General features: G+C 62.6%; 70 protein-coding genes and 1 tRNA gene (2 of these 71 cut by a window edge). 53 read left to right on the forward strand and 18 right to left on the reverse strand.

Annotated elements, in window-relative coordinates; translation table 11 throughout:
* The 46 genes from ABDB81_RS09885 to ABDB81_RS10110 all read left to right on the forward strand — a co-directional run.
* Window positions 1-280, forward strand: the 3' portion of a protein-coding gene (locus ABDB81_RS09885) for a hypothetical protein (protein ID WP_346810859.1). It extends 56 nt beyond the left edge of the window; only the last 280 of its 336 coding nucleotides appear in the window; its start codon lies off the left edge, out of view; the stop codon is at window positions 278-280.
* Window positions 277-480: a hypothetical protein gene (locus tag ABDB81_RS09890; RefSeq protein ID WP_346810861.1), complete on the forward strand. Its 204-nt coding sequence runs from the start codon at window positions 277-279 to the stop codon at window positions 478-480. The genes ABDB81_RS09885 and ABDB81_RS09890 overlap by 4 nt, the downstream gene beginning before the upstream one ends.
* 30 nt (window positions 481-510) lie before the next feature.
* Window positions 511-684 (forward strand): hypothetical protein, encoded by a 174-nt coding sequence (locus ABDB81_RS09895; protein ID WP_346810863.1) that lies wholly within the window; start codon window positions 511-513, stop codon window positions 682-684.
* Window positions 681-890, forward strand: coding sequence for a hypothetical protein (locus ABDB81_RS09900; RefSeq protein WP_346810865.1), 210 nt, complete (start codon window positions 681-683; stop codon window positions 888-890). The genes ABDB81_RS09895 and ABDB81_RS09900 overlap by 4 nt, the downstream gene beginning before the upstream one ends.
* Window positions 887-1,087, forward strand: a complete 201-nt coding sequence (locus ABDB81_RS09905) for a hypothetical protein (protein ID WP_346810866.1) — start codon at window positions 887-889, stop codon at window positions 1,085-1,087. The genes ABDB81_RS09900 and ABDB81_RS09905 overlap by 4 nt, the downstream gene beginning before the upstream one ends.
* Window positions 1,088-1,639: 552 nt before the next feature.
* On the forward strand, window positions 1,640-1,885 hold the full coding sequence (locus ABDB81_RS09910; RefSeq protein WP_346810868.1) for a superinfection immunity protein: 246 nt from the start codon (window positions 1,640-1,642) through the stop codon (window positions 1,883-1,885).
* A gap of 149 nt (window positions 1,886-2,034) precedes the next feature.
* Complete coding sequence (locus ABDB81_RS09915) at window positions 2,035-2,268, forward strand: hypothetical protein (protein ID WP_346810870.1); 234 nt, start codon at window positions 2,035-2,037, stop codon at window positions 2,266-2,268.
* The gene (locus ABDB81_RS09920; RefSeq protein WP_346810872.1) at window positions 2,265-2,729 is read left to right on the forward strand and encodes a hypothetical protein; all 465 of its coding nucleotides are present in this window, start codon (window positions 2,265-2,267) and stop codon (window positions 2,727-2,729) included. Before ABDB81_RS09915 ends, ABDB81_RS09920 begins: the two co-directional genes overlap by 4 nt.
* 10 nt (window positions 2,730-2,739) lie before the next feature.
* The gene (locus ABDB81_RS09925) at window positions 2,740-3,111 is read left to right on the forward strand and encodes a hypothetical protein (protein ID WP_346810874.1); all 372 of its coding nucleotides are present in this window, start codon (window positions 2,740-2,742) and stop codon (window positions 3,109-3,111) included.
* Complete coding sequence (locus tag ABDB81_RS09930) at window positions 3,104-3,703, forward strand: hypothetical protein (protein ID WP_346810876.1); 600 nt, start codon at window positions 3,104-3,106, stop codon at window positions 3,701-3,703. Before ABDB81_RS09925 ends, ABDB81_RS09930 begins: the two co-directional genes overlap by 8 nt.
* Window positions 3,672-4,205, forward strand: coding sequence for a hypothetical protein (locus ABDB81_RS09935; RefSeq protein ID WP_346810878.1), 534 nt, complete (start codon window positions 3,672-3,674; stop codon window positions 4,203-4,205). Before ABDB81_RS09930 ends, ABDB81_RS09935 begins: the two co-directional genes overlap by 32 nt.
* A gap of 278 nt (window positions 4,206-4,483) precedes the next feature.
* Window positions 4,484-4,795, forward strand: coding sequence for a hypothetical protein (locus tag ABDB81_RS09940; protein ID WP_346810880.1), 312 nt, complete (start codon window positions 4,484-4,486; stop codon window positions 4,793-4,795).
* On the forward strand, window positions 4,779-4,976 hold the full coding sequence (locus tag ABDB81_RS09945; protein WP_346810882.1) for a hypothetical protein: 198 nt from the start codon (window positions 4,779-4,781) through the stop codon (window positions 4,974-4,976). The genes ABDB81_RS09940 and ABDB81_RS09945 overlap by 17 nt, the downstream gene beginning before the upstream one ends.
* A 45-nt stretch (window positions 4,977-5,021) precedes the next feature.
* Window positions 5,022-5,435: a hypothetical protein gene (locus tag ABDB81_RS09950; RefSeq protein ID WP_346810884.1), complete on the forward strand. Its 414-nt coding sequence runs from the start codon at window positions 5,022-5,024 to the stop codon at window positions 5,433-5,435.
* 81 nt (window positions 5,436-5,516) lie between these two features.
* Entirely contained in the window at window positions 5,517-6,302 is a 786-nt protein-coding gene (locus ABDB81_RS09955; protein ID WP_346810886.1) for a hypothetical protein, read from the forward strand.
* 53 nt (window positions 6,303-6,355) lie between these two features.
* A complete protein-coding gene (locus ABDB81_RS09960) occupies window positions 6,356-6,727 on the forward strand; it encodes a hypothetical protein (RefSeq protein WP_346810888.1) in 372 nt (123 codons plus the stop codon).
* Complete coding sequence (locus tag ABDB81_RS09965) at window positions 6,724-6,987, forward strand: hypothetical protein (protein WP_346810890.1); 264 nt, start codon at window positions 6,724-6,726, stop codon at window positions 6,985-6,987. The genes ABDB81_RS09960 and ABDB81_RS09965 overlap by 4 nt, the downstream gene beginning before the upstream one ends.
* Window positions 6,987-7,238 carry a hypothetical protein gene (locus tag ABDB81_RS09970; RefSeq protein WP_346810892.1) on the forward strand — a complete coding sequence of 84 codons (252 nt, stop codon included), beginning with the start codon at window positions 6,987-6,989 and terminating at the stop codon, window positions 7,236-7,238. Before ABDB81_RS09965 ends, ABDB81_RS09970 begins: the two co-directional genes overlap by 1 nt.
* A 508-nt stretch (window positions 7,239-7,746) precedes the next feature.
* On the forward strand, window positions 7,747-8,304 hold the full coding sequence (locus ABDB81_RS09975; RefSeq protein ID WP_346810894.1) for a KTSC domain-containing protein: 558 nt from the start codon (window positions 7,747-7,749) through the stop codon (window positions 8,302-8,304).
* A 178-nt stretch (window positions 8,305-8,482) separates the two neighbouring features.
* Window positions 8,483-8,896, forward strand: coding sequence for a helix-turn-helix domain-containing protein (locus tag ABDB81_RS09980; RefSeq protein WP_346810896.1), 414 nt, complete (start codon window positions 8,483-8,485; stop codon window positions 8,894-8,896).
* Window positions 8,880-9,059, forward strand: a complete 180-nt coding sequence (locus ABDB81_RS09985) for a hypothetical protein (protein WP_346810897.1) — start codon at window positions 8,880-8,882, stop codon at window positions 9,057-9,059. The genes ABDB81_RS09980 and ABDB81_RS09985 overlap by 17 nt, the downstream gene beginning before the upstream one ends.
* Entirely contained in the window at window positions 9,056-9,739 is a 684-nt protein-coding gene (locus ABDB81_RS09990) for a hypothetical protein (RefSeq protein WP_346810899.1), read from the forward strand. The genes ABDB81_RS09985 and ABDB81_RS09990 overlap by 4 nt, the downstream gene beginning before the upstream one ends.
* 9 nt (window positions 9,740-9,748) lie before the next feature.
* Window positions 9,749-11,197, forward strand: coding sequence for a DEAD/DEAH box helicase (locus tag ABDB81_RS09995; protein ID WP_346810901.1), 1,449 nt, complete (start codon window positions 9,749-9,751; stop codon window positions 11,195-11,197).
* A gap of 229 nt (window positions 11,198-11,426) precedes the next feature.
* Window positions 11,427-12,137: a hypothetical protein gene (locus ABDB81_RS10000; protein ID WP_346810903.1), complete on the forward strand. Its 711-nt coding sequence runs from the start codon at window positions 11,427-11,429 to the stop codon at window positions 12,135-12,137.
* Window positions 12,138-12,198: 61 nt separating this feature from the next.
* A complete protein-coding gene (locus ABDB81_RS10005; RefSeq protein ID WP_346810904.1) occupies window positions 12,199-12,981 on the forward strand; it encodes a hypothetical protein in 783 nt (260 codons plus the stop codon).
* Complete coding sequence (locus ABDB81_RS10010; RefSeq protein ID WP_346810905.1) at window positions 12,978-13,193, forward strand: hypothetical protein; 216 nt, start codon at window positions 12,978-12,980, stop codon at window positions 13,191-13,193. Before ABDB81_RS10005 ends, ABDB81_RS10010 begins: the two co-directional genes overlap by 4 nt.
* Window positions 13,190-13,378 (forward strand): hypothetical protein, encoded by a 189-nt coding sequence (locus tag ABDB81_RS10015; protein WP_346810906.1) that lies wholly within the window; start codon window positions 13,190-13,192, stop codon window positions 13,376-13,378. The genes ABDB81_RS10010 and ABDB81_RS10015 overlap by 4 nt, the downstream gene beginning before the upstream one ends.
* The gene (locus ABDB81_RS10020) at window positions 13,375-16,068 is read left to right on the forward strand and encodes a DNA polymerase (RefSeq protein WP_346810907.1); all 2,694 of its coding nucleotides are present in this window, start codon (window positions 13,375-13,377) and stop codon (window positions 16,066-16,068) included. Before ABDB81_RS10015 ends, ABDB81_RS10020 begins: the two co-directional genes overlap by 4 nt.
* Before the next feature lie 114 nt (window positions 16,069-16,182).
* Entirely contained in the window at window positions 16,183-16,713 is a 531-nt protein-coding gene (locus tag ABDB81_RS10025; protein WP_346810909.1) for a metal-dependent phosphohydrolase, read from the forward strand.
* The gene (locus ABDB81_RS10030) at window positions 16,698-18,044 is read left to right on the forward strand and encodes a hypothetical protein (RefSeq protein WP_346810911.1); all 1,347 of its coding nucleotides are present in this window, start codon (window positions 16,698-16,700) and stop codon (window positions 18,042-18,044) included. The genes ABDB81_RS10025 and ABDB81_RS10030 overlap by 16 nt, the downstream gene beginning before the upstream one ends.
* Window positions 18,045-18,102: 58 nt before the next feature.
* A complete protein-coding gene (locus ABDB81_RS10035; RefSeq protein ID WP_346810913.1) occupies window positions 18,103-18,534 on the forward strand; it encodes a hypothetical protein in 432 nt (143 codons plus the stop codon).
* On the forward strand, window positions 18,531-19,091 hold the full coding sequence (locus tag ABDB81_RS10040; protein ID WP_346810915.1) for a 3'-5' exonuclease: 561 nt from the start codon (window positions 18,531-18,533) through the stop codon (window positions 19,089-19,091). Before ABDB81_RS10035 ends, ABDB81_RS10040 begins: the two co-directional genes overlap by 4 nt.
* Window positions 19,092-19,122: 31 nt before the next feature.
* Window positions 19,123-19,353 carry a hypothetical protein gene (locus ABDB81_RS10045; RefSeq protein WP_346810916.1) on the forward strand — a complete coding sequence of 77 codons (231 nt, stop codon included), beginning with the start codon at window positions 19,123-19,125 and terminating at the stop codon, window positions 19,351-19,353.
* Window positions 19,335-20,312 (forward strand): metallophosphoesterase, encoded by a 978-nt coding sequence (locus ABDB81_RS10050; protein WP_346810918.1) that lies wholly within the window; start codon window positions 19,335-19,337, stop codon window positions 20,310-20,312. Before ABDB81_RS10045 ends, ABDB81_RS10050 begins: the two co-directional genes overlap by 19 nt.
* A complete protein-coding gene (locus ABDB81_RS10055; RefSeq protein ID WP_346810919.1) occupies window positions 20,302-20,640 on the forward strand; it encodes a hypothetical protein in 339 nt (112 codons plus the stop codon). The genes ABDB81_RS10050 and ABDB81_RS10055 overlap by 11 nt, the downstream gene beginning before the upstream one ends.
* Window positions 20,634-22,706 carry an SMC family ATPase gene (locus tag ABDB81_RS10060; RefSeq protein WP_346810921.1) on the forward strand — a complete coding sequence of 691 codons (2,073 nt, stop codon included), beginning with the start codon at window positions 20,634-20,636 and terminating at the stop codon, window positions 22,704-22,706. The genes ABDB81_RS10055 and ABDB81_RS10060 overlap by 7 nt, the downstream gene beginning before the upstream one ends.
* Window positions 22,657-23,007, forward strand: a complete 351-nt coding sequence (locus ABDB81_RS10065; RefSeq protein WP_346810923.1) for a hypothetical protein — start codon at window positions 22,657-22,659, stop codon at window positions 23,005-23,007. The genes ABDB81_RS10060 and ABDB81_RS10065 overlap by 50 nt, the downstream gene beginning before the upstream one ends.
* Before the next feature lies 1 nt (window position 23,008).
* A complete protein-coding gene (locus ABDB81_RS10070; RefSeq protein WP_346810925.1) occupies window positions 23,009-23,494 on the forward strand; it encodes a hypothetical protein in 486 nt (161 codons plus the stop codon).
* Window position 23,495: 1 nt separating this feature from the next.
* Entirely contained in the window at window positions 23,496-23,705 is a 210-nt protein-coding gene (locus ABDB81_RS10075) for a hypothetical protein (protein WP_346810926.1), read from the forward strand.
* A 54-nt stretch (window positions 23,706-23,759) separates the two neighbouring features.
* Window positions 23,760-24,935 (forward strand): hypothetical protein, encoded by a 1,176-nt coding sequence (locus tag ABDB81_RS10080; protein ID WP_346810928.1) that lies wholly within the window; start codon window positions 23,760-23,762, stop codon window positions 24,933-24,935.
* A 1-nt stretch (window position 24,936) separates the two neighbouring features.
* Window positions 24,937-25,518 carry a hypothetical protein gene (locus ABDB81_RS10085; protein WP_346810929.1) on the forward strand — a complete coding sequence of 194 codons (582 nt, stop codon included), beginning with the start codon at window positions 24,937-24,939 and terminating at the stop codon, window positions 25,516-25,518.
* A gap of 90 nt (window positions 25,519-25,608) precedes the next feature.
* Entirely contained in the window at window positions 25,609-27,417 is a 1,809-nt protein-coding gene (locus tag ABDB81_RS10090; RefSeq protein ID WP_346810931.1) for a ribonucleoside-diphosphate reductase subunit alpha, read from the forward strand.
* Window positions 27,418-27,455: 38 nt separating this feature from the next.
* Window positions 27,456-28,448 carry a ribonucleotide-diphosphate reductase subunit beta gene (locus ABDB81_RS10095; RefSeq protein ID WP_346810933.1) on the forward strand — a complete coding sequence of 331 codons (993 nt, stop codon included), beginning with the start codon at window positions 27,456-27,458 and terminating at the stop codon, window positions 28,446-28,448.
* Complete coding sequence (locus ABDB81_RS10100) at window positions 28,445-28,681, forward strand: hypothetical protein (RefSeq protein ID WP_346810935.1); 237 nt, start codon at window positions 28,445-28,447, stop codon at window positions 28,679-28,681. Before ABDB81_RS10095 ends, ABDB81_RS10100 begins: the two co-directional genes overlap by 4 nt.
* Window positions 28,678-28,959, forward strand: a complete 282-nt coding sequence (locus tag ABDB81_RS10105; RefSeq protein WP_346810937.1) for a hypothetical protein — start codon at window positions 28,678-28,680, stop codon at window positions 28,957-28,959. The genes ABDB81_RS10100 and ABDB81_RS10105 overlap by 4 nt, the downstream gene beginning before the upstream one ends.
* Window positions 28,960-28,972: 13 nt before the next feature.
* Entirely contained in the window at window positions 28,973-29,257 is a 285-nt protein-coding gene (locus tag ABDB81_RS10110) for a hypothetical protein (protein WP_346810938.1), read from the forward strand.
* 213 nt (window positions 29,258-29,470) lie between these two features.
* Here the strand turns inward: ABDB81_RS10110 and ABDB81_RS10115 are convergent, their stop codons facing one another.
* The 3 genes from ABDB81_RS10115 to ABDB81_RS10125 form a co-directional block, all read right to left on the reverse strand.
* Window positions 29,471-29,884, reverse strand: a complete 414-nt coding sequence (locus ABDB81_RS10115; RefSeq protein ID WP_346810940.1) for a type II toxin-antitoxin system death-on-curing family toxin — start codon at window positions 29,882-29,884, stop codon at window positions 29,471-29,473.
* Between the two features lie 3 nt (window positions 29,885-29,887).
* Entirely contained in the window at window positions 29,888-30,124 is a 237-nt protein-coding gene (locus ABDB81_RS10120) for a hypothetical protein (RefSeq protein ID WP_346810942.1), read from the reverse strand.
* A 73-nt stretch (window positions 30,125-30,197) separates the two neighbouring features.
* A complete protein-coding gene (locus ABDB81_RS10125; protein ID WP_346810944.1) occupies window positions 30,198-30,545 on the reverse strand; it encodes a hypothetical protein in 348 nt (115 codons plus the stop codon).
* A gap of 67 nt (window positions 30,546-30,612) precedes the next feature.
* Here ABDB81_RS10125 and ABDB81_RS10130 point away from each other — a divergent pair, with 67 nt between their 5' ends.
* From ABDB81_RS10130 to ABDB81_RS10140, 3 genes are all read left to right on the forward strand, one after another.
* Window positions 30,613-31,146: a hypothetical protein gene (locus tag ABDB81_RS10130; RefSeq protein WP_346810946.1), complete on the forward strand. Its 534-nt coding sequence runs from the start codon at window positions 30,613-30,615 to the stop codon at window positions 31,144-31,146.
* Between the two features lie 199 nt (window positions 31,147-31,345).
* Window positions 31,346-31,422: transfer RNA gene (locus ABDB81_RS10135), tRNA-Asp, on the forward strand.
* A 440-nt stretch (window positions 31,423-31,862) separates the two neighbouring features.
* Window positions 31,863-33,794: a SurA N-terminal domain-containing protein gene (locus ABDB81_RS10140; protein WP_346810948.1), complete on the forward strand. Its 1,932-nt coding sequence runs from the start codon at window positions 31,863-31,865 to the stop codon at window positions 33,792-33,794.
* Window positions 33,795-33,881: 87 nt separating this feature from the next.
* On the opposite strand, the gene ABDB81_RS10145 is transcribed toward ABDB81_RS10140, so the two are convergent.
* Window positions 33,882-34,583, reverse strand: coding sequence for an arylesterase (locus ABDB81_RS10145; protein WP_237380083.1), 702 nt, complete (start codon window positions 34,581-34,583; stop codon window positions 33,882-33,884).
* Here ABDB81_RS10145 and ABDB81_RS10150 point away from each other — a divergent pair.
* Window positions 34,582-35,280 carry an ABC transporter ATP-binding protein gene (locus tag ABDB81_RS10150; RefSeq protein ID WP_137924479.1) on the forward strand — a complete coding sequence of 233 codons (699 nt, stop codon included), beginning with the start codon at window positions 34,582-34,584 and terminating at the stop codon, window positions 35,278-35,280. The two genes, ABDB81_RS10145 and ABDB81_RS10150, sit on opposite strands and share 2 nt — an antisense overlap.
* Window positions 35,281-35,295: 15 nt before the next feature.
* Here ABDB81_RS10150 and pgi read toward each other — a convergent pair whose 3' ends face one another.
* From pgi to ABDB81_RS10180, 6 genes are all read right to left on the reverse strand, one after another.
* Complete coding sequence (gene pgi / locus ABDB81_RS10155) at window positions 35,296-36,924, reverse strand: glucose-6-phosphate isomerase (RefSeq protein ID WP_346810950.1); 1,629 nt, start codon at window positions 36,922-36,924, stop codon at window positions 35,296-35,298.
* Between the two features lie 214 nt (window positions 36,925-37,138).
* On the reverse strand, window positions 37,139-38,077 hold the full coding sequence (locus tag ABDB81_RS10160; protein WP_346810952.1) for a DMT family transporter: 939 nt from the start codon (window positions 38,075-38,077) through the stop codon (window positions 37,139-37,141).
* The gene (locus ABDB81_RS10165; protein ID WP_346810954.1) at window positions 38,074-39,693 is read right to left on the reverse strand and encodes an NAD(P)H-hydrate dehydratase; all 1,620 of its coding nucleotides are present in this window, start codon (window positions 39,691-39,693) and stop codon (window positions 38,074-38,076) included. The genes ABDB81_RS10160 and ABDB81_RS10165 overlap by 4 nt, the downstream gene beginning before the upstream one ends.
* Window positions 39,694-39,785: 92 nt before the next feature.
* Complete coding sequence (locus tag ABDB81_RS10170) at window positions 39,786-41,096, reverse strand: TRAP transporter large permease subunit (protein WP_137924483.1); 1,311 nt, start codon at window positions 41,094-41,096, stop codon at window positions 39,786-39,788.
* Window positions 41,096-41,665, reverse strand: coding sequence for a TRAP transporter small permease (locus ABDB81_RS10175; RefSeq protein ID WP_346810957.1), 570 nt, complete (start codon window positions 41,663-41,665; stop codon window positions 41,096-41,098). The genes ABDB81_RS10170 and ABDB81_RS10175 overlap by 1 nt, the downstream gene beginning before the upstream one ends.
* Before the next feature lie 156 nt (window positions 41,666-41,821).
* Complete coding sequence (locus tag ABDB81_RS10180) at window positions 41,822-42,793, reverse strand: TRAP transporter substrate-binding protein (protein ID WP_137928107.1); 972 nt, start codon at window positions 42,791-42,793, stop codon at window positions 41,822-41,824.
* A gap of 357 nt (window positions 42,794-43,150) precedes the next feature.
* On the opposite strand from ABDB81_RS10180, the gene ABDB81_RS10185 reads away from it, so the two are divergent.
* From ABDB81_RS10185 to purL, 3 genes are all read left to right on the forward strand, one after another.
* Window positions 43,151-43,858, forward strand: coding sequence for a 4'-phosphopantetheinyl transferase superfamily protein (locus tag ABDB81_RS10185; protein ID WP_346810958.1), 708 nt, complete (start codon window positions 43,151-43,153; stop codon window positions 43,856-43,858).
* A 127-nt stretch (window positions 43,859-43,985) separates the two neighbouring features.
* Complete coding sequence (locus ABDB81_RS10190; protein ID WP_137928109.1) at window positions 43,986-44,609, forward strand: winged helix DNA-binding protein; 624 nt, start codon at window positions 43,986-43,988, stop codon at window positions 44,607-44,609.
* A 121-nt stretch (window positions 44,610-44,730) separates the two neighbouring features.
* Window positions 44,731-48,777, forward strand: coding sequence for a phosphoribosylformylglycinamidine synthase (gene purL, locus ABDB81_RS10195; RefSeq protein WP_346810959.1), 4,047 nt, complete (start codon window positions 44,731-44,733; stop codon window positions 48,775-48,777).
* Between the two features lie 72 nt (window positions 48,778-48,849).
* On the opposite strand, the gene ABDB81_RS10200 is transcribed toward purL, so the two are convergent.
* From ABDB81_RS10200 to ABDB81_RS10235, 8 genes are all read right to left on the reverse strand, one after another.
* Entirely contained in the window at window positions 48,850-48,984 is a 135-nt protein-coding gene (locus tag ABDB81_RS10200) for a hypothetical protein (protein WP_255459310.1), read from the reverse strand.
* 29 nt (window positions 48,985-49,013) lie between these two features.
* Window positions 49,014-49,460, reverse strand: a complete 447-nt coding sequence (locus tag ABDB81_RS10205) for a hypothetical protein (RefSeq protein ID WP_137928111.1) — start codon at window positions 49,458-49,460, stop codon at window positions 49,014-49,016.
* Between the two features lie 133 nt (window positions 49,461-49,593).
* Window positions 49,594-49,935: a hypothetical protein gene (locus tag ABDB81_RS10210; protein WP_346810960.1), complete on the reverse strand. Its 342-nt coding sequence runs from the start codon at window positions 49,933-49,935 to the stop codon at window positions 49,594-49,596.
* Between the two features lie 188 nt (window positions 49,936-50,123).
* On the reverse strand, window positions 50,124-50,918 hold the full coding sequence (locus tag ABDB81_RS10215) for a peptidylprolyl isomerase (RefSeq protein ID WP_137928113.1): 795 nt from the start codon (window positions 50,916-50,918) through the stop codon (window positions 50,124-50,126).
* 4 nt (window positions 50,919-50,922) lie between these two features.
* Window positions 50,923-51,237: a BolA family protein gene (locus ABDB81_RS10220; protein WP_137928114.1), complete on the reverse strand. Its 315-nt coding sequence runs from the start codon at window positions 51,235-51,237 to the stop codon at window positions 50,923-50,925.
* Window positions 51,238-51,289: 52 nt separating this feature from the next.
* Window positions 51,290-51,844 (reverse strand): septation protein A, encoded by a 555-nt coding sequence (locus ABDB81_RS10225; protein WP_137928115.1) that lies wholly within the window; start codon window positions 51,842-51,844, stop codon window positions 51,290-51,292.
* A gap of 105 nt (window positions 51,845-51,949) precedes the next feature.
* The gene (msrB, locus tag ABDB81_RS10230) at window positions 51,950-52,357 is read right to left on the reverse strand and encodes a peptide-methionine (R)-S-oxide reductase MsrB (protein ID WP_137928116.1); all 408 of its coding nucleotides are present in this window, start codon (window positions 52,355-52,357) and stop codon (window positions 51,950-51,952) included.
* 81 nt (window positions 52,358-52,438) lie between these two features.
* Window positions 52,439-53,636, reverse strand: partial view of a protein adenylyltransferase SelO gene (locus ABDB81_RS10235; RefSeq protein ID WP_160472253.1) — the 3' portion only. Its footprint extends 353 nt past the window's final position; 1,198 of the gene's 1,551 nt are visible here — the last part of the coding sequence; the start codon falls outside the window, past its right edge — the gene reads right to left on this strand; its stop codon occupies window positions 52,439-52,441.

A 53,636-nucleotide genomic window follows, 5' to 3' on the forward strand; every position in this document is an offset into this window, starting at 1 on the left:
GCTGCAGCGCTTCAGCCATTACATCGGTGGCATCCAGCACTGGTTCGCCATCCATACCTACCTGGAGGACCAGGACCCGGTGCTGTCCGAGTGGTACAGCGGCATGCGTGTGTCGTCGCTGCACTTCCTGAAGGTGGGCCTGAACACCCTCCACATGACGAACCTCGAGCGGGCCAAGTTCAAGTTGAACCAGCTCGAGCAAGCACTGGGCGGCCGCGCGATGCACGACAAGATCAGCGCGGCGATCCTGGCCAACAACCTCAACCCGAAACTGACATGAAAATCCCCGTGACGATGAACCCGATCGATTTCATGTCGATCCTCAAGAAGCTGGACGACGAAGGCACCCCGTGGGACTTCCGGGGCAGCTCCGACGGCACGCTGCACCTCTATACCGACGGCGAGATGACCGACCATCGGATCAAGCTGGCAGACTACGGGAGTTGGACGGCGCACAGCACCTTGGTGGTGGCCCTGTAAAATAGCGGGCAAACAACCTAGGACGACACAATGAAAGTCACCGCCGCCCAGCTTTGCCTAAAATTCGATCACGCCCAGCTCGAGGAGATCCTCATAGAGCAGGGCTTCCAGTGCTCCGACAGTGAGTCGACCGGCGACCTGGCCGCCGTACTCGCCGAGCACATGAACGCGGAGGGGTTGTCGATGGGCGACCTGGAGACATGAGCTACCTGCTGCCGGATAACTTCGAGGCTCACGACGTCTTCGTGGCGATCGACAGGGTCGAGGAGCAGCTGCGGGAGATGCGGCAGAACACCCCCGGCCACCGAGAGGAGGCCAAGCGTCGCATCCTGCTCGAGGCCGTGGACAAGGCCACGACCGTCGACCAACTCAGGGTTGTGCTGCGCTATATGTTGGGGGAGTCATATTGAGCCTGAGCCAGCAATTCACCGCAATAGGGCAGACGCGAGCAGCCGGGGAGCGGCTGATCGCGGACGCGAAGGAGCTCGAGGAGTTGCATAAATTGCTCGTCGAGTTGCATGCACATCACAACGCCGTTGACCGGCGTAGCAGCGAGTATCACCGCCAGTTTGTCGCACGCATCCGAGCTATTTTGGGGATGAAGTGATTTAGGGCCGACGATCCGTTGTATTTAGCCTGCTAGGGTCTGGGGCATTATCACTATTATTGGGGTGTGTCCAATGTTTTTACGATTAGTTGTGGTATACATTGGCGCCCCTCGCGCTGCGGCGTAGGGATTTTGCTGCCAACACAAAGGTCACTAGATTCGTGGAGGTTAAATTGATCCATGCAACCTTAGAACGAGAACGAGTAAAACTCGCGGAGGAGACGCTAACGGAGCTAGCGCCTAGCACAGTCACGCTTGATGACTGGCACAGTACCCAGTGGCTCTGCTCGATACCGACATTCCAGTCGATCGGAGTTCGCTTTCACGAGGAAGAGGAGGAAGCATCACCCGAGTTCACAGGCACTGTTTTAGGCCTGTTGGTCACCCTTCGTGGGTACCCCGCCATAATGAAGCTCTTTGGCATAACACTTGGCCAAGCCGAGTCCTTGTTTGGGCCGCGCGGAGCCAGCTGTTATGACGAAGATGGTATGGATCTTAGTGACCAGGAACTGCTCCTCCACCGGTTCCGTGAGTTTCTAAAGGACTGTGCCAATGGGTAGTGCTGTTATAGGCCTGCTCCTTTCCCTGATTTACTTCCTGCCGACCTTCATTGCCAACTTGCGCGCGCATCCTAGTGCCAACGTGATCCTTGCAATGAACGTCTTCCTGGGCTGGACCGTCGTCTTCTGGTTCATAGCGTTGTTTGCCGCGTTGGGTACCGCAGCACCCCCACGGCATACGCTCGAGAACTTCGTCGAACGACAGTTCGGCCCGCTCCGGGAAGACGAAACCAAGTAGCTGATACCAACCGCCCTCTGGGCGGTTTTTTTATGCCCCCCGATCGTAAGATCCGGGGGCTTTTTCATTTGCGAGGCCCCATGAGACGACAGCTTCGTCGCACCGGAACGTGGGTCACCCGTGATCGCAGGGTCCTGCGAATCGCGGACATGGAAACCGACCACATCCGCAACACCATCAACATGCTCCGCCGCCGGGGTCTCGTGCCGAAGGGCACGCGGGGCCCGATGCCGTCGCCGCCTTTCGGTCTGCAGGGAGAGTTCGCTATCGATGCCGCGGAAGATGAATGGATCCGCGAGATGGACGAGTGGCTGAAGAGCCCGCCCGAGAGCGCTGCGCTTTGCGAGCTGGAAGCCGAACTGAAGAAAAGGGTACCCCAATGAAGAAGCTCATCATCGCAGTAGCCGCGGCCCTGGCGGCCGGCAGTGCGCATGCGGAAGACGACATCAATGTCTCCGCGTTGCTGTTCGGCGCCAGCCACCACGTCAACAGCCACTTCGGCCATGCCAAGGGCTACAACGAGGTCAACCCTGGCCTCGGTTTGGAAGCTGGTAAGAGCTGGTGGTTCGTAGGCGCCCTCACGTACCGCGACAGCTATTACAAGCAGGCCTACGCAGCATATGCCGGTACGCGGTACCAGTTGCCGATTGGCGCCGGCTTCACGCTCGATGCCGGCTTGCGCCTCGGTTACCTCAACGGTAGCGGCTGGCATGGCGCGATGGTGATGCCCTCATTGGGCGTCTCGTACAAGAACGTAGGCGTCGAAATGACGTTCCTGCCCCCAGTGAACTCCGGCAAAGCGAAGGACGGCGTATTGGCCTTCTGGCTGCGCGTTGCCTTCTAACACGACGATCATGAAGACCATCACCATTTCCCACGCCGTATCCGTGCAGTTCCTCAAGGAGGTGCTCACTACCGCCGTCGAGGGTGGCATCAGCTACTGGGCTCAGGCCACTGGGCCGGCCGAGCGCGACAGCGGCCACAACGTGGTTCAAGTTGAACTGGAGCCCTCCGAGGGACCGGACGAGTTCGAGAAGAAGCTCGTCACCACCGACACGGTTGCCGCAGGCATCGAGAAGGTGATGTCCGCCGGCTTCAGCGTGAACCCCCAGATTCCCAGCGACATCCTGCAGGCTCTTGGGGCCAACGACACCGGCTACATCGACGCGATGGACGCCGACGTCATCATCCAGGCCGGCCTGTTCGGGGAGATCGTCTATGGCTAACCCCGTCCTCGCAATCGAGAGCAAGATCGCCAAGCTGCAGCGCGACCGCGACGTGTTGAACGCTGTGATGCCGCATCTGCCGGTCGGCCTAACCCAACCCAGCTCGGTGATGGTCCACAAGCTCTTCGACTCCGAGGTGGGGCTGCACTACGCGGCCAAGACCATCTGGGAGGCCGTGGAAATCCTCGAGAAGTTCGAGCTGGTCCGCTGCTACGTGCATCGGGCGCCGCCATTCACTTCCGTTCGACCGTGCAAGGCTGGCGACTGCTACGGGGTCCACACCAGCATGGACTCGTACCGCCACGAGCTGAAGGCTTACGTGATGCTCGGCGACAGGCTGGCGCGCGTTGACGTGAGCCTGCCAAAGGACACGCTGGGCAGCTACCGGAAATCGGACCCCCGGGCCAAGGTGCGGTTCAAGCTGCTGCCGGAGTGCAAACTGAATGGCGGCCAGCACGTGCGCTTCGCCGCTCCGAACGTCGAAGGGGAGTACTCGGCGCCGAATATCGTCACGCTGTGGGGAAGCAAGGAGTCCCTGCACACCGAACTGGAGAAGGTCTATGGCGCTCGAGCTACCACAGCGAGTCACTGACCGCATCGAGAACTTCGGCAAGGAGGATCTCTGCTGGCGCTGGACCGGCCAGCAGACCAAGTCGGGGGTGCAGCTGCGGATGCAGCGCGACTATGAGATGCGACCGTACAAGATGCCCACGAAGATCAAGCCTTATGGGGTGACGAAGTTCGAGGGCAAGCGCACCTACGTCCACAAGCTGGTGTTCGAGGCCCTGGCCAACCAAACACTGCAGATGGTCTCCTACCAGATTCGCAACGAGTGTGGCGACACGTTGTGCTGCAACCCGCGCCACTGGCGGATCGTTGACCGCTCGCCGCCGCCCGAGATGCTGAAACCACCAGCCGGCCAAGGCCAGCTCGATGAATGTGTCGAGCTGCTCGAGGACATGCTGGCGCATGAGCAGCCGCAAACGCTGGAGGAGGTGCGCAAGCACTCGTACATGGTCGACTTCCCCGAGGAGGTCATCAGGACGGCGCTGGTCAAGGTCGGGAAGGGGTGGCTGTGTACACCAAGCTCCTGATCCAGTACGCCTCCGGGCAACTCTTCACCCACTACTTCGACAACGAACGGACTCTCGAAGCATGGAAAAAATCCTTCGCCTCCTTGGCATCGCTCGGCGTGATCATCAGCATGACCCCGTGGTCGTGTTCCCGCCTTCCTTCCGGCCGCCAGCCAGAGGCCAACAGCCACGAAGAGTGGCTGTCCCGGAAAACGTCTATGCCGAAGCCTCGGTCGAGGCCCGCCTTGCCGAGGTGAAAACCCGGCTAGGAGATCGCTACCTCGCGGCCCCGACGAACCATGTCAAGCGCACAAGCAGCAGGAACCAGGCGGTTTGTTCCCACCTGCAGGGAACGTGACCTTTACCTCGGGTATCGGACGTTCGCGCTGACCCTGGCCCCCGAGGTGGCTCGCGCCATCAAGAGCGAGCACGGCCAGGTCCTCACCCGGGCGCTGAAGGATGCCGATCACCCGTTCTGGGGTGAGCACTGGCATGCGATCGAGCGCCAGCTCATCGAGGCCTGCAATGCAAACCTGAAACCTGGGCTGCGCTTCGGGCAATCCGCCCAAGACCCAACCGAAATTGGAGTGTTTGATGAAACTGATCGCTGAGATGGCCCTCGGCAACTCCGCCTTTGAAGGCCCTGGCGGACCGGCGGAGGCCGCGCGCATCTTGCGCAAACTGGCCGACGAGCTCGAGGCCAAACCTGAGTTGCAGCCGAGCCCGGAGATCCATCCGTTGCGAGACGTCAACGGCAACCGCATCGGTATCGCATACATCACGGACGTGTGAGATCTGGTGCTAGACTTTCGTCGTCAAAACGAATAGGTCTAGCCCATGAAGATCCTTGTACCCCTCGTTCTGGTGGTTGCGCTTGCCGGCTGCGCCACCACGCCGATCCCTGCCGAGCAGGCCAAGGCCGTGCCGGCCGAGCGCCTGTTCGCCTTCCAGCAACGGCCGGCGGGGGAGTACGCGACGCTGATCGTCACGCGAGACACCGGTATGGCTGGTGCGCGCAGCGACGTGAAGCTCTCCATCGGCAATCAGCCCGCCGCTGATGTTGGAGCAGGGGAGACCGTTCGGTTCTACCTACCCGCCGGGGAGGTAATCGTCGGAGCCAAGCTTGACGAGGTGCTTCTCTCACAACCGATCGTCGAGCGCGCAGTGGCCCTGCAACCTGGCCAGGCCCGCCGATACCGAATATCCGTCAACCCAGGTGTTGGAGTAGATCTCCAGCCCACCGCCTTCTAGTCCAAAGCCCGCGCAAGCGGGCTTTTTTGTTTGCCCCTAAGGCCCGCACTCGCGGGCCTTTTTCTTTTCCGTCAGGAACACATGATGAACCAGCAGAAGCTCGAGCTGGCGCGTTCGCTCGCCCGTTCGAAATACGACAGCGGCTGGCGGCCCAAGCACATCCTGGGCACCGGCAACATGAAGCTCCTCAAGGGCATGACCAGAGGGGTCTTGACCGCCGGCCTGTCGCTGGCGCCGGCCGACTCGAGCGGGGTGATGAACGTCTGCCCCAAGGCATCCCGCGAGTGCAAGGCCTTCTGCCTCTTCGGGGCCGGCCGCGGCGCCGAGCACTTCCATGGCGCCGAGGGCGTGAACCCGACCTGGGTAGCGCGCATCCTCCGGACCATCTGGTGGAAGGAGCAACCCGAGGATTTCAAACAGACCTTGGTCGAAGACATCGCTTTCTACCAGCGGCGCGCGGCGCGTAAGGGCCTGGACCTGGCCGTCCGGCTGAACGTCTACAGCGATATCGCCTGGGAAGTGAAGTTCCCTGAGGTCTTCAAGCGCTTCCCGGAGGTGCAGTTCTACGACTACACGGCGATCGCCAAGCGGTTCGATAAGCCGTTGCCGAAGAACTACGACCTAACGTTTTCCTTGAAGGAAGACAACCACCGAGTAGCCGCTACTACCCTCAAAAAAGGGCAAAACGTCTCCGCCGTTATTCGCTATTCTGAGTTCCCGCTGCAGTTCATGGACGCCCCGACGGTCGACGGCGACGAGCATGACCTGCGGTACCTCGACCCGCGCGGAGGCCACGTTGTGGTGCTCCGCCCCAAAGGCCCGCTCCGCACGAGCCGGTCCCCGTTTATCCAGCTGGTTCAAGCCTGAACTGATTGCCACTCGGCAGTCGGGTGGCCAACTTCGCCCATGAGAAACGCAACATGACACCGCTTCAACGTCGCACCACCATCAGCCGCCTCCTCGAGATCGAGGTCGAGGTCAAGAGCCAGGAACATGGCGCCCTGGAGGAACTGCTCCATGTTGGCCACATCGGCTTCAAGAACATGAACGATGACCAGCTCGTGATCGCCGCGAACGAGCTCGAGTTGGACATCCTTCCGACGCCCGAGCAAGAGCGCCGCCTGCGCCAGTTCGCCGAGAACGGCGGTCAGGGCTGGAAGGACACGCTGAACAGCCTCTGGCTCAACGGCCGGGACGCCTCCCTCCAGGACGGCCACCTGCTGCGCCAGGTCCGCAACCACCTGGGCCCGCAGTGGCTGAAGGACGTGAAGCTCGAGGAGCTGCAGGCATGAGGATCAACGTCTACAGCCAGGAGCTGACGTCCGAGGTCATCCACGTCTCCAAGGAAAGCAACACAGGCGTGACCTACCACGCGGCGCAGCTGATTCTGCACAGCAGCGAGCGCCTGCACCACCCGCCGATGGACGACGACCGAAGCGCGGTCACCTTCTGGCTTCCGAAGTCGCCGGAGAAGCGCCTCGCAATGGCGGCTGCTTTTCAGGAGATCGCCAGGATCTTCCGGGTGGCACCACCTGAAACGGGGCTCGACTGATGAAAGCACAAGCACAGAAGGTCATCGACAACTACCGCGACAACATGGCCGCCCTGGACGGCGACCAGTTGGACGCGTTGATCGAGCTGGGCGACCAAGCCGAGCGCATCGTCAAGCTCGTCGAGCTCTCCGAGCAACTTGCTGCAGCGATGGACAACGTGCTGCTGCACCACGGCCCGCACATGCCAATGGAAGACTTAACGAGCCGCCTGAAGTTGGTGGATGCGGTCCAGGAGCTGCTCTCCGAATGATCCTGGCCAGTGCACTGACGTGCCTGGCTCTCAACGTCTACCACGAAGCCCGCGGAGAACCTCTCCGCGGCCAGCAAGCCGTTGCGATGGTCACGCTCAACCGAGCGCAGTGGGACCAGAGCAACGTCTGCAAGGTCGTCTACCAGAGGAAGCAATTCTCATGGACACACACGATACGCGACCCGCGACCCAAGGACAGCCAGGCCTGGGAGCTCGCACTCACAGTCTCCCGCAAGGCTCTTACCCAAGCCGCCGATACCGTGACACGGGGCGCGACCTTCTATCACGCGACGTACGTGTCGCCACGGTGGGCAGTGTCGATGCAGCCGGTGGCTCGAATCGGGGCCCACATCTTCTACCGGGGCACCAAAGCTTCGCCCAGAAGTACGAAGCGGTCCTCCCTGCTCGAGCCGGCGCTCCCTGGACGCGCGCCGAGCGCGACAGATTGGTGGCTGCGTTCTTTCGTCATGAGTCGTACGAGGCTATCGCTCGATCGCATCAACGCAGTGTGGGCGCAATCGAAGCGGAACTCGGACGGCACTTCGTCAACTTCCGGCAGTTTCACGCCGCGCACCAGCAGCAGGAGCTTCCTATGCACCAACCCCCGGAGGACCGGGTCGCATGGACCCCCGGCAATCAGGCTTGCCTCAATCGACTTCGCCTTCGACAGGCGAAGGCCGAGCAGGGCGGGCGCGATCAACTGCGTCGCCTGATCGACGGGCACCGGGACTACGCAGAGCTCGAGTGGGACGACTACCTCGAGCGCAACGCAGCAGCTTTTATCGCAGCACTTACCCCACTTACGAAGGGAGATTCCATGACCACCGCTGTAACCCTGACCAACCAATGGTCGACCGTCGTTTCTTCGAACATCTCAGCGCTGAAATACGACACGGCCGGCAAGCGCCTGTTCGTGCGCTTCAGCAACGGCACCGTGTACAGCTACGCGAACGTGACGCAACAGATCGCCGACGAAGTCTTCAACGCGGAATCGGTCGGTCGGACGTTTAATTCCATCGTCAAGGCTTACCAGACTGTGTACCCGTACCAACGCGAGGAGGGCTAACACATCACAAGGGGCGGCAGGTGTAAGGGAGGTGTGACACTTCGTAACAATTCTTTACTGCCTCCGGTAGAATTCGGCCGCCACTTAACACCATCCACACCTTTCTGTCTGTCGGAACAGCGGTGTGATTTCTGAGTTGTCCCGAGAGACGAACGGGATACCTGCCTAGAGTACAAAAGTGCCTACAACAACGTCTCCCGAAAAAGCGGAGAGAAACCAACAAATCGTCGACCTGTATCGTGAAGGGCAGAGTGCGCCTGAGATTGCGCGCCAGTTCGGGCTGTCGATGCCCATGGTGCGGAAGGTCGTTGCTGAATCCGGGGTCAAGGCCGCTGATCGGGCCAAGAATTTGAAGGAGCCACGTAAGCCGCTGGGCGCGGCACAGCGCCGCGTCGGGGAGCGCCTCACGGCGTATCGCACGCTGGAGGCCAAGCAGTCGAGGCGCGAAGCTGCGGACCGCATCGGCTGGTCGGTGGCGAAGGTCGCTTCGATTGAACAAGGTCTGCATGACTGTACCATTACGGATCTGATGGATCTTGCTGGCTACATGAAATGCGACATGCGGGAGGTACTAGGTGACACGAAACGTTGACACGAGGTTCGTCGCGCTCTTCAAGAGCGCGACGCACTACAACCGGGTGCGCGGCAGCGGCGCCAACCTGGCGATCGTGTACGAGGCCAATGGGGCGAAGGACCCGCTGGTTCGTACCATCGCCGGACGCATGCTCCGCAACATTCGCCGGAGGGCAGCATGATCGAAGTGCCGCACTACGGCGTGCATTGGTCGGAGGACGGCATCGCCTTCCTCCACCAAGGGCGCCAAAGCACCAACGTACTGGGCCTGGCCATGAAAAGCCCCTTCCAGGTGAAGGAATCGAAGGGCCGCCCCTGCAACCACCTGCTGCCGATCTCGGCGCCGGTACCGGATCCCATTCACTGGAATCGCTTCCAGGGCCTGGGCACCGACCCGTTGGTGCAAGCCATGCTCCCCCTCCCAAAGGAGGGTGCCGGCTGCTATTACGTCGACGATCCGCAAGATCTGCTCGGCCTGAAGCTGGTGCTGTTGTCGAAGCTGAGCAGCCCGATCACGTCGGTCGTGAAGCTGCTGTGGATGACCAAGTCGAGCGACATCATGGCCGAGCTGCAGCGCACGAACGTGCAGCCGCTCGTGCTGATCCGCGCGACGCTGAAGGACCAGAAGGTCGTCAACGAGATCATCCAGGCCGCGCCGTACCTGCCGCGCAAGGTGATCATCGCCGGCGATCCGGACCTGGTGATCACGCCGCCGGCGCAACGCATTAAGACTGGCCTGTTCGAACACAACGACCGGGACTTCGCCGAACTGCCGTTTGAGGTGTTGGGCATGACCATCCTGCGCCGCTACATGCGTAGGGAAGCCCCCCTCGGCGATCTCCCGCCGCCTCGCAAGAAGTAACTTCCCACTATGAAAGAAGGACTCCAACTCCGCGACTCACAGGTCGCGGCGCTGGCGTTCGGCCTTACGCAGCCCAAACTGATGAATCTGTCAGATCCTGGGGTGGGTAAGACCGCGCCAACCTGCGCCTACATGTGGCACCTCTGGTCCACCCAAGGTGTGAAATCCGTATGGCCACAGCCCAAGTCGCTGCTCGTCAAGAACCGCCAGGAACTGCTCGACTGGTCCAACTTCAAGCCGGAGGAGGTGATCATTATCGACGGCACGAAGCAACAGCGGGCCGAACAGATCGCCGACCCACGCGGCAAGGTCTGGCTCATGGGTTTCAAGCGCTGGTCTGACGACTGGAAGCTGATTCTCGAGCACCACCCCGAGATCAAGCACATGGCCGTCGACGAGTTCCACCTCGGCTACTCGACCTGGGGGTCGAAGCAGACCCAAGCCTGGTACGAGTCGAGCAAGAAGATGAAATCGATGGTCATCATGACCGGCACGATCATCCGGGGCCGGCTGACCAGCGCGTTCCCCGCGATCCATGCCATCGAGCCACGGTACTACGGACACTACGGCAACTTCCTGGCCCAACACGCCATCATGGATGAGTACGACACCATCTATGGCTGGAAGGGCCACGCCAAGCTGGCAGAGATCTTTCGCCGGCACGGCTTCCGCCGCACGTTTGAGGACGAGTACGGCAAGGAAGCCAAGGTGATCATCCCTGAGACCGTGGAGATGTCGCCGAAGCAGCGCGAGGCCTACCGCGAATTCGAAGAAGCGGCGGTGCTCGAGCTCGAGGACTCGTTCCTGATGGGCGACCAACCGGCCGTCAACGCGATCCGCTGTCGCCAGATCCTGGCCCACCCGGAGACGTTCGGGCTCTGCCTGAGCGAGACCACCGGGAAGGACGAACGGTTGAAGATCCATTTCGGCGACGCGGCGCAGTCAGGAGACCCCATCGCGGTGTTCGCTGCGCTGGTGCCGGAGCAGGAGCGCATCGTCAAGCTGGCCACGTCGATGGGGCTGCGTGCTGCCCTCATCAACGGCAATGTGCCCGCCACGAAGCGGGCAAAGATCGACGAGCAGTTCCGCGCTGGGCTGCTCGACTGCGTGGTGGCCTCACCGGCCACCGCCGGGATCGGGTTCAACTGGGCCCACCTGAAGACCATGGTGTTCGCATCGACCGACTACATGGATGACTCGTTCATCCAGGCCTATCGACGCGGTATCCGTGGCCAGCGCGACAGCCCGCTCTTGATCTATGTCCTCGAGTATCGGGACTCGATCGAGCAGCGGATCTTCCAGATCATCGAGAACAAGTCGAAGGATGCCAACAAGGTTGACCCAACCAAGGAAGTGTTCCAGCTCTCAGGCCAAACCGCTGAAAAGCGCGCGGCCAAAGGCGCGTCGACGCAAGCCAAGAAGACCGGACTGTCGATGGCCGACATGATCAAAAGATAGTCCCGCAACACCCCGCCAGAAGGGCACCCATATGGGCGCCCTTTTTTATTGTCTCGAAAAGGAGCACATGATCGGAAACGCATACCTGTACCCCACTTTCGCGCTCTCGCAGTAGCGACTACTGCGCGGCCAGAACTGCTCACAAACGTGTTTCGCGCCCCTAAGATTCATCCATCGATGCGCATCGACAAACACGTAACCGAAACGAATCACGAAACAGGAACTGAAGATGGACGCAATTCAAGAAGCAATGCAAAAGGCCACCGAGGCCGCAGCGGCGCAGGTCGCGGCAGGCCCCGGTGCCGCATCGACCTCGACCGACGTCGCAGTCGCTGCGCAGCAAGGTGGCGCGGTGGGTATGCCTGCCGCACCGGCCACGCCGATGACGATGGAAAGCCTGATGTCGGGCTCGATCAACGTCGACATCTGGCTGAAGGTGAAGGAATTCGGTCTGTTGGTCGGCGACAAGAGCGACCTGGTGTCGGAGATCAAGGCGATCATCGACATGACCGAAGGCACCGGCTTCGTCGTCAAGAAGTCGATCAAAGCCGGCAACCCGGTGCAGTACTGGTCGACGTACGACGGCGTGGGCTGCGACAAGGGCGGCAGCTGGACGGACGCCATCGCCAAGGCCCGCCAGATCGACCCGAAGGCCGGCGAGTACCGCTCGGTCGACGTGCCGATGGTTCTCACGGAAGACGTGAAGAACGCCAAGGGCGATGTTGTGCTTGCCGAGGCTGGCAAGACGGCGGGCTACTCGACGTCGACCACCAACTGGCGTGAGTGGGAGACCTTCTACAAGTCGGTCGTGATGGCGGGCCTCCTGGGCAAGCGCGTTGAAGTTGTCGTCGGCTTCAAGCCGATGAGCAACAAGAACAACAACAAGTGGGGCGTCATGACCTGGACGCTTGTTGGCGAAGTCGGGCAAGGCGGCGAGTAATCGCTGTGTGCTGAGGGGAAAGGGCAGGGCTCAGGCTCTGCCCTTTTTTATGGAGATTCACATGCTTCACCTGATCGACGGAAACAACCAGTTCCGCATCAAATTCGAGGCGCAGGGCTCTGGCCAAGGCATCCGCGGAATCGTCGCTGACATGCAGATGATGCCCGTCGGAGACCAAGTCATCTGGGTCTGGGACGGCTACAACGCCAAGGCCCGCCGGCGCGCTCTGTACCCGCTCTACAAGGAAGGCCGTAACGCCCCATCGGACGACTTCTACCGAACAATGGATCTGTTCAAACAGGTCCTCCTGCACACTCGCTGCATCAGCCTGGAGGTGCCGACGTTCGAGGCCGACGACGTGATCGCGCAGATCGTGAAGGGCTACGCCGGCAAGGCGCTGGAGATCGAGATCCAATCGAACGACGGCGACTACGAGCAGCTGGTCAGCGACACCGTCCGGACCACGCGCCCCACGAAATACGACGTGCCGTTCGACGAGGTGCGCCTCATGAAGGCGCTGACTGGGGATACCTCAGACAAGATCACCGGCATCCCGTTCTTCGGTGCTACCGCCTTCGCCGCCTGCGACAAGGCACGCTGGCTTGAGTGGTTCAAGAACCCCGAGCTCGAGATCGACTTCGAAGAAGAAGCCGCGCGCCTGGGTCTGAAACAGAAGCGCCACCGCGAGTGGATGTCTTGCCCGGACCGCCGCCAGCTGCTGCGCAACATGTGGGAGATCGTCGGCTTCTTCGAAGTCCCCGAAGCTCTTATCCGCGAGCACATCGTGGTCGGCAAGCCCGATAGCGTCCAGATCAACACCATCCTGCAACAGTACCTGCTGTGAAAGTCATCTCCATCAAAGACATCCCGCCGCTGCACATCGGCCACCGCGACACCTTGTCGGTGACCTACCACGATCACCTGGGCCAGAAGCACGCGCTGCTGGCCGGTGCGGAGGTCCCCACCGGCGTAGTCGACTGCATCAAGATCGTCCGGCTCGAAGACGAGCACGGCTTTGAATCGGGCTTCGGTGCCCTACTAGGAAAGAAGAAATGACCCAGAACGAAGTCATCCTCCTCATGCTGAAGGGAGCCATCGCTGAATCCGCGCCGGAGGAGCGGGCCGCATACGAAGCCGCGCGCGCGGATGTCGAAGCGTTGCGGCAAAAGCATGGCCAATCGGGGTTGCTGGCCCTCGTAGTTGCCGGCATCGAGGCCTCCATTGAGATGGAGAAATCATGACCGCGACGACCGCTGCTGAAAGAGCTGCGATCCTGCACCCGGCGGAGTATCCGAAGATCCTCGTGGACGCACGGAACTTCGACTCGATCGCACCACAGATCCTGGCCGAGATGGCCACGGCCAAGATGGTCGGCTTCGATATCGAAACCGACGACGAGAACCGTCACGACGGTCTCAACAAGCTGATGAAGGTGAACGCGGAAGGCAAGAAGGGCGGCAACACCAAGCTGCTCTTCGATACCGAGCGCACGACCGTCGACGGCTTCTCCCTGCACATCGATGGCACGGCGCACGCCTACTACGTGAACCTGAACCATGCCGACGCCGAGAACCGCGTTGCCTGGGAGAAAGCGAAGACGCTGCTCGACGCCAAGCCGGAGGACGCCTACTGGGTGATCCACAACATGGCCTTCGAGCTGGTGATGATGCTCAAGGCGCTGGGCTATCCGCTGGGCGAGAAGATCATTTGCTCGCTACAGCTGTGCGTGTCGGCGTATTCCCCCGACACCTATCCGATGGACCGCTTCACGGCGCCAGGCATGGGTGGTATCAGCAAGCTGATCCCGCAGATCGCCAAGGTGTTCGCTGGCTACCAGGCTGGCCAGGAGCTAACGGCCGAGCAGGACGACCTGCTGATGAAGGTGATCGCCAAGGAATCGGACGCGGAGCACAGCTACAACGGCTACGTGAAGTCCATCGCCTATGGCTACGACCTGAAGAAAGCGGTCAAGAGCTGGTTCGGCTACGAGATGCAGACGTTCGAGCAGACGCTGAACGGCAAGGCTCATATGGGCCAGCTGACCGGCGAGGAAGTGGTTTCGTACGGTGCAGACGATGCAATCTGGTGCGTGAAGCTGTTCCATCGCGTGCTCGCCTACATCATGCAGACGAACCCGGCCGTGTTCCAGACCTACCTGGATCAGGAGCTACCGGCCGTGCACATCTTCGCCGAGGCCTGGGGTCACGGCATTCGGATGGACAAGGCCAAGGTGCAGGCCCGCCGGGATGTCGAGCGCCAGAACGAAGCAAAGCTGCTGCGCAACATGAAGAACGCGGTGCGCCGGCTGCTGCCGTTCCCGGGCGCCCCGCACGACCGGCTGACGCGCTACGACCCGAAGTGGTACCCGAACAACTACGCGAAGTACCGTTCGCAGATCACTGCCTGGGCCAACAGCCCCGACAGCGACGACGACTTCACGCAGTGCATGCAGGTCCGCGGCCCGGTATCGAATGCCTGGGCGGCCGATCTTGGCAAGCCGGAATCGAAGGGCGTCAACCTCACGCACTACATGCCGATGCGGACCATGCTCTACGACCTTTGTGGGGTGGGCTTCATCCTGTCGGACGGCAAGGTGCAGTCGGACGGCGATGCCCGCGCGCTGATGCGTGAGCGATGGATCGTCAACTTCGACAAGGAACACCCGGGTGTGGTCGACGCTGACAAGAACTCCAAGAAGTTCGGCGAGTTGTTGAACGACGACCACGCGCTGCCGTCGGAGATCCTCCGCTACGCCGCGGTGCTGGAGGTGCTGGACTGCTACAGCGACATGGCCGAGTTGGCCACCCGCATGAAGCTGTTCGTGACGCCGTACATGCACCTGGTCGATCCGGACACCGGCAAGGTCTACCCGCAGATGTCCAGTCTGCTGGCGACGCGCCGGTCGGCCTGCTCGAACCCGAACGGCCAGCAGCTTGGCAAGTACGGCGAATCGGCCTATGTGCGCGGCTTCTTCGAGGCCGACGAGGATGACCACGTACTCGTTTCTGCGGACTGGTCGGCGGTGGAGCTGGTTGGGGTGGGGGAGGAATCCCGCGACGAGAACTTCTTCTTGGCCTATGGCCAGCGTCCCCACCAGGATCTGCACTCCACCACGGTGTGCGGTCTGCTCGGGATCACCAAGGCCGTGCTGGACACGATGCCGGACAAGAAGGAGCTGCGGACCAAGATCGGCAAGCCCGCGAACTTCGGCTACTGGTACTCCGGGGGCCTGGGCACGACGGCCAAGGAACTGGGCTGGTCGAGCGAGCAGATGTGGGAATACGTGGACAAGTACCGCGCGACCTACGCCGGCGGGGAGCAGTGGCGCCTCGACACGATCCAGTTTGCCCGCGAGCATGGCTACGTCGAGCTCCGCGACCACCACCGCCGGGATCGCTTCGAAGCAACCTACACCTGGGCCAACATCATGCGTCAAAAGGTGGCGACGTACGGCCTGGACTCGGTCAATGCGTTCTTCGAGCTCGTGATCAAGAAGATCATGAACCGAGCCGGTAACCAGTCGGTGAACGCGAAGATCCAGGGCCTGTGTGCGGCGCTGGCCAAGCGCACGATGAAAGCCATGAAGGCCAAGATCAAGGCGCTGGGACTGCGGGCGCGGTTCTACCTGCTGGTGCATGACGAACTGGTGTACTCGGTGCATCGGGACGACGCCCTCGAGTTCATGGACCTCCTGTACGAAACCATGATCGACGGCTTCGGGCTGATCACCTATCTGAAGCTGGACTCCTCGCTGGCCGTTGGCCGCAACTTCCAGCCCTGGAGCCTGGACGTCCCGCACGGCCAGATCGAACTGATGGAGCTCAACAAGAAGCTCCCCTGCGTGCCGGAAGACCGCTGGGGTAAATCGGCGACGCGCGAGGAGCGCCAAGCCGTCATCGATTATCTCTTCGAGGAGAAAGCCTGTGCCTGAAGTCAAGGACTTCAAGGAGCGCCTGGAGCAGGCGCTCCAATCCAAAACGGGTTGAGGCCGGAATGATCTGAAGGCCCTGATGGACGAGATCTACGTGCAGATGCTGGAGGAAAAGTGCGCACAGACATCCTGACCCACAGCGGCCACTACTTCAACTACACGGATCTGGCCAGCAACGTGGTGACCATCGAGGACATCGCGCATGGGCTGTCGAATGTGTGCCGGTTCGCCGGCCACAGCCCCGAGTTCTACTCGGTGGCGCAGCACTCGGTGCTAGTCAGCTACCTGGTGCCGCCTGAGGACGCGCTGGCCGGCCTGATGCATGACGCGACGGAGGCGTACCTGGGTGACATGCCCACGCCGCTGAAGCGGCTGATGCCGGCGTACCGGGAGCTGGAGGACCGGCTGCACGAAGACATCTTCCGCCGGTTCAACTTGAACCCGGTGCTGCCCCCGTCGGTGAAGCAGGCCGACCTGATCGCCTTGGGCGGAGAGAAGCGCGACTTCTTCCCGCGTGACTGCGAACCCTGGTTCGTGCTGCAGGGCGTCGCAGAGTGCCCCTACACCCTGGAGGCGTGGATACCGCTCCGCGCCAAGCTGAATTTCCTGAAACGATTCGAAGAACTAACATGCAAGCATTCCTGAACATGATGGCCGCCGCCGCGGCCAGCAACAAGAAGGACGCCAAGCTGGCGGCCCTGAAGCTGATCGAGAACTGCCCGGAATCGAGAATCCTGGCACACGCGGCTCTGTACCCCCTCACACGCTTCGGTATCAAGAGGATCGACATGCCGGTCGTCTTCGCCTCGACTGACGCCGGCGCGGGCCAATTCCTCGGGTTGCTGAACGACCTGACATCGAAGCGTCTGACCGGCAACGCCGCGCGCGACAGCGTGACGCACGTGCTGGGCCAGTACACGGAGTCCACCGCGAACCTACTGGCCCGCGTGCTGAAGAAGGACCTCGACGTTGGCATCAAGGTGGACACCGCCAACAAGGCATTCCCAGGCTGGATTCCGGACGTGCCCTACATGCGTTGCAGCCTGCCCAAGGCCGCCAAGTTCAACACCTGGGACTGGGTCGGCGGCGCCTTCTCGCAGGAGAAAGCCGACGGTATGTTCGTCAACGTTGACCACACCGATGACGGTGAAGTGCGCATCTCGAGCCGACAGGGCCAGGAGTTCCCGCTGGACCAATACGCCCCGATCGTAAGTCTGATCCGCGAGCAGCTACCGACTGGCTTCCAGTTCCACGGCGAACTGGTGGTCCACATGGACGGCAAACCGATGGAGCGCCAAGATTCGAATGGCGTGCTGAACCATGTCAATCAGGGTGGCCTCTTCAGTGAGCTGCAGACCCCCGTGCTCTATCTATGGGATATGGTGGCCCTCCACGCGGTGCAGCCAAAGGGCAGCTACATGCTTCCGTACCACGACCGGGTTGCCTCGCTGGCACGCCTGCTGCGAGACCCAGGCGCGGAGGTTCGCCTGATCCCGACCAAGGTGGTGTACTCGTTAGACGAGGCCTATGAGCACGCGGCGGAGCTGATGGCCCAAGGGAAGGAGGGCACAATCCTAAAGGAACGGAACGCCGTGTGGGAAGACCGCACCAGCAAGTCCCAGATCAAGCTGAAGCTGGAGGCTGACGTCGAGTTGAAGGTTAAGGGCTTCAACCGGGGTGAGGGCAAGAACGCCGCGACGTTCGGTTCGATGCAGGTAGCGACGCATGATGACCTGCTCGAGACCAATATCTCCGGTTTCTCGGACAAGCTGCGTCAGGAAATCAGCGATAACCGCGATGACTGGCTGGGTGCCATCGTGACTGTGCGGGGCAACCTGGTCCTGAAGCCGTCCCCGAGCAACCCGAAGTACTCGATCTTTCTGCCGCGCTTCGTTGAACGCCGATTTGATAAGTCGGAGGCCGATTCTCTGCAGTGGGTGATCGACCAATTCGAGGCAGCGAAGCTCGGCAAGTAGTCGCTACCAAGGCCCCGAAAGGGGCCTTTTTCAATGCGGGTCGCCATAGACTTCCCGCATGCCACCGAACCATAAGACCTGGCAGGGCGCCCAGGACGAATTCGAAGCCCGCTTCACCGACCGGTACGGCAAACGAGCCTTCGTTTGCTGGCTCGCCGACACCGCACTCGCCAAGGGAATCCGAGGCAAGAGCGCACTGGCACTGCCTCAGCCGTCTGACGCAATTGTGACGCTCAACGGCCACACCTGGTACGCCGAGGTGAAGAGCAGCGAGAACCCGGTCAGCTTTCCCTTCGCAGACATTCGGCCGTCGCAATGGGCGGCATCGGTCCGGCAGGTCGCGGCCGGTGGTGAGTACTTGTTCTACGTCAAAAGCCTGGCCACCGGCCTCTGGTTCGCCGTCCCTGCCCAGGTCTTTCACGAGATCCGAGCGGGCGGCGTGAAGAGCGCCAAGTGGGCCGACCTCCAACCATACCAATTCGCACTATGACCCAGCTTTACCACGACATCCTGGTCGACCTTGAAACGACTGGCACGGACCCGAGTCACAACCAGATCCTGCAGATCGCTGCCGTGAAGTTCAACCTTGCCGAAGGCACGGTCGGCAGCACTTTCGACCAGGCGCTGGCCCCGATCCCAAACCGCTTCTGGGACGAAGGTACCCGTGACTGGTGGTTGAAGGACAAGCGCGCCATCCTGCAAAGCCTGTTTGCACGCCAGCGTGATGCGGACGTCGTGCTGAAGGAATTCAGCCAGTGGTGCGAGCAGGATACGGACCCGTACGAGAAGCTGCGTTTCTGGGCCAAGCCGATCTCGTTCGACTTCCCGTTCCTCAGCTCGTACTTCAAGTCGCTTGAGGTGAAGAACCCATTCCACTTCCGTAACGCAATCGACCAGAACACCTGGCTGCACGCCCGCCATTTCCCGAACCCGGTGCCCAACTACGAGGGCGAGCTGATCCCGTTCGAAGGGCCGGCGCACAACGCGCTGTTCGATTGCTTCCACCAGTTGAAGGTGATCTTCCGCTGCTACGCGGACACCAAGTAAAACAAGGGCCCTTCGGGGCCCTTCGCACACCATGACCGCACCGACCCCATCGAATACCGAGACGCTGCGCATTGGCTTCATCGCCGCGTTTGCGAATCTTCTCGCTCAACTGCACCCCTCCGAATACCCAGAGGGCTGGCGGGAGTGGGCAGAGAAGCTGCTGGATCACCTCGACCCCGAGCTCGAAACCAAAGACGCCATTGAGGCCGCCATGAAGGTGGTCGACTCTCTCCTGGAGGCACCATGCAAATCGGAAACCTGAACGTCCACTTCATCGGTGATCCCCACCTGGGCCGCAAGTTCGAGACCGGCGTGCCGCTGCACAGGCGCGGCGAGCGCGAGGCCAGCGTTCAAGAGCAGTTCAAGCGCGAGCTGCTGGTCGCGTGCGACGTGAACATCTGCGTCGGCGACATCTTCGACAAGTTCGTGGTGGCGCCCGAGGTGGTTCTGTTCGTCGTCGAGGCCTACCGCGAAGCCATGCGCGAGCGCCCTAACACTGCCTTCGTCATCCTGCGGGGCAACCATGACGCGAGCCGCGACACCGACAAGGCCAGTTCGTTCGATCTGCTGTATGAGCTGCTGGACGGCCTGGGAATGATCACCGTGGTCAAGGACACGATCTTCGTCTACGACAGCCAGCCCGTAGGCGCCAAGATTGCGTTCCTGCCTTGGATGCCGTTCGAAACCGCCGCGCAGATGGCCAGCAAGCTGACCGGCCAGTTCGACTGCGTGGTCGGCCACTGGGATATGAGCGACTACGGCGGCGACGCCCACAACGTGATCCCGTTGCCGCAGCTGCAGGGCAAGACCAAGCTGGTGGTCTCGGGTCACGACCACAACGGCAAGGACTACGACGTGGATGGCATGAAGATCCACTACACCGGATCGATGCAGCCCTACAGCCACGGCGAAGACGCGGCCGGCGCGCTGTACGTGTCGCTGACGCTGGACCAGCTTCGGGCGGACCCGGGCGCGTACCGCGACAAGAACGTCCGCGTGCTGCTGAAGCCGGGGGAGAGCCTGGACTTCGAGATCGACTGCCTGGCGCTGACCCAGAAGCGCGTGGCGGCCGACCTGCAGGAAGAAGAGGGCATCGAGATCCAGCTCGACACCTTCGATATGCAGGCAATCCTGCGCCGCGCGCTGGAGCGCAACAGCGTCAGCGACACGACGGCGCAGCGCACGATGGACATGTACATGGAGCGCCGCAATGCCGAATGAGAAGACCCTTCGCAAGATTGGAAACTGGCTAAGGAGTCACGACACCGGCGTCTCCTCCGAAACGATGCTTGCGATCTTCCTGGGCGCCACGAAGGGAGACTTCGATGCGCCTCATGACCCTTCGGACTTTGGCCGCTGCTTGAGGCTGATGAAGGCGGTACCGGAGATCCGTGATGCTTTCCCCCGGATTGCGAAGAAGGTACCGCAGTTTGCCGGGATCCTGCGCGAGTGGGACGCGCTGGCCAAGATCTACCGGCGTGACAAGCCGACCGGCCGGAGTGACGAGTTGTACCGCCGCATCAAAGAACTGAGGAACGAGAAATGCTGAACAGCATCCGCATCCGTGGCACCTTCCGCCACAACGACACCACCATCAACTTCCAGGACGGCCAGTCGGCCATTGTGGGCCCGAACGAGTCGGGCAAATCCATGGTCCTGGAGATGATCCGCTTCGCCCTCTGGGGCACCGCCGCGCTGCGTGGCGAGGCCGCCGACTACAAGACGCTGAAGGTCGATCTGGACTTCGCAGTGAAGGGCGTCGGCTACACGATTCACCGCTCCACCAGCAAGGCCACCCTTGGCCGCGAGGGTGTCGAGATCGCCACCGGCACGAAGCCCGTGAACCAGAAGATCCGTGAGATCTTCGGCTACGACATGTCGGTGTTCGACGTGGCCAACGCCTGCCTGCAGGGCAAGGCGGAGGAGCTGGGCGACATGAAGCCGGCCCAGCGCAAGGCAATGGTGGATCAGACGATCGGCCTGCACGTGTTGGATGACATTGCCAAGGTGCTGTCGGAGGAGGGCCTGAGCCTGCGCCGCCAGGCGGACACGATCGAGAGCATGCTGCGCGAGCCTGTGGCACCGGAGGCGCCGGCGAATTACCGGCCAGCCGCCGACCTGAAGGCACTGGTCGAGGAGCTCCAGGCCCAGGCCACCGAGCGTAGCCAGCTGGCAGGTTTCCTGTCGGTCAAAGTCGACCCGCCGGTGGCACCGGCGGCATGCGCCGTCACGGAGTCGGTCCCCGAGCTCGAGGCGATTCAGGCCAAGCGCAAGGAACTGGCCGACGCGGCCACCATGCTTGTGGGTCAGCGAGACCTGGCGGCGCGCGAGTTGGCCGGCCTGAGTTTCACGTCTTTCACGGCCGAACAGTTGGACGCAATGGCTCAGGCCCACGAGACGCTGGCCTTGAACGGCCAGCTGATGGCGCAGGTCAAGGCCCTGAAGTGTGCCGACTACACGAAGGATGAACTCGACGCCATGGAGCGCCAGTTCCATGACGCTGAAGCCTGGGGTGGTAAGAAGCGCCTGCTGGCCAAGGGCGAGCACACATGCCCGAAGTGCGATCACCACTGGCCGGTGGCCGAAGAGCTCGAGCACCCGGACCTGAAGGCCGTGGTCGAGACCGAGTACCCGAAGCTGACGCTGCGTCAGATCCAGGAGCAGCGCGCGCTGCTGGGCAACAAGGAGCGGCGCAACGCTCTGTATGAGCAGATGAAGGAGGTGCAAACACCGACGATGACCCTGCAGGAAATCACCCGGCACCGTGGCTTCCTCGGCAATCAGGAGCGTAAGGAGAAGCTAGAGAAGGATGTCAACGAGCTGAACGGCCACGTGCTGGTGCTGCGCGGCCGGCTCGAGCAGATGCCAGACCGGGAGGCGGACCTTCGAGCCCGCCTTCACTACGATTTGCTGGCGGCTGAGTACGATCGCGCGCTGCCGAAGTACGAGGGGCATGTGGCCGAGCGCGCGGTGAAGCAGAAGCGCTTCGACGAGCTGGAGGGATGCAATGCACGACTGTCGCATTTCCGCTCCGAGCTCGAGGCAAGTATGCGATACGAACAGGCCCTTGGACGTTTCCAGCAAGACCTTTCCTCCTACACTTTGGACATGCAGAAACTCACTGATCTGCGGGCACAAGCGGAGGATCTGGCGAAGGCCAGGACTGCAGTGATGGAGGCAAAGGTTGAGGTCAAATCTCACCTGACCCCGTCGCTGAACAAGGTCAGTTCGCTGCTGCTGAACCAGATGACCGGTGGTGTGCGAAACACCATCGAGATCGACGAGGACTTCAACATCAACGTCGACGGGCAGGCGCTTCACAAGCTGTCCGGATCTGGCAAGGCCGTAGCGAACCTCGCAATCCGAATTGGTCTGGGCCAAGTACTGACCAACCGGGTTTTCTCCGTCTTCATGGGCGACGAAGTGGATGCAGCCATGGACGACAACCGCGCGGAATACACCGCCGAATGTCTCCGTAGGCTGACCAGCACCATCAAGCAGGTGGTGATCGTCACGCACAAGAAGCCCGTAGCAGATCAGATCATCGATCTTACGGAGAAAGTCCATGAGGGACGTAGTACTGGAGCTGTTGAGCAAAAACTACACGCCGCGTGAAGTCGCGGTGATGGCTGAGATGTCCGTGACCGATGTCACGGACATCATGAAGTCCGAACAGGTGGGTGGCTGGGGTGCTCCGGACCACTTCACCTACATCGTCTCTCGCCGGCTCCCCAACGCATTCGAATGGCCACGCGCGCACGCCGCGAAGCTGGCCGACACCAAGATCGAACACGACGCCGGCCTCGTGTCGATGGTTCAGGTGAAGGACTCTGGATTCGTTGTCCAGTACGCCTTCCCCAATCCTGAACCTATCCAGCGCCGCCCCTGGTTCACCGCCAAACCGGAGCCCTACTGAAATGAGCACCCATTTTCAACAAGTCCACCAATTCAACACCGCCGCGCGCGGCGAGCTGCCGGTCAACCCGGCCACGCTCGATGCGCGCACGACGGGCATGTGCCTGAACCTGATCAACGAGGAGTTCGGCGAGCTGATCGAGGCGACGCTGGCCGACGGCGCGACGCTGGACGCCGCCAAGCAGAAGATCGACGAGCTGACGCACATCCTCAAGAACCTGGCCGAAGAGGACCTGAACCGCAGCCCGATGAAGGCCATCGCACAGCTGGACGCGTGCGTCGATATCGAAGTCGTGACGCTGGGCTTCTCGGCCATGCACGGTCTGCCCCATGACGAGGGCTTCGCCGAGGTGCAGGGCTCCAACATGGCCAAGATCGATCCGGAGACCGGCCGCTGCATCAAGAACGAGTTCGGCAAGATCCAGAAGCCCGAGGGTTGGACGCCCCCGGATCTCGCAGCGGTGGTCCTGAAGCACGTCGGGGCCTGACATGTTCCTGACCAAGACGTTCGTGGCCTACACCGTGCTGGCCGTGCTGTGCAAGGTCACCGGTGCCTTCGGCTTCGGCGCGGTGGTCTGGTGGTTCGTGTTCCTGCCGCTGCTGCTGGCCCTCGCGGAGCCCGCCTGGTACATGTGGCTCGCCTTGCGCAGTGGCTCCGACGACGACGATCTGCTTCCACCCGACACCCGAGCCGCATAAACAATCTCACGCAAACCAGGGGCGCTGAGGCGCCCCTTTCAATTCCAATACATCATGATCGACGCAAAAGTCATTGCCCATTCGAAGGCCAAATCCCACGGTGGCGAGATCGTCTCGTTCCAGGCCAGACTGCCGAAGTGCCTGCTGGCCGAGCTGAACACGCACCGTGTCTTCAGTCGTAACGCCGGCAGCTCGCGCGCCATCCCGACCCTGAAGATCCTGGAGCGCGTGCGCAATGAGCCGTACATGCCGCTCGTGTGGGGCTCGAACCAACCCGGCATGCAGGCCGGCGCGGAGCTGACTGGCTGGCGCCTGGCTGCGGCCAAGATTGTGTGGCGCGCCGCTGCCCGTGCCGCCGCCTTCTTCGCCGGCCTCGAGGCCAAGATTGGGCTGCACAAGCAGCACACGAACAGGTTGGTCGAGACGTTCATGTACGTCGACGTGGTGATCACCGCGACCGACTTCGACAACTTCTACGACCTGCGGGCCCACCCGGACGCGCAGCCCGAGATGCAGCTGCTGGCGTGGGCCATGCTCCACGCGGCGAAGTGCTCGAAGCCGCGCGAGCTGGGCCTGAACGAATGGCACCTGCCGTACGTGACCGACGAAGAGCGTGAGCAATATGACATCGAGACGCTGAAGAAGCTGTCTACGGCCCGCAACGCGCGCGTGAGCTATACCCCATTCGATGGCAACGCCTCCGTGGAGAAGGAGATCGAGCGCCACGACAAGCTGGTGGCGTCGCGCCCGATCCACGCCTCGCCGACGGAGCACGTCGCGCGCCCGCTGCGCTCAAAGGCTGTGAAGGGTGGCAACTTCAATGGCTGGGGCCAGTATCGCCAGGAGGTGGAGGCGAAGGTGGCCAAGCCCCAGGCCCCGACGCTGCCGGCCGGCACCCCGGTGCCGACGCCGGACCTGGGCGAGGACGGCCGTGCCCCACTCGTCGGCTACGCCGACACGCAGCCCGATATCAATATCGTCGTGATCCCGGGCCTCAATGCGCCGCTGCCGCCCGCTGAAGAGCCGGTGACAGGGAGGGGTGGCACATTCGACGGCGGTGGCGCCAGCGCCAACTTCGACGAGCCGGTGGCTGTGGCCTCGATCGCTACCTCGGCCACGACGCAGGAATGCCGTGCCGACGATAGCTACACCAGCAGCTACTCGAGCAGCGACAGCAGCTCTTCCAGCAGCAGCGACAGCAGCAGCTCGTCGAGCTCGTCGGGGGACTGACATGAGCCGCCTCGTGTTTGCCCTGTACTCCCCGGCCATGCAGTCCGGGAAGACCACGGTGGCGGATTACTTCGAGGCCCGTGGCGCGCAGCCGGTGAAGTTCGCCGGTCCGCTGAAGGCCATGGTCGCCACGCTCCTCCGGGAGTGTGGCGAGGACGAAGTGACCATCAAGGAAGCGGTCTATGGATCCCTGAAGGAGTTGCCGATCCGGGAGCTGGGCGGAAAATCCTCTCGGTACCTGCAGCAGACGCTTGGCACCGAGTGGGGCCGCAACATGGTGACGCCGGAGATCTGGCTCAACGCGTTCGAGATGAAGGTTTCCATGTACCACCGATTGGGATTGCACGTCATCTGCGATGACCTGCGTTTCCCCAACGAGGACGACATGCTGCGGGCCCGCGACGACACGGTTCGGATCAAGGTCGTTCGACCAGGAAACACCTACACGGGTGGCCATGGTTCGGAAGGGTTGCTCGAGGATCGGGACTTCGACCACGTCATCTACAACACCGGGGGTGCAGAAGATTTTCAGCAGGTTCTGCACGATCAAGTGGCCCGTATCATTAGCCGCTACCTGGGCTAGTTTCCCTGGTTTTCGGGCGGTTTCCGCTCCTACCATTTCATCTCCAAAGGCGCCCCTCTGCGGGCGCCGTTTTTCACCCCGGAGATGAAATTGAAACCCGACTACTCACTGGATGACAGGCTTACAGCCTTCGGCATCCAGACGCTGAAGGACCGATATCTGGTCCCTGGCGAGACCTCCCCCCAAGACATCTTCATGCGCGCCGCGCGAGCCTTCTCCGATGACGAAGCGCACGCCCGCCGCATGTACTCCTACTTCTCGCGCAAATGGTTCGGTGGCAGCACGCCTGTGCTGTCGAATGCGCCGATCCGCACCAGCTGGGGCACCTCGTGGAAAGACAACTTCCATGCCGGCCGCTTCCAGAAAACGCGTGGGCTCCCCATTTCCTGCTTCCTACCGTATGTACCCGACAGCCGCCTCGGCCTCTCGGACCACTACGACGAGAACATCTGGCTGACCTCTGAAGGCGGAGGCATCGGCGGCTACTGGGGCGACGTGCGCAGCGACGGCACCGACACCAGCAGCGGCTCAAAGTCGACGGGCTCGATTCCCTTCATGACCGTGGTGGACCGCCAGATGTTGGCCTTCAGCCAGGGTAAGACCCGCCGGGGGTCGTACGCTGCCTACCAGGACATCTCGCACCCGGAGGTCGAAGAGTTCATCATCATGCGCAAGCCCTCGGGCGGCGACGAGAACCGCAAGTGCCTGAACTTGCACCATGGGTTGAACGTTCCCGACGCCTTCATGGAAGCGGTCCAGTACGGCCGGCCATGGGATCTGATCGACCCGCACTCGAAGAAGGTCATCAAGACCGTCGACGCCCGCACGCTGTGGCAGCTGATCCTCGAGACACGCGTGGCCCAGGGCGAGCCCTACCTCCACTTCATCGACGCGTCGAACCGCGCGATGCCGGAAGCCCAGAAGCAGAAGGGCCTGCGCATCCGCCAGTCAAACCTCTGCATCGAGATCACTCTCCCCACCGACGAGAAGCGCACCGCCGTGTGCTGTCTGTCCTCGCCCAACGCCGACCTGTTCGACGAGTGGAGCCAGGACCCGCTGTTCCTCGAGGACTGCATGCGCTTCCTCGACAACGTGCTCGAGTACTTCATCCAGAACGCCGGCCACGGTTTCGAGCGCGCGGTCTATTCCGCCAGCCAGGAGCGTGCAGTGGGTCTCGGCCTGATGGGCTTCCAGTCCTACCTGCAGCGCAAGAACGTCCCGTTCGAGAGCGCCATGGCGGTGGGCCTGAATCGCAAGATCTTCAAGCACATCGACGAAGGCACGCTGGCCGCCAGCCGCAAGCTGGCCATCGAGCGCGGCGAAGCTCCTGACATGATCGGCACCGGTGAGCGCTTCGCGTACCGCAGCGCCATCGCGCCGAACGCATCGAGCGCCATCATCGTCGGCGTTTCGCCGTCCACCGAAGCCTGGCCCGGTAACGCCTTCACGCAAAAGACCCTGTCGGGCTTGCACCTCGTCAAGAATCCGCACCTGGAAGCCGTGCTCGAGAAGTATGGCCGCAACGACAAGCCCACGTGGTCGCAGATCGTGACCAGCGAGGGGTCGGTGCAGGGGCTCGACTTCCTATCGGACTGGGAGCGCGACGTGTTCAAGACCGCGCCGGAGCTCAACCAAGTATGGGTCGTCCAGCACGCTGCCGACCGTCAGCCGAACGTCAGCCAGTCGCAGTCGACGAACCTCTACATCCGCCCAGGGATCTCGGTGACGGAGCTGCATGACATGCACTTCGCCGCGTGGCGCAAGGGCATGAAGTCGCTCTACTACCTGCGCAATGAGGCCCCGTTCCGTGCCGAGAAGATCGGCACGAAGAGCGAGCGCCAGGTCATCCAGACCGCGCCGACCGTCTCCTACGAAACCTGCGTGGCCTGCGAGGGCTGATTCTCACGGGGGCGGGAGCCCCCAATACCGACAAGACCATGAGCAAGATTCTCCAAAGCCGCGACTATTTCAAGCCCCTCACATACCCGTGGGCCTGGGACGGCTTCGTGATGCAGGAAAAGATGAAGTGGATGCCGACCGAGGTGCCGATGCACAAGGACGTGCAGGACTGGAACCAGAAGCTCAGCGCCGCGGAAAAGAACCTGCTGACGCAGCTGTTCCGCTTCTTCACACAGGGTGACCTGGACGTGGCCAGGGGCTACTACGACAAGTTCATCCCGGCATTCCGCCAGCCCGAGCTGCGCATGATGATGGGCGCCTTCGCCAACATGGAAGGCATCCACGTGTGGGCGTACAGCCTGCTGCTGGAAACGGTCGGCATGCCGGAGGTCGAGTACAAGGCCTTCACCCAGTACGAGGCCATGGCCGCCAAGCACGAGTTCGTGCAGCAGTTCGATGTTAAGGACACCGCCGGCGTCGCGCGCAACCTGGCCGTGTACAGCGCCTTCACCGAGGGCCTGCAGCTGTTCTCGTCGTTCGCCATCCTGATGAACTTCGGTCGCTTCAACAAGATGACCGGCATGAATCAGATCGTCGCCTGGAGCATCCGCGATGAGTCGCTGCACGTCGAGAAAATGATCGAGCTCTTCCGCACGCTGATCGAAGAGAACCCGCAGCTCTGGACCGACGACTTCAAGCTCGAGCTGTACGACATCTGCCGAAAGATGGTCGAGCTCGAGGACGCCTTCATCGACCTGTGCTTCGAACAGGGCGGCATCGAGGGCCTGACCGCGGCCGAGATGAAGCAGTTCATCCGCTACATCGCCAATCGCCGCCTGAACCAGCTGGGGCTCAAGGACAACTACGACGTCAAGGAAAACCCCCTTGACTGGCTGGACTGGATCCTCAACGGCAAGGAGCACGCCAACTTCTTCGAAACCCGCGGCACCGAGTACGGCGAAGGTGTGCTGACCGGCAGCTGGTCCGATCTCTGGACCGAAATCGACAACCGCAACAAGGAAATGGCATGACCAAGAAGCAATCCCCCCAGGCCCTGGCGAAGCTTGAGCAGGGCTTCCGCAAGACTCCCGACTCGTGCGAGAACTGCAAGCACTTCAGCAAGCGGGTTGAGGAGAAGTCCTATAAGTCTTGGAACGGCCGGGTTATGCACTGGACCGTAGACAAGTCCCTGCGCTGCAACGTTGGGGATTTCGCCACGCTGAAGCGAGCCACCTGCAACAAACACGAGTTGGTGACGGCATGAGTCAAGGCGCCCTGATGCAGCACCTGGCTGACAAGGGCGTCAACACGAACCGGGTCAAGTATGCGACCGGGTTCGAGGACGCAGTCATCGGCCACACGCTGACCATTCCCCCACAGCTCGTCTACTCGAAGCAACGCATGCACGGAATCCTGGCCGGCCAGGGCCTGTCCGAAGCTGCGGCCGAAAAGGTGATCCTTAACCTCGTCGCCGGCGGCATGGGTAGCTTCGACCATCCGATCGTGGTTGACGAGATCTTCCTACAAAACCTCGAAAAATAAGAGGTACCTGACTATGCACCAAAACACCACTTTTGCCCTGGCGGGCCCGTATCGCAGCCGCAAGGGCTCCATCACGTGCCTGGTCGTGAAGAGAGGCTACAAGTTCGCGCACGTCGTCCAAATGCGCAGCGGCCAGCTGAAGCTCCGGAAGGAAAAGCTCGAAGACTTCGACCAGCGCTGGGAGGTAATCCAGCACTACCCCCTGGCCCAGGCCGTCGAGCTCTACCTGCAGCACCCAGGAGGCCATGCCACGTCGGTGAGGCGAGTCCTGATGGAGATGTCCAATGTTGCCCACTGAGCTGCGGGCCTGGCTCCGCGAGCACCGGCCCGATCTCTACGATGCCGTGCCGGGGACCACGAAGCTATACGATGCGGTCTGCCAGCTTGCCGGCCTAGTACAATACCCACCGCCGGCCGAGACGAGCGACGTCCCGTCGTACCTGGATGAGCTCCATGCGCACATCGCTGCGCAGCGGCCCTAAACAAAAACGGCCCCGATGGGGCCGTTTCTTCATTGCTTGTCGTCGTCGTCGTCGTCGGGGTCGTACCAATTGGCCAGCGAGAAGAGTAGGGTGGCAAAGTCCTGCAGAGGGAGGTCTCCGGTGGTCAAGTCGACCATGGCGTCCTCCAGCGCGGCATTGCGTGGGGTCACGACTCCGTTCAGTTCCAGAAAGGTGAGGCAGGTGACTAGCCCAGTACGCTTGTTGGCGTCGCTGAAGCAGTGGCCCTCCCCGATGGCCCTCGCGTAGTGGGCGGCGAGGTCGAACAGATCGTCGACTCCCTCATAGTACTGGGCAGTCGCCACGCGATTTAGCGCGCCTTCAAGGTATCCTTGGTGCTCGCCGGACAGGCCCTGTTCGGTCGAAAGAATGACTTCGTGGATTTCCCTTACCTGCTCAGGCGTGATCGAAATGAATTCGCTCATCGCTCATCGCTTAGCGAGGCGCTTGATCACGTCATGGTGCTTTACGATCACATTGCGGGCGACCCCCAAGACGTCCTTGTCGGACGCGCTGCGGCTCACGATCCAATGGCCATCCAGCGACTTCTGCATCCGGTTCTCAGTCTTGAAGCCCGTAGTGGTGGTCGACACGGTCGTGACCTTCTCCCGTGCCTTGATGGGCACGTTGTACTTGCTGAGAGATACGGTGGCGGCTTTCTTCATGGGGGACTCCTAATACTCCCCGAGTATATCGGTTTGTCTATCCCATGTGGTGACCGTTCGGGCGATTACAACATCACCCTATGCGCGGTAGCACTCGGCGCACTTTTTCGACCACACGCCGATGCTTGTCCTGGGCGGCTTCCCAGGTCTCGGACTCGAACATTCGGTCATGGCCACCGCCCCGGATGAGGGTCCAGAACATCGGGGGCTTGTCATCCCGCAGGCTCGCCCAGCCGGAGAAATAGGTCGTGACCTCGACGCCGTGCTCGGGGAGGGTGTCTCTTAGTTTGTATTGCTTCCCCGTGGTGCATGCCCATTTAGAATGCACCCGAAAATCGAAAACGCGCACCGGGCGTGCCGCCGCGTCCAATATATAGATGCGATCCCAGTTCTCGGGGATAGAGTAGTCCGTCGGATCCATGGCTCATGATACTGTATATTCATACAGTATCCCACTGCGGCATAATCTCGCAAAACGAGAGCGACCCATGGACCTGAAAGGCTTCCTCAAATTCATCTTCGACTCCAAAAAGCTCCTCACGGCGCTCTTGGTGGTTGGGCTAGTGCTTTACTTTGGACCGCGGCACTATCCTAGTTACATTCCTAAGGTGCCAGACCCTTGGGGCTTCGCCCCGGTGGCTCTCATGAGTCTCACTGGCGTGCCGCTGGTTCTGTGGGGGCTGGCGGTCGTAGGCGACTGGTTAATGGGAGTGAAAGGATGGGCTCTCCGATGGGGACTCTCATTCGTGGACCTAACGCCGGCTGAAATGAAACTGCTGAGGATGATGGCCGTGCTTCCCGATTATCTAGTCGGGCTCGGCCGGGTTACTCCCGAGTGGCGCATCGAGATCGATGCCTGCCTGCACGAACTGGCGAGACGAGGCCTGGTTGAGCGGTTCGGACCGAGCGACGAGTTCGCGCGGCTTACTCCCCGCGGAAAGCGTGAAGCAATGAAGCTCAGGGAGGCAAGACGGCAAAGTGGGGAGGCGGTCGAGGAGGAGGAGCTGCCACTGTTTAGGTAGGGGTTGCCTGTTACAAATCGCTTCGTTATACTTCGGTCTCTCTGCACCCGGGTGGTTGGCAAGACAAAGCCGGTGGATGCTGTAAGCCTTTGATTTGAAAGGGGGTTCTATTCCCTTACAAGGCGTAGGTCGGGGGTTCGAGCCCCTCAGCACCCACCATTCACCATCGCGCTGCAGCTGCCTCGAAGGGCCCAATTCAGGAGTGGTAGTTCAGTTGGTTAGAATACCGGCCTGTCACGCCGGGGGTCGCGGGTTCGAGCCCCGTCCACTCCGCCAAAAAAAGAGAATGCCCGCGGAAGCGGGCATTTTTTTTGATGGTTGGGAGGGAGCTGCCTGCGCAGCTCCCGGCGGGGCGAGAAGGGAATCGCTTGCAAGCGATTCCGCGGCCTGCGGTATGTAGGCGAGCCCCGTCCACTCCGCCAAAAAAGAGAATGCCCGCATTTATGCGGGCATTTTTTTTTGGCGGAGTGGAGGGAGCTGCCTGCGCAGCTCCCGGGCGGGGCGAGAAGGGATTCGCATGCAAGCGAATCCGCGGCCTGCGGTATGTAGGCGAGCCCCCGAACGATGGACCCGTCATGCGCGTCCATCGTTCGTTAGCAGCATCTCCTGACCTCACAGAAAGCCACACCGCACTTTCCGCAGGTCTGGTGTCCCGCTCCTGCTAGAATCGCAGGGTTTGTCCATCGGCCTTCGGCCCAACCCATTTTCCGATCAGCATGCTTGATTTCGTACGCAATAACCGGCGCCTGATGCTTTTGCTGCTGCTGGTGCTCGTCTTCCCGTCGTTCGTGTTCTTCGGCGTCGAGAGCTACTCGCGCTTCATGGATGGCTCGCACGATGTGGCCAAGGTGGATGGCCGTACCATCACCGTGCAGGAAGTCGACAACGTGGTGCGAGACCAGAGCGAGCGCATGCGCCAGATGCTGGGTAACAACTATGACCCGCGCATGTTCGAAGGCGCGGCAGCGCGCCAGTCTGTGCTGGACCAGTTGATCCAGCAGCGCGTGGTGGCTGATGCCACCGAGAAGAAACACCTGACCGTGTCCGACACGCAAGTGCGCGATGCCATCCAGGCCATTCCGGCGATTGCGCAACTGCGTGGCCCCGATGGTACGTTCGACGAGAAAGCCTATGTGCAGTTGCTTGCGCAGCAGGGCATGACGCCCGAGCAGCTCGATAGCCGCATGCGCTTCGAGTTGGCCACGCAGCAACTGGGCGCCGCCGTCGGTACCACGTCATTCGTACCGAAGTCGTTGCTGGATCGCCTGATCGCCATCCGCGACCAGCAACGCGATGTGCAGCCGCTGACGATCAAGTCGGCTGACTTCACGTCCAAGGTGAAGCCCGATGAGGCCGCGCTGAAGGCATACTACGAATCGCACCTGTCGGCGTACACCACGCCCGAAGAGGCCAAGGTCGAGTACGTTGTACTGTCGGGCGAAGCGCTGGCCGCAAGCCAGGCCGTAACGCCGGAAGAACTGAAGTCCTACTACGACAGCAACATCCAGCGCTTCCGCACGGAAGAGCAACGCCGCGCGAGCCACATCCTGATCGCCGCGCCGAAGGACGGCAAGGACGCCGACCGTAAGGCTGCCAAGGAGAAGGCCGAGAAGCTGCTGGCCGAAGTCAAGAAGCATCCCGAGACGTTCGCTGACGTGGCGAAGAAGAACTCGCAAGACCCGGGTTCGGCGGAGAAGGGTGGAGACCTCGGCTTCATGGGTTATGGCGCACTGGTCAAGCCGTTCGAGGACGCAATGTATGCCCTCAAGGATGGCCAGATCAGCGATCTGGTCGAGACCGACTACGGGTATCACATCATCAAGCTGACCGGCATCAAGCCAGCGGAAACGCAGCCGCTGGATGCCGTGCGTCCGGAACTCGAAGCCGAGCTGAAGAAGCAACTGGCCAGCAAGAAGTATGCGGAGCAGGCGGATGCGTTCGGCAATACGGTGTACGAGCAGTCCGACAGCCTCAAGCCGGCTGCCGACAAGTTCAAGCTGACGATCCAGACCGCGGACAACGTCACGCGTCAGCCAAACCCGGCGCTGGGCAAGGATAGCCCGCTGAACAACGAGAAGCTGCTCAAGGCCCTGTTCAGCGACGACGTGCTCAAGAACAAGCGCAATACCGAAGCCGTGCAAGTGGGTCCCACCACCCTGGTGGCGGCCCGTGTCGTGGACTATCGTCCGGCGGCGGCGCGCAAGTTCGAGGATGTCGAAGCGCAGGTGCGTCAGGCTTACATTGCGCAACAGGCAGCCGAACTGGCACGCAAGGATGGCGAAGCACGCCTTGAGGCGCTGAAGAAGGGCGGCAACGCCGACGGTTTCGGCGCCACGATCGTGGTATCGCGCGCCAAGGCCGATGGCCTGCCGCCGAAGGCTGTCGATGCGATCATGCGTGCCGATGCCACCAAGCTGCCGTCAGTGGTGGGCGTGGATCTGGGTGCCGAGGGGTACGCGATTTATCGCGTGACGAAGGTGAGCACGCCCCCCGCAGCGAATCCGGGCCAGCGTGATGCCGATGCGCAGCAACTGAGCCAACTGGCTGGTCAGACTGAACTGGCCGCGTACTATGACGCGCTCAAGGCCAAGGCGAAGGTCAAGATCCTGCGCCCGGCCAAGGCCGAGGAAAGCCAGCCAGCCAACTGATCTGGCTGATCCCAGCAAAAAGCCCCTGAGATATTGCCTGTCTCAGGGGCTTTTTGTTTGGCAATGCATTGTCGAAATGTCGTGCGTTCAGCGTGCCTTGCCGGGTGCATTGAGTAACGGTTGCAGTGCCGGCCATACGTTATCCAGCAACGTAGCCTGGGCTGCCGAGGTGGGGTGGATCCGATCGTCCTGAAACCAGTCGGCGCGCGTGATGACCTTGTCGAGGAAGAACGGCACCAACTGCGTGCCGAGTTCCTTGGCCAGCTTTGTGTACAGCGCGAAGAAGCGTTCGGTGTAGTCTTGCCCGTAGTTCGGCGGAATACGCATACCTACGAGTACGACCTTGGCGCCGGTCTTCTTGGCGTCGCTGACGATGCCGCGCAGGTTGGTCTCGGTCGATTGCAGCGAGAGACCGCGCAGGGCATCGTTGGCACCGAGTTCCACGATGACCACGGCGGGCTTGTGGCGCTTGAGCAGGTCAGGCAGGCGCGTCTTGCCGCCCACCGTGGTCTCGCCACTGATGCTTGCATTGACGACGCTATAATCGAACCGCTCGCGGCGCAGGCGCTCCTGCAGAAGGCTGACCCATCCGGTGCCACGCGCAATGCCGTATTCGGCCGAGAGGCTGTCGCCCAGGACGAGCACTGAGGGTGCCGATGTCTGGGTGGACGTTTGTGCAACTGCCGGCAACACCAGCGAACCGAATGCGGCGGCCGTGGTCGCAATACAAGCCGCCACCAATCGTCGGCGTGCCCCATTTCCAATTCCGTTTCCAATCTTCTCGCGCATGTCCTCTTCCATTCTTGCTGTCGAGTCACTCGGAAAGACCGTAGCCGACACGACGGGTTCGCTGACGATTTTGCACGACGTCTCGTTTTCCGTCACGGCTGGCGAAACGCTGGCCATTGTCGGTGCATCGGGTTCCGGCAAGTCCACGCTGCTGGGCCTGCTCGCCGGGCTCGATCTCCCGAGCAATGGGGCAGTGCGCCTGCACGGGCAGGATCTGTTCCAGCTCGACGAAGACCAGCGCGCCGCGCTGCGGGGACGCCATGTCGGTTTCGTGTTCCAGTCGTTCCAGCTGGTCGGCCACCTGACCGCGCTGGAGAACGTGATGCTGCCGCTTGAGTTGCGCGGCGAGACGGATCGCGTCCGCGAGCGTGCCACGGAAATGCTGGAGCGCGTGGGACTCGGCAAGCGGCTGACGCATTATCCGCGCACGCTGTCGGGCGGCGAGCAGCAGCGCGTGGCGCTGGCTCGCGCATTCGTGGCCCGGCCCGACATCCTGTTTGCGGACGAGCCCACAGGGAGCCTCGATACGGCCACGGGCGAGGCCGTGATCGCGTTGATGTTCGAGCTGAACCGCGATGCCGGGTCCACGCTGGTGCTGGTCACGCATGACCGCTCCGTGGCGGCGCGTTGCGGTCGCATCCTGACCATCGACGCCGGTCGGGTAGCCAGCGACGAGTTGATGGGTACGGAAATCTGAATCGAAGGAAGCGGATCAGCCGCGCGCCAGCACGTCACGGGCGCGGGCGATCAGCGAGGCGGTCGATGCATCGTGCACGGCCGTGCCCTTGCCGGTCAGTTCCGATTCGATGGGGCGGGCGAGGATCTTGCCAAGCTCCACGCCCCATTGGTCGAACGAGTTGATGTTCCAGACCACGCCCTGCACGAACGTGCGATGCTCGTAGAGCGCGATCAGCGCGCCCAGCACGTGCGGTGTCAGATCTTCCATCAGTAAAGTATTGCTCGGGCGGTTGCCGTCGAACACCATGTGCGGGATACGGGCTTCGTCGTTGACGCCGGCCGCGCGCAACTCCTCCGCGCTGCGGCCACGCATCAGTGCCTCAGCCTGTGCGAAGCAGTTGGCCAGCAGCTTGGCATGATGTCCCGGCAATTCGCGCGGTGGTACCAGCGGCGCGACGAAGTCCACCGGCACCACCTGCGAGCCCTGGTGGATCATCTGGAAATAGGCATGCTGGCCGTTGGTGCCGGCCGTGCCCCAGACCACAGGCGAGGTGTCCACGTGCACCGGAGCGCCGTTGAGTTGTACGGACTTGCCGTTGCTCTCCATCTCCAGTTGCTGCAGGAACGCAGGAAACAGTTCGAGCGACGTCGAATAGGGCGCCATGCAGCTCGTGGGCATGCCGAAGAAATTGCGATACCAGATGCCGAGCATCCCCAGCACCACGGGCATGTTGCGCGCGAGCGGGGCGGTGCGGAAATGGTCGTCCATGGCCCGGCCGCCGAGCAGGAGGTCTTCGAACGCATCGAAGCCCACGGCCAGCGCGATCGACAAGCCAACCGACGACCACAGCGAGAAGCGCCCACCGATCCAATCCCAGAATTCGAACATGTTGTCCGGGTCGATGCCGAACTTGACCACCGCCTCGCGGTTTGTGGAAACCGCCACGAAATGCCGTGCCAACTGGTTCTCGGCCACACCGTTCTGGAGGAACCACTCGCGCATGCTGCACGCGTTGGCCATGGTTTCGAGCGTGGTGAACGTCTTGGAGCAGACGATCACGAGCGTGCGGGCCGGATCGAGCCGTACCAGCGTCTCCGCCAGTTCGGTGCCATCGACGTTCGACACGAAGTGCATGCGCGGGCCGCGTGGATCGGCCAGGTGCGCCAAGGCGCGGCACACCATGCGCGGGCCGAGGTCGGAGCCGCCAATGCCGATGTTCACAATGTCGAGGATGGGCTGGCCCGTGAAACCGGTCCAGGCGCCGGTGCGCACGCGGTCCGCGAAATCGCGCATGCGGCGCAGTACGTCGTGGATGCCCGGCATCACCGACTGACCATCGACCTTGAACGGCGCCTCGAGTAGCGCGCGTAGCGCCACGTGCAGCGCGGCGCGATCCTCGGTGGTGTTGATGTGTTCGCCCGCAAACATCGCGTCGCGGCGCTGGGTGACGCCCGCTTCCTCGGCCAGCTTCATCAGCAGTGCGAAGGTTTCGAACGTGATGCGGTTCTTGGAGTAGTCCAGGTAGAGCCCGGCGGCTTCCAGCGAAAAGTCCTCGACCCGGCGTGCGGCCTCGGCTTCGGCAAACCACTGCTGCATCGGCGTATGGCGGATGGCATCGAAGTGTTGGCGAAGGGTGGTCCAGGCGTGGAGTTCAGTCGGCATGCGTTCTTCTGGAAATCGGTGAGACGGCCCGGCTGCATTGTGCGAGGGCAGTGACAAGTATATTCGCGCAGATGTGATGTCAAAAGCCTGAAGTGGCTGCAAAAAGTAACGGCGCTTGCATCATCGGCAACCTTAACAGCCTGTAGCGCGACAACCTATCGGTCGTTGTCCGACGCCTGGCGCCCTATGTGCGCCATCGCACGCGCGGTACGCCTCAACGCCGCAACCGCGCGGCCACACGGCGCAGCAGCGGTTCGCCGCCCGCCACGCACAGGCCGCCTACGCAGATCACGGCGATGCCGAGCGCGGTGGTCCAGTCGGGCAGGTGCCCGAAAGCGAGGTAGCCGACGATGGTCGCGGAGAAGATCTGCAGGTACAGGAACGGGCTCAGGAACGAAGCATCGGCATACTGGAAGGCACGAATCACGAAGTAGTGGCCGAGGGAGCCGGTCAGTCCGGCCGACAGCAGCAGCGCGCACTGCATCGGCGTGGGCATGGCCTCGAACCAGAAGAAGGGCACGAGCAGGGTGGTCAGCGTGGCGCCGGTCACGCCGCTCTGGATCAACGTTGTCATCGGTGCGTCATACGCGGCGATGCGGCGCGTGAGCATCTGCAGCAGCGCGAAGAGTAGCGCCGACAGCAACCCCAATCCCACCCCGAGCGAGTTGAGTTCGCCACCGGGACGCACTACCACGAGCATGCCGCCAAAGCCGATGATGACGCCGATCCAGCGCATCCAGCGAGCGTGCACGCCGGGACGCTCACCCAGCAGCCATGGCGACAGCGCCACCACGATCAGCGGTGCGCAGAAGTTCAGCGCCGTGGCCGTAGCCAGCGGCATCAGCTTCAATACGCTAAAAAAGACGAGCGTCGAGGCCAGCATCAACGCGCCGCGCAGCCATTGCAGCCGGGGCACGGCCGGGCGCGATAGCTGCTGCCAGCGCGTGGGGCCGATCAGCAGGAAGATGGCGGCGACGTGCCCGAGATAGCGGACCCAGGCCACGGCCACAACGGGCAAGCCTTGCTGTGTCAGGGTCTTGCCCGTGGCGTCGAGCAGGCTCAGTATCCATTGACCGATCACGAGCAGACCGATGCCCGTGAGGAGTTGACGGCGCGAGCTATCGTCGCTGTCCAGTATGGCAAAACGACTCATGCCGGACGGCCTTCGAGCAATGCGTTGAGTGTGGCCCGGGCGGGCAGGTAGAGTTCGCTCGCCGTCATGCCAGCCGGCCCGGTGCCGGCGTCGACGAGCCGATCCGCCGCGCGGCCATGGATCCAGACGGCGGCTCGTGCGGCGGCGGCCGCGGGTACGCCTTGGGCGAGCAAGGCACCGATCATGCCCGCCAGCACGTCGCCCGTGCCGGCGGTGGACAGGCCGGCATTGCCAGTGGGATTGATGGCAGGTGGTGCGTCATCGGGAGTGGCGATAATCGTGCCGGACCCCTTGAGCACGATGGTCGCGTGCCACTGGGCTGCCAGCGCGTGTGCGGCGGCCAGGCGGTCGCGCTGGACCTCGGACACGCTGCTGCCCAGCAGGCGGGCGGCTTCGAGCGGGTGCGGGGTCAGGATGCAGTCGAGACCGCTGGCTCGCATCTGGTCGCGCAAGCCAGTGTCGGCCGCGAGCAGGTTCAATGCGTCGGCATCGAGCACGATCGGAATGGTGGGTTCCGCATTGGCGCACACATCGAACAGTTGCGACAGGTGTTTGCGGGCGGCGGTGCCGTTGCCCATGCCAGGGCCGGCAACGATGGCCGACATGCCGTCGAGCGCCAGTTCGGATAGCGCATGCAGCATCAGTTCCGGATGCACGGGGTCGATGGCCGGCGCGGGCTGCGCGAGGAATCCCACATGCACGCGTCCGGCCCCAAGATGGAGCGCCGCGCGGGCGCCGAGCAGGGGAGCGCCGGTCATGCCATGGCAGCCACCGATTACCGCCACGTTGCCGTAGCGCCCCTTGTTGCCGGCGTGATCGCGCCGGGGCAGGGCGCGCACGAAGCCGCCCGGCTGGTTGACCATGGCCACGGGCGCAGGGGAGGGCTGGCTGGCATCGAGACCGAGCGGTGCGATATCGATATCGCCTGCGCAATCGCGCCCATCGAGTGTCAGCAGTCCGGGCTTGGCGGCGAGGAAGGTCAGGGTGCGCTGTGCACGCACGGCGGGTTGGCCGGCGCCGGTATCCGCAAACAGTCCGCTCGGCACGTCGAGGGCGTACACAGGCAGGTGCGAGGTATTGAGATGCGCGATCCAGCGCGCCACGTTGCCGTCCGCGCTGCGGTTCAGGCCGATGCCGAGCAGGCCATCGACCACGGCGGCGCAGCCGGCCGGCCATGGCGGCAGGGCGGCGTCGGGATCGGGATGCATGGCGAGCAGCGGCACGCCGGCCGTGCGCGCGTCGAGCCAGGCGCGCGCGGCATCGGCGGGCAACTGGTCGGCCTCGGCGATCAGCCACGCTTCCACGAGCCGGCCGGCTTGGTGCAGGCGCGTGGCCGCCACCAGCGCGTCGCCGCCGTTGTTGCCACGTCCGGCCAGAAACAGGATGCGGCCCTCGGGTACGTGCTGGCTCACCCAGTCCGCCGCCGCTGTACCGGCACGCGACATCAGCGTGAACGGCGGCGTGGTGTCGAGTCCGGCCTGCTCGATCTGGCGGATCGCGGCCACGTCATAGAGCGGCGTGGGATTGGCGATGGCGGCAGCGTCGAGCGACCTCCATGCGGCGTCGGGGACCGGCGCGGAGGGTGACGCGGAGCAGGGTGGCGCGGCAGTGTTCATCGGGTGCTGTGCGGGGCGCGAGCGGATCTTCCACGATTCTGCCCCATCCGACGCGCCGCGCCCACCCCGCCTCCGTGTTGCTTGCGTTGCCGCTACTTGAGTTCCTTCGCCATGACGAGGTCCGGCAGCCATGTCACCACGGTGGGCCAGATGGTGATGATCCCGATGGCAACCACCATCATCATGAAGAACGGCAGCGACACGCGGGCGATGTAGTTGCTGTCCTTCCCGGTCATGCTCTGTAGGACGAAGAGGTTGAAGCCCACGGGCGGCGTCACCTCTGCAATCTCCACCAGCAGCACGATGAAGATGCCGAACCACACCAGGTCGAAGCCCGCGGCCTGCACCATGGGGAGTACGGTTGCGGTGGTTAGCGCGATCATCGAGATGCCGTCGAGCGCCGTGCCCAGGATGATGTAGATGACGGTCAGCACGGCGATCAGCGCCCAAGGCGAGAGATGCAGCGCTGCCACCCACTCGGCCAATGCACGCGGAATGCCGGTGAAGCTCATCGTCACGGACAGGAACGAGGTGGCGCCCAGCACGAACATGATCATCGCGGTCAGCCGGGTGGCCGACATCAGGCTCTCCCAGAACGCCTTGCGCGTCAGCGAGCCGCCCGCCCAGGCCAGCCCGAGCGATGCCACCACGCCATACGCCGCCGCCTCGGTCGCCGTGGAGTAGCCGGTGATCATGATCCACGTGATGAACGCGATCAGGATGATGCAGGGCATCAGTTGCTTGATCGACGCCAGCCGCGCCCGCCAGCCGAAGGTTTCGGCCTTGGGTGTTTTCGACGGATTGGCCAGCGCCCAGACCACGATGTATCCCGAGAACAGCAGCATCAGCAGCAGTCCGGGCAGGAAGCCTGCCAGGAACACGCGGATGATCGACACATCGGCGGACACCGCATACACCACCATCGTGATAGACGGCGGTATCAGGATGCCCAGCGTGCCGGCGCACGAAAGGGACCCCAGCGTGATGCGCTCGTCGTAGCCGCGCCGCGTGAGTTCGGGCAGGGCGGACTTGGCGATGGTTGCGCAGGTAGCCGCCGATGACCCCGACACCGAGCCGAAGATGCCGCATCCCAGGATGTTCACGTGCATCAGCCGTCCCGGCAGCCAGTTCAACCACGGCGACAGGCCGTTGAACATCTGCTCGGAGAGCTTGGTGCGGAACAGGATCTCGCCCATCCACACGAACAGTGGCAGCGAGGCCAGCGTGTAGGACGCGCTCGACGACCACCAGGAGTTGGCAAGGTTGACCAGTGCGTCGTGATCCGAAAACACGACGAGTCCCACCCACGACGTGACTGCGATAGCCACCGGAATCCACGCGCCGATCGCGAGGAACACGATCATCACGAGCAGCAGGATCAATGCAACAAGTACGGTGCTCATCAGACCGTCTCCCCGAAATCGCCCGACGCCAGCTTGGCTTCCTGTGCCAATTGGTAGCGCGGCTTCTGGTGGCGCACCACGCGCAGCCATTCGTCGGCCACGGCCAGCAGGAAGCCGAGCGCGCCGACTACGGCGAAACTTTGCGGAATCCACAGCGGAATCACGATCTGACCTTGCGAGACATCGCCGATGTCCCAGCTTTGCCACGCGAACGTGCCGAGCGCCCACGCGGCATAGCCGGCGAAGACGAGGCAGATGGAGAGCGAGAGGATTTCGAGCACCCAGCGGCGCTTCGGTCCCACGGCTTCGAGCAGCATTTCCACGCGGACGATGCCGCCATGCTGGAAGGTCTGGCCGAGAACGAGGAAGGCCGATGCGGCGCAGAGCCAGGAGACGATATCGTCGCCGCCCTTGAGCACGATCTGGGTCTCGCGCGAAATCGACATCGCGATCATCACGATGCAAACGGCGAGGATGCAGAGCGCGCCGAGTGCGGCGAACAGGTCAAGCAAATGGTCGAGCCATCTTTTGGGCGGCTCGACAGGCTTGGCAGGATAGGGGGCTGACATGGGTGGGGCGGGCTACCTGTGATGCGCGGCACGACCTGAGATCGCGACGCACAACCGAAAAAAGAGAACCCGGCAGGCTGCACGAGGCATGCCCGCCGGGCCAAGGCGCACTGCGGCAACAGCGGTTGTCGATCGCCGGCTGCCTGTTTCGATGGCCTATTTCTTGTAGGCGTCGAGGATGGCCTTGCCATCGTCACCCGCGCTCTTGGCCCAATCGTTGACCATGGTCTCTCCCACCTTCTGCATGTCGCCCTTCAGTTGCGCGGACGGGGGCGCCACGGTCATGCCGTTCTTCGCCAGCGTGGCCAGGTATTCCTTGGTCTTCTGCTCGGAGATTTGCCAGCCGCGTTTCTCGGCATCGGCTACCGCCTTCAGCAGGGCATCCTGCGTGGGCTTGTCCAGCGCGTTGAAGGCCTTCTTGCTGACCACCAGCATGTTCTTGGGCAGCCAGGCATCGACGGTGTAGAAGTACTTGACCGATTCCCAGACCTTGGTGTCCACGCCCGTGGCGCCGGACGACATGAAGGAGTTCACGGTGCCGGTAGCCAAAGCCTGCGCCAGGTCGGCGGCCTGGATGGTCACGGGCTGGGCGCCCACGATCTCCGCGATCTTCGACGTGGCCGGGTTGTAGGCGCGCCATTTGAGGCCCTTCATGTCGGCGGCGCTGTTGATCGGCTTGTTCGCGTAGATGCCCTGCGGCGGCCAGGCCACGGCGTAGAGCAACTTCATGCCCTGGCGGTCCAGCACCTTGTCTGTAGTGGGTTTGGATGCCTGCCAGAGCTTGTAGGAGTCTGCATAGCTGGTGGCCAGGAACGGCACCGCATCCACGCCGAAGACCGGATTCTCGTTGGCCAGCAGCGACATCAGGATCTCGCCCATCTGTACCTGGCCGGTCTGTACCCCGCGCTTGATCTCGTTGGCCTTGAGCAGCGAGCCATTCGGATGGATCACGATCTTGAGCTTGCCGCCCGTGGCCTTGTCTACATCCGCGGCCATCTGTTGCAGGTTTTCGGTGTGCAGGTTGGTGGCCGGGTAGCCCGTGGGGAGGTCCCATTTGGTGTCTGCCCGTGCCGCCGTGGCGGCCAGCAGCAATGCCGCCGCCGCGACTGCCAATGCCTTGACTCGCATCTCGATCTCTCCTGGTGTTGCGCGTGGGCGCCTGCCCGACTGCGCGGGTTGGACTACCTGGAACTGCCAGCGCGCCATGGTCGCTTTGTCTGATACATGGCGCAGGATTGTGGTCACCTCAATGGTCGCAACATGGTGGTGGCTCGGCCACCTGCCGCGACGTCGAACGTTCGGGGCTGATGCAAGGCTCGTGCCCGGCACGCTACACTTGCGGCCTGTTCGGGGCGTGCGCGCGGGGACACCTCAGCCTAACAAGAAGCGGCCTGCCCCGACAGATAGGGATGGTCTGTATGTTGCGGCAAGGCCAATGCGGAGTTCCGCCGCTCGGCTGCCGCTCAACCTCGATCCAGGGACGCCATGAACAATGCAGTATGCGGGTTCGATTCGGAGACGCTCCGTGCCGGGTTGGGCCTGCCTGCAACCGTGTCGATGCATGCCGTGACGTGGCGCAGCGACGATGCATCGGCGTTTGCGAACGAGCCATTGCCTGCGTCGTTGGCTGCGGCGTCACCGCGTCGCCGGACCCAATTTCGCGCGGGTCGGCACTGCGCGCGCCACGCACTGGTGCATGCGGGTGCCGGGGCGGTGACCCCGGCCCGTGATGACGAAGGACTGCCGGTATGGCCGGTCGGCTGGATCGGCTCGATCAGCCATACGACCGACCGGGCCGTGGCGTTGGCCGCAGCGGTGGCGCAGGTGGGAGAACTCGGCGCCGTTGGCATCGACGTGGAGCTGTGGCTGGCGCCTGACCGTGCCGAGGAAATCGCCGCAATGGTGGCATTGCCCGAAGACATCGCGGCGTTGGCTGCCGGCCTCGGGCGCACCCGCGCCGACGCTGTGACACTGCTGTTCTCCGCGAAGGAATCGCTCTACAAGGCGCTGTTCCCCACTGTGCGCCGCTTCTTCGATTTCGAGGCTGCGCGGCTGGCCGGCTGCGCACCCGGTGTACTGGAACTGGCGCTGACTTGCGATTGGCATGCGCGATGGCCCGTTGGCACGCTGTTCGAGGTTCGCTTTGCCGCGACCCCGGAGGCGGTGGTCACGGCGGTATGGGTGGAAGACTGAGGGAGCGAGGTCAGGCGGCCCCGTCATAAGGCCCAATTTCCGTCGGCTTTGATCGCAGATCGAGGGTGATTTGCCGATAAAATGCTGCATTCCCTCGCACTCGTCACAGAAAAGAAGGTTCGCTTCCATGCCACGCAAGCCCGCGCAGGACCGTCAGGCAGACGCTGCATCCCATGGTTCCGAAGTGTTGGAGAGTTCCGACGCAACCGGCGGCGTCAGCGCGCGACCCGCACCGCTGACCCGGGCCCCTGGCGTCAATATCGTTTCTTCGTCACATCTCGTTTCGGTACGCAGCCCGGAGCTTTCCGAATTCGAGTTCGGATTGAACACGGCCTACAACGCCTACAGCCGCTGGGTGGTGCGCTGCATGGGCGCAGCCGGCGTGCGCGACCTGACCTTCCTGGATGTGTTGGTGCTGCACCATGTGAACCATCGCGGCCGGGCCAAGCGGCTGGCGGACATCTGCTTCGTGCTCAACGTGGAAGACACTCACCTCGTCACTTACGCATTGAAGAAGCTTGTTGGCCTGGGATTGGTCGCGGGCGAGCGCGTGGGCAAGGAAGCCACTTACGCCACGACGACGGCCGGGACGGAAGCCTGCGCCCGGTACCGCGAGATCCGCGAACAGTGCCTGACGAGCAATTTCACCGAGGGCAGCGACGAGAACGTGGAAATCGGCGAACTGGCGCGCTTGCTGCGCGTATTGACCGGTCTCTACGAGCAGGCCGCACGCTCGGCGACTTCTCTCTGAGATTGGCGGCGTTGAGGTCGGTGTAACAAGGTACAATAGCGGTTTTCCGCCAGCCGGCATTCCATTCAGCAGTGCCGGCGGCCGCGAGCCCCGACCCTCCAGCCTCCTGCCCGTACCGATCATGGCGCATTTTTCGTGCTTCCCTGGCGCTTTGGCGCTTTCTGCCTTCCGTCAGCAACGCCTGCTTGCCGCTCTCCAGCAAATCGACGCCGATATCGAATCGGTGCATGGCCAGTTCGTGCACTTTGTCGATTCGGATACCCCGCTCACTGCCGAGGAACAGACGCGCATAGGCGCGATGCTGACCTACGGCGCACCATTCACGGCGCCGGCCGATGGCGACCGCTTTGTGGTGATTCCGCGCTTCGGCACGATTTCGCCGTGGGCCAGCAAGGCCACCGATATCGCCCATAACTGCGGCCTGACGCATGTCCACCGCGTCGAGCGCGGTATCGAAATCACCGTCATCTGCAAGAAGGGCCTGCTGCGCGGCCGCAAGACGCTGGACGCTGGCACGCGCGCCGCCGTGGCTGCACACCTGTTCGACCGCATGACCGAAACGGTCATCGCCTCGCGCGACGAGGCCGCCGGCCTGTTCCAGGAACTGCCGGCCAAGCCGCTCCAGTTCATCGACATTTCCGCCGGCCGCACGGCGCTGGAAAATGCCAATACGGCCATGGGCCTGGCGTTGTCGGAAGACGAAATCGATTACCTGCTGGAAAACTACGGCAAGCTGGGTCGCAACCCGACCGATGTCGAACTGATGATGTTCGCGCAGGCCAACAGCGAACATTGCCGCCACAAGATCTTCAACGCGACCTGGTCGATCGACGGTGTGGCGCAGGACAAGTCGCTGTTCGCGATGATCCGCAATACGCACCAGTTGAACCCGCAAGGTTCCATCGTCGCGTACTCGGACAACTCGGCCGTGATGGAAGGCGATGTGGCCGAGCGCTGGTTCCCGCGCGGAGACGGCCAGCAGTATGGCCGCCACGAGGCGTTGACCCATACGCTGATGAAGGTGGAAACGCACAACCACCCCACGGCGATCTCGCCGTTCCCGGGTGCGTCCACCGGCGCTGGCGGTGAAATCCGCGACGAAGGCGCCACCGGCCGGGGCGCCAAGCCCAAGGCCGGCCTGACCGGTTTCACCGTGTCGAACCTGATGTTGCCGGATGCCGTGGAATCCTGGGAAAACGCGCGTGACGCGGCCCAGCCGATGGCCCATCGCAACCCGGACGACAAGCCGGGTGTGACCGGCAAGCCGGACCGCATCGCCTCGCCGTTGCAGATCATGATTGACGGCCCGCTCGGCGGCGCCGCGTTCAATAACGAATTCGGCCGTGCCAACCTGGGCGGCTACTTCCGCGTCTACGAGCAGAACGTGGGCGGCACCGTGCGCGGCTATCACAAGCCGATCATGATCGCCGGGGGCATCGGCAACATCGACGCCAATCACACGCACAAGGACCCGCTGCCGGCTGGCACGCTGCTGATCCAGGTAGGCGGTCCGGGCATGCGCATCGGGATTGGTGGCGGGGCCGCCAGCTCGATGGCGACGGGCACCAATACCGCTGAACTCGATTTCAATTCGGTGCAGCGTGGCAATCCGGAAATGGAACGCCGTGCGCAGGAAGTCATCAACGCTTGCTGGCAACTGGGCGAAGACAACCCGATCCTGTCGATCCACGACGTCGGCGCGGGTGGTATCTCGAATGCCTTCCCCGAACTGGTGGATGGCGCTGGCCGTGGCGCGCGCTTCGATCTGCGCCAGGTGCATCTGGAAGAGTCCGGCCTGTCGCCGGCGGAGATCTGGTGCAACGAATCGCAAGAGCGTTATGTGCTGGCCATCGCACCGAACGATCTGCCCCGCTTCCGGGCCATGTGCGAGCGCGAGCGTTCGCCGTTCGCCGTGGTCGGTATTGCCACGGAAGAGAAGCAATTGCAGCTCGTCGACGCCAATGTCGACGCATCGCTGAAGGAACACTTCGCTGTCGATATGCCGATGGATGTGCTGCTTGGCAAGCCGCCGCGCATGCATCGCGACGTGCGCCGCGTGGAGCAGGAACTGCCCCCGGTGGACGTGACCGGCCTCTCGCTGGAACAGGCCGTGCGCGATGTGCTGCGCCACCCCACGGTGGGCAGCAAATCGTTCCTGATCACGATTGGCGACCGTACCGTGGGCGGCATGAACGCCCGCGACCAGATGGTTGGTCCGTGGCAGGTGCCGGTGGCGGACGTGGCCGTGACCACGCTCGACTACAAGGGCCGTGCGGGTGAAGCGATGACGATGGGCGAGCGTACGCCGCTGGCCGTGATCGACGCCGCCGCATCGGGCCGCATGGCAATTGGCGAGGCGCTGACCAACCTGGCCGCTGCGCCGGTGAAGGATCTGAACAAGGTCAAGCTGTCGGCCAACTGGATGGCAGCGTGCGGTGTGGATGGCGAGGATGCCAAGCTGTATGACACCGTGCATGCCGTGGGCATGGAACTGTGCCCGGCACTCGGCATCAGCATTCCGGTGGGCAAGGATTCGCTGTCGATGCGCACCAAGTGGAGCGATGCCGACGGCGACAAGGAAGTGGTGGCGCCGGTCTCGTTGATCATCTCGGCCTTCGCCGCCGTGGACGACGTCAATAACACGCTGACGCCGCAACTGCGCACCGATCTCGGCGACACCACGCTGATCGCCATCGACCTGGGTCGTGCGAAGCATCGTATGGGTGGCAGCATCCTGGCACTGGTGTCGCAGCAGGTGGGCGACAGCGTGCCGGACGTCGATAGCCCCGAAGACCTGAAGAACTTCTTCAACGTGATCCAGCGCCTGAACCGCGAAGGCAAGCTGCTGGCCTATCACGACCGCTCGGACGGCGGCTTCATGGCAGCCGTGGCGGAAATGGCTTTTGCTGGACGTACCGGTGTCTCGCTGAACGTCGACATGCTCGCGCTCGACCCGACGCAGGAGCAGGACTACGGCGACGCCAAGAACTGGACGCAGCAGATTTCCGGGCGCCGCAATGAACAGACGCTGCGCGCGCTGTTCTCCGAAGAGCTCGGTGCGGTGATCCAGGTGCGTCAGGAAGAACGCGACGCCGTGTTTGCGGTGCTGCGCGAAGCGGGCCTGTCCGCTTGCAGCCACGTGATCGGCAAGCCGAACACGACAGACCAGATCGAGGTGTACCGCGATGCCAAGAAGGTGTTCGGTGCGCCGCGTGCGGACCTGCAACGTACGTGGTCGGAAGTCAGCTGGCGCATTGCGCGCCTGCGCGACAACCCAGCCTGCGCCGACAGCGAATACGACCGCGTACTCGACGCGGCAGACCCCGGCATTAGCCCCGTGCTGACGTTCGATCCGGCTCAGGACATCGCCGCGCCGTTCATCGCTACTGGCAATCGTCCGCGCGTGGCGATCCTGCGCGAGCAGGGCGTGAACTCGCAGATCGAAATGGCCTACAGCATGGACCTGGCCGGTTTCGACACGGTCGACGTCCACATGAGCGACCTGATCGCGGGCCGTGTCAGCCTGGCGGACTTCAAGGGCTTCGTGGCCTGCGGCGGTTTCAGCTACGGTGACGTGCTGGGCGCCGGCGAAGGCTGGGCCAAGACGATCCTGTTCAATGGCCAGATGGCCGAGCAGTTTGCCGCGTTCTTCAACCGCCACGACACGTTCGCGCTGGGCGTGTGCAATGGTTGCCAGATGCTGAGCAACCTGGCCCCGATCATCCCGGGCGCCGGTGCATGGCCGAAGTTCACGCGCAACCAGTCGGAGCAATACGAAGCCCGCTTCGTGACGGTGGAGGTGCAGCAGTCGTCGTCGATCTTCTTCGCCGGCATGGAAGGCAGCCGCATTCCTATCGCCGTGGCGCACGGTGAAGGTTTCGCCGACTTCTCGCAGCAAGGCGATATCGGCAAGGTCAACGTGGCATTGCGCTTCGTCGATAACCGCGGTGCCGTGACGCAAACCTATCCGCTGAACCCGAACGGTTCGCCGGAAGGCATCACCTCGGTCACTACCGTTGACGGCCGCTTCACGGCACTGATGCCGCACCCGGAGCGCGTGTTCCGCACCGCAACGATGAGCTGGGCACCGGACGCATGGAAGGACATCCCCGGTGGCGGTAGCCCGTGGATGCGCATGTTCCGCAATGCCCGCAAGTGGGTGGGCTGAGCGGACGTAGCTACGTCTGGCTGGTAAATGGAAAACGCCTGCAATTGCAGGCGTTTTTCTTTGGGCGGGACATTAACGTGTGGCGATGTCGTAGATACCCCAGACCATCAGAATCAGAGAGCAGCCGAGGATCGCGCAGGAAACGCGAATCACGACCTTTCCTTGAAAATCGTCATCGTCGACCATGCGTATAAAGAAGGCCTTCATATCTTTCTCCTGAATGAATTGCAAAGTGGTTAACAGTGTTTAGAAATCAGCGTGGCATGCGCGACAGAGGTTGTAATGGCACTGGCGAGGCTGATCGCAATGGAACCCTGGATGATGCGGTGGGTACCCATGTGCTGGCGGCGCCGGCGGCGTGGAGCGCTATGGAGAGAGCCCAGCATTACCAGTACGGACCCCGCGACAATGATGAACACGTTGATAGCAAGCAGGCTCCACGCCAACTGCCTTCCGCCAGTCGCCTGATCGATCCACCCTGCGAGCACATGGCAGCCCGCCGCACTCATCGGAATTGCCGCCCACAGCAACTGACCGTTTTCGACCGATCGTCGGACGATGCCGTTGCTTCGCGAGCGTGAGAACTCTGCGAAGCGCGCCAACGGCAGCAGCGCGAGCGGGGCGAGCAGCGGAATGGCGACGTTGAAGAGGAACCAGCCGAACAGGTCGAACACGTGGGCCATGGCGCTCCTTCGAAATGAAATGGACGCAGCCATGCTAGGCGCTTTCAGCACATGCGCCTAGACCGAATTTGTGAACTTTTGGTGTCCGATGAGGGGCGGTTTGCGCTTGATCATGGACGATTTGAGAGGATTCTCAAGCGACGTCCGTATGCTGGTAGGAAGGGTGATTGCGCGCGTAGTTGTCCGTCTTGGGTGCGGTCACTTCGACCCGTGCGCTCCACGGCAGATAGCGGGAGTAAAGCAGTCGCAGGCGATCCGCATCGGGCGGCAACTTGATTTCTCCGCGGACTTCCATGAACGCGATAGTCGCCTGCAGGGCCTTTGATTGCGCGTAGCGGTCGCGCGTGGGGAGGTGAGGATGGATCTGGCGCCAGTGGTCGCCGGTGCAGGCGATATGGGGCATGCCGAGCGCGCAATAGACGATGCCGCGCGAGTAGAGGTGCCACATGTTCCAGTAGCCGCTAGTGGCCCCCATGAAAGACGTCTCCTGACAGCATCGCGCAAGTTACCCCGGCCCCAATGCCGATGGTTCAGAGATGGTACTAAACCTCGCACGCCCGTTGGGTGCCAAATGTTCACGAGCGCGCATATCTACTGAGCCAAATGAAAAAGCCGGCACTCAGGTGCCGGCTTTTTTTACTGTGGTAGCGGGAAAGGCGCCCGTTACTGGATCTTCGCCTTGTCCTTGATCGACTTCATCATGGCCTGGAACTGCTCGCGTTGCCATGCCTGATCGCCCATCAGCATCTGTTGCAGCTGGGGCTTCACTTCCTCGAAGGTCGGGACCTTGGCGTCGCGCGTGTCCACGAGTTCGATGATGTGCCAGCCGAACTGGGTCTTGACCGGCGTGTCTGTCATCTGGCCCTTCTTCAGGCCGGTCATCGCGGCGGAGAATTCCGGCACGTAGCTGCTGCTGTTGGCCCAGTCCAGATCGCCGCCGTTGGCCGCGGAGCCGGTGTCCTTTGACGAGCTCTTGGCTAGGTCCTCGAACTTGGCGCCGGCCTTGATCTTGGCGATGATGGCCTTGGCGTCCGCTTCCTTTTCCACCAGGATGTGGCGGGCGTGATACTCCTTGCCGTTGCCGAACTGCGTCTTGATCTTGTCGTACTGCTTGCGCAGTTCTTCGTCATTGGCGCCGTGCGTGCGGACGTAGTCCTCGAACACTGCACCGGCCAGCACGTTCAGGCGGGCCTGTTCGAGCTGTTCCTGAATATCGTCGCGTTGCGTGATGCCGCGCTTGGTGGCTTCCTGCAGCAGCAGTTCGCGGTCGATCAGCATCGTGCGGGCACGGTCGCGCAGTTCGGGCGACGCGGGTTGTCCGGTGCCGGCGATCAGCTTGTCCACTTTTGCCGACAGGATGGGCTTGCCATTCACAACGGCGGCGTTCTGGGCGAATGCGGGCAGGCTGCCTGCAGCGAGCACAGCCGCCAGGCTGAACGAGAGGACGGTGGTCTTCATGGAATCAGTTCTGAGAGTTGCGGGTCGCGTCGCGTGATGCTTCGCGGGATTGATATTCTTGTTCGGTATGTGCGATGACTGCCAGCGCATGGATTTGCACGGGGAACAGTTCGCGCAGCGCATCATACACCATACGATGGCGCGCCACGCGCGAGTGACCGGCAAAGCGCTCGCTGACGATCAGGACGTTGTAATGCCCCCCGCCGGACGCCGCACCGGCATGCCCGGCATGGGCGGCGCTGTCGTCATGGACATGCACGTGGGAAGGGGAGAGCGCTGCGCGTAGCAATGCCTCGATGTGGACGGGGTCGGCTGCCAAACGAAGATCCTTGATAAGGGAATACGGACAGGGAAAGAAAGGTGGGCGCCCGTTACTTGGGGCCGCTTTCCTGCGACGGTGTTTCCTGGATATGGCGCGACAGCCAGAGGCTCTGTGCCACGATGAATACCGCCATCAGTCCCATGCCGCCGAAGAGCTTGAAATTGACCCAGGTATCGGTCGAGAACTGGTACGCCACGTACAGGTTCAGCACGCCCATCAGCGCAAAGAACGCGGCCCAGGCAGCGTTGAGCTTGCCCCACATCGGTTCGGGCAGCGTGACCTGTTTTTCCATCATGGCGCGGATCAGGTTCTTGCGCCAGCCGATGACCGATCCGATCAGCGTCACGGCAAACAGCCAGTACAGCACCGTCGGCTTCCATTTGATGAACGTGTCGTTGTGCAGCACGATCGTGGCGCCGCCGAAGACACCGATGATCAGCAGGCTGACCCATTGCATCGGCTCCACCTTGCCGTGCCGGATGCGGACCCAGACGATCTGCAGCACCGTGGCCGCGATGGCCACCGCTGTAGCGGGATAGATGCCGAACAGCTTGAATGCGACGAAAAACAGGATGACCGGGAACAGGTCGAAAAGAAATTTCATGCGGTGATGGTCAAAGTGATGCGCTGGGTGAGGGGCCAGCCGGCGAGGCCGGCCCACTGGCAATCCGCACATCGGATTGGACGGGCGTCCGGTGTGCGGCGGTGGTCACCCACGTTCGTCCGGATCGCGATCGTCGAATTTTAGCGCAGCCGAGTTGATGCAATAGCGCAAACCGGTTGGCGCGGGGCCATCCTCGAAGACATGGCCCAGATGGCTGCCGCATTCCTTGCATCGGACTTCCACGCGCGTCATGCCGTGCGTGTGGTCGGCGTGCTCGGCAATGACCTCGCCGTTGATCGGCTTGAAATAGCTTGGCCAGCCGCAGCCGGCGTCGAACTTGGTCGCCGACTCGAACAGCGGTGTGCCGCAGCCCACGCAATGGTAGATGCCCTGGTTCCAGTGGTCCCAGTACTTGCCCGTGAAGGGCCGCTCGGTGGCGGATTCACGTGCCACGCGGTATTCGATATCGGAAAGCTGCTCACGCCATTCGGCGTCGGTCTTGGTCGTGGTCATCTTGTTTCCTCTCGTTGTTGTGGCCGGGGGGGGGCTGCCTCGGCGATATGGGGATGAACTGCGCGAAAGAAAGCCGTGAAATTACGAGGAGCAACTGACTTCAAGGCCGGAAGCCCAGTCCGGCGGCAGCGCCGCATACTGGGCTGCCTCGGGCTGTTCGTCGAAGGGCTTCGACAGCACGGCCAGCAGGCGGTTCACTTCCGAGAAGTCCTTGTCCCGTGCGGCGCGGATCGCGGTTTCGGCCAGGTGATTGCGCAATACGTACTTGGGATTGACCTGCCGCATGGCAACGGCGCGTGCGGCGTCGTCCGACTGTTCCTGCTGAAGCCGCGCCCGATATTCGCTCGCCCAGGCGTCCCAGGCGGCGCGGTCGATGAACAGGTCGCGCACGGGCGCGTCTTGCCCGGCACCATTCGCGCTGACTTCGGCGAGATTGCGCCAGAACAGCGTGTAGTCGATACGGTGCGTGTGCAGCAACTGGAACAGGCTGGTCATCAACGCTTCATCGTCGTCCTGAGCGGCGCGCAGGCCGAGCTTGGCGCGATAGTGGCGGAAGAAGGCGGAGGCATACCGGTCGCGGAAGGGGTCCAGTGCCTCGTGAGCCAGATCGATCGCAGCCTGCTTGGCCGCTTCGGGATTCGCTGCATCGGTCTCGCGCCACAGTGGCAGCAGTGCCTGAGCCAGACAATGCAGATTCCAGAACGCGATCTGCGGCTGCTGGCTGTAGGCGTAGCGGCCCTGCTGATCCGAATGGTTGCAGATGTGGTTGGCGTCGAATGCATCGAGAAAGCCGAACGGGCCGTAGTCGATGGTCAGGCCGAGGATCGACATGTTGTCGGTGTTCATTACGCCGTGGCAGAACCCTACTGCCTGCCAGTGCGCCACCATGTCGGCAGTCAGCAGCGATACTTCGCGCAGTAGTGCCTGATAGGGGCTGGCGTCATCGCGGCAAGCCGGATAAAAGCGGTCGATCACGAAATCGGCCAGTTGCTTCAGGCTGGCATGATCCTCGCGCGCGGCGAAATGCTCGAAATGTCCGAAGCGGATAAAGCTCGGCGCAAGGCGCGTCACCACGGCGGACGTTTCCAGCGTCTCGCGGCGGACCGGCGCATCCGAGCCGATGATCGACATCGCTCGCGTCGTGGGCACGCCGAGTGCGTACATGGCTTCCGAGCACAGGTATTCGCGAATCGAAGAACGCAGCACCGCGCGGCCATCGGCCATGCGCGAGTACGGCGTCAGTCCGGCGCCCTTGAGCTGGATTTCCCACGGGCCATCG

It is taken from the genome of Cupriavidus sp. DL-D2 (assembly GCF_039710735.1).
Lineage (GTDB): Bacteria > Pseudomonadota > Gammaproteobacteria > Burkholderiales > Burkholderiaceae > Cupriavidus.

Coding starts and splice junctions, on each gene's coding strand:
- ABDB81_RS09890 (WP_346810861.1), top strand. CDS start 277: ATGAAAATCCCCGTGACGATGAACCCGATCGATTTCATGTCGATCCTC.
- ABDB81_RS09895 (WP_346810863.1), top strand. CDS start 511: ATGAAAGTCACCGCCGCCCAGCTTTGCCTAAAATTCGATCACGCCCAG.
- ABDB81_RS09900 (WP_346810865.1), top strand. CDS start 681: ATGAGCTACCTGCTGCCGGATAACTTCGAGGCTCACGACGTCTTCGTG.
- ABDB81_RS09910 (WP_346810868.1), top strand. CDS start 1,640: ATGGGTAGTGCTGTTATAGGCCTGCTCCTTTCCCTGATTTACTTCCTG.
- ABDB81_RS09915 (WP_346810870.1), top strand. CDS start 2,035: ATGGAAACCGACCACATCCGCAACACCATCAACATGCTCCGCCGCCGG.
- ABDB81_RS09920 (WP_346810872.1), top strand. CDS start 2,265: ATGAAGAAGCTCATCATCGCAGTAGCCGCGGCCCTGGCGGCCGGCAGT.
- ABDB81_RS09925 (WP_346810874.1), top strand. CDS start 2,740: ATGAAGACCATCACCATTTCCCACGCCGTATCCGTGCAGTTCCTCAAG.
- ABDB81_RS09930 (WP_346810876.1), top strand. CDS start 3,104: ATGGCTAACCCCGTCCTCGCAATCGAGAGCAAGATCGCCAAGCTGCAG.
- ABDB81_RS09935 (WP_346810878.1), top strand. CDS start 3,672: ATGGCGCTCGAGCTACCACAGCGAGTCACTGACCGCATCGAGAACTTC.
- ABDB81_RS09940 (WP_346810880.1), top strand. CDS start 4,484: ATGTCAAGCGCACAAGCAGCAGGAACCAGGCGGTTTGTTCCCACCTGC.
- ABDB81_RS09945 (WP_346810882.1), top strand. CDS start 4,779: ATGAAACTGATCGCTGAGATGGCCCTCGGCAACTCCGCCTTTGAAGGC.
- ABDB81_RS09950 (WP_346810884.1), top strand. CDS start 5,022: ATGAAGATCCTTGTACCCCTCGTTCTGGTGGTTGCGCTTGCCGGCTGC.
- ABDB81_RS09955 (WP_346810886.1), top strand. CDS start 5,517: ATGATGAACCAGCAGAAGCTCGAGCTGGCGCGTTCGCTCGCCCGTTCG.
- ABDB81_RS09960 (WP_346810888.1), top strand. CDS start 6,356: ATGACACCGCTTCAACGTCGCACCACCATCAGCCGCCTCCTCGAGATC.
- ABDB81_RS09965 (WP_346810890.1), top strand. CDS start 6,724: ATGAGGATCAACGTCTACAGCCAGGAGCTGACGTCCGAGGTCATCCAC.
- ABDB81_RS09970 (WP_346810892.1), top strand. CDS start 6,987: ATGAAAGCACAAGCACAGAAGGTCATCGACAACTACCGCGACAACATG.
- ABDB81_RS09990 (WP_346810899.1), top strand. CDS start 9,056: ATGATCGAAGTGCCGCACTACGGCGTGCATTGGTCGGAGGACGGCATC.
- ABDB81_RS09995 (WP_346810901.1), top strand. CDS start 9,749: ATGAAAGAAGGACTCCAACTCCGCGACTCACAGGTCGCGGCGCTGGCG.
- ABDB81_RS10000 (WP_346810903.1), top strand. CDS start 11,427: ATGGACGCAATTCAAGAAGCAATGCAAAAGGCCACCGAGGCCGCAGCG.
- ABDB81_RS10005 (WP_346810904.1), top strand. CDS start 12,199: ATGCTTCACCTGATCGACGGAAACAACCAGTTCCGCATCAAATTCGAG.
- ABDB81_RS10015 (WP_346810906.1), top strand. CDS start 13,190: ATGACCCAGAACGAAGTCATCCTCCTCATGCTGAAGGGAGCCATCGCT.
- ABDB81_RS10020 (WP_346810907.1), top strand. CDS start 13,375: ATGACCGCGACGACCGCTGCTGAAAGAGCTGCGATCCTGCACCCGGCG.
- ABDB81_RS10030 (WP_346810911.1), top strand. CDS start 16,698: ATGCAAGCATTCCTGAACATGATGGCCGCCGCCGCGGCCAGCAACAAG.
- ABDB81_RS10035 (WP_346810913.1), top strand. CDS start 18,103: ATGCCACCGAACCATAAGACCTGGCAGGGCGCCCAGGACGAATTCGAA.
- ABDB81_RS10040 (WP_346810915.1), top strand. CDS start 18,531: ATGACCCAGCTTTACCACGACATCCTGGTCGACCTTGAAACGACTGGC.
- ABDB81_RS10045 (WP_346810916.1), top strand. CDS start 19,123: ATGACCGCACCGACCCCATCGAATACCGAGACGCTGCGCATTGGCTTC.
- ABDB81_RS10050 (WP_346810918.1), top strand. CDS start 19,335: ATGCAAATCGGAAACCTGAACGTCCACTTCATCGGTGATCCCCACCTG.
- ABDB81_RS10055 (WP_346810919.1), top strand. CDS start 20,302: ATGCCGAATGAGAAGACCCTTCGCAAGATTGGAAACTGGCTAAGGAGT.
- ABDB81_RS10060 (WP_346810921.1), top strand. CDS start 20,634: ATGCTGAACAGCATCCGCATCCGTGGCACCTTCCGCCACAACGACACC.
- ABDB81_RS10065 (WP_346810923.1), top strand. CDS start 22,657: ATGAGGGACGTAGTACTGGAGCTGTTGAGCAAAAACTACACGCCGCGT.
- ABDB81_RS10070 (WP_346810925.1), top strand. CDS start 23,009: ATGAGCACCCATTTTCAACAAGTCCACCAATTCAACACCGCCGCGCGC.
- ABDB81_RS10075 (WP_346810926.1), top strand. CDS start 23,496: ATGTTCCTGACCAAGACGTTCGTGGCCTACACCGTGCTGGCCGTGCTG.
- ABDB81_RS10080 (WP_346810928.1), top strand. CDS start 23,760: ATGATCGACGCAAAAGTCATTGCCCATTCGAAGGCCAAATCCCACGGT.
- ABDB81_RS10085 (WP_346810929.1), top strand. CDS start 24,937: ATGAGCCGCCTCGTGTTTGCCCTGTACTCCCCGGCCATGCAGTCCGGG.
- ABDB81_RS10095 (WP_346810933.1), top strand. CDS start 27,456: ATGAGCAAGATTCTCCAAAGCCGCGACTATTTCAAGCCCCTCACATAC.
- ABDB81_RS10100 (WP_346810935.1), top strand. CDS start 28,445: ATGACCAAGAAGCAATCCCCCCAGGCCCTGGCGAAGCTTGAGCAGGGC.
- ABDB81_RS10105 (WP_346810937.1), top strand. CDS start 28,678: ATGAGTCAAGGCGCCCTGATGCAGCACCTGGCTGACAAGGGCGTCAAC.
- ABDB81_RS10110 (WP_346810938.1), top strand. CDS start 28,973: ATGCACCAAAACACCACTTTTGCCCTGGCGGGCCCGTATCGCAGCCGC.
- ABDB81_RS10115 (WP_346810940.1), bottom strand. CDS start 29,884: ATGAGCGAATTCATTTCGATCACGCCTGAGCAGGTAAGGGAAATCCAC.
- ABDB81_RS10120 (WP_346810942.1), bottom strand. CDS start 30,124: ATGAAGAAAGCCGCCACCGTATCTCTCAGCAAGTACAACGTGCCCATC.
- ABDB81_RS10125 (WP_346810944.1), bottom strand. CDS start 30,545: ATGGATCCGACGGACTACTCTATCCCCGAGAACTGGGATCGCATCTAT.
- ABDB81_RS10130 (WP_346810946.1), top strand. CDS start 30,613: ATGGACCTGAAAGGCTTCCTCAAATTCATCTTCGACTCCAAAAAGCTC.
- ABDB81_RS10140 (WP_346810948.1), top strand. CDS start 31,863: ATGCTTGATTTCGTACGCAATAACCGGCGCCTGATGCTTTTGCTGCTG.
- ABDB81_RS10150 (WP_137924479.1), top strand. CDS start 34,582: ATGTCCTCTTCCATTCTTGCTGTCGAGTCACTCGGAAAGACCGTAGCC.
- ABDB81_RS10145 (WP_237380083.1), bottom strand. CDS start 34,583: ATGCGCGAGAAGATTGGAAACGGAATTGGAAATGGGGCACGCCGACGA.
- pgi (WP_346810950.1), bottom strand. CDS start 36,924: ATGCCGACTGAACTCCACGCCTGGACCACCCTTCGCCAACACTTCGAT.
- ABDB81_RS10160 (WP_346810952.1), bottom strand. CDS start 38,077: ATGAGTCGTTTTGCCATACTGGACAGCGACGATAGCTCGCGCCGTCAA.
- ABDB81_RS10165 (WP_346810954.1), bottom strand. CDS start 39,693: ATGAACACTGCCGCGCCACCCTGCTCCGCGTCACCCTCCGCGCCGGTC.
- ABDB81_RS10170 (WP_137924483.1), bottom strand. CDS start 41,096: ATGAGCACCGTACTTGTTGCATTGATCCTGCTGCTCGTGATGATCGTG.
- ABDB81_RS10175 (WP_346810957.1), bottom strand. CDS start 41,665: ATGTCAGCCCCCTATCCTGCCAAGCCTGTCGAGCCGCCCAAAAGATGG.
- ABDB81_RS10180 (WP_137928107.1), bottom strand. CDS start 42,793: ATGCGAGTCAAGGCATTGGCAGTCGCGGCGGCGGCATTGCTGCTGGCC.
- ABDB81_RS10185 (WP_346810958.1), top strand. CDS start 43,151: ATGAACAATGCAGTATGCGGGTTCGATTCGGAGACGCTCCGTGCCGGG.
- ABDB81_RS10190 (WP_137928109.1), top strand. CDS start 43,986: ATGCCACGCAAGCCCGCGCAGGACCGTCAGGCAGACGCTGCATCCCAT.
- purL (WP_346810959.1), top strand. CDS start 44,731: ATGGCGCATTTTTCGTGCTTCCCTGGCGCTTTGGCGCTTTCTGCCTTC.
- ABDB81_RS10200 (WP_255459310.1), bottom strand. CDS start 48,984: ATGAAGGCCTTCTTTATACGCATGGTCGACGATGACGATTTTCAAGGA.
- ABDB81_RS10205 (WP_137928111.1), bottom strand. CDS start 49,460: ATGGCCCACGTGTTCGACCTGTTCGGCTGGTTCCTCTTCAACGTCGCC.
- ABDB81_RS10210 (WP_346810960.1), bottom strand. CDS start 49,935: ATGGGGGCCACTAGCGGCTACTGGAACATGTGGCACCTCTACTCGCGC.
- ABDB81_RS10215 (WP_137928113.1), bottom strand. CDS start 50,918: ATGAAGACCACCGTCCTCTCGTTCAGCCTGGCGGCTGTGCTCGCTGCA.
- ABDB81_RS10225 (WP_137928115.1), bottom strand. CDS start 51,844: ATGAAATTTCTTTTCGACCTGTTCCCGGTCATCCTGTTTTTCGTCGCA.
- msrB (WP_137928116.1), bottom strand. CDS start 52,357: ATGACCACGACCAAGACCGACGCCGAATGGCGTGAGCAGCTTTCCGAT.